This is a genomic window from Massilia pinisoli, assembly GCF_024753285.1.
Lineage (GTDB): Bacteria > Pseudomonadota > Gammaproteobacteria > Burkholderiales > Burkholderiaceae_D > Telluria > Telluria pinisoli.
The window spans coordinates 230,686-287,663 of record NZ_JANUGW010000007.1 but is presented as its reverse complement, the minus strand read 5'-3'; the positions used below and the strand labels follow the sequence as shown (position 1 = coordinate 287,663).

Here is a 56,978-nt window from a genome sequence, read left to right as displayed (position 1 = left end):
TGCTGGCCATCGGCATCACCGCGGCCGTCATGCTGTACACGTGGAACGACCAGGCCGGCTACAAGCCAGTGTTCGGCGCCCACGAGAAGGTCGTCGCCAGCGACATGATGAGCGTGCTCGACGCCGAGCACGTGCCCTACCGCATCCACCCGGATTCGGGCCAGGTGATGGTCCCGACGGGCCAGCTGGGCAAGGTGCGCATGCTGCTGGCGGCCAAGGGCGTGACCGCGCAGCTGCCGGCCGGCCTGGAGCTGATGGACAAGAACGACCCGCTGGGCGTGTCGCAATTCGTGCAGGACGTGCGCTTCCGCCGCGGCCTGGAAGGCGAGCTGGCGCAGTCGATCCTCACGCTCGACGCCATCGCGTCGGCACGCGTGCACCTGGCCATCGCCAAGTCGTCGTCGTTCGTCGCGAGCGATGGCGACAAATCGTCGGCATCCGTCGTGGTGGCCGTGAAGCCGGGCCACAACCTGTCGAACGAACAGATCGCCGCCATCGTGAACATGGTCGCCGGCAGCGTCGCGGGCCTGGCCCCGGCGCGCGTGTCGCTCGTCGATCAGAGCGGCAACTACCTGTCGTCGCGCGTCGACCTGACCGAAGGCTTCGACGGCGCCGCCCAGGGCGATGCCGCCGCCAAGCGCTACCAGGATGAAGTGCGCGCCAACGTGGCCGGCCTGCTCGGCCCGGTGCTGGGTGCCGACAACTTCAAGGTCAGCGTGACGGCCGACGTCGACAACGACAAGATCGAGGAAACGCAGGAGAAGTACGGCGCGGACCCGAAGGTCACCAGCGAAGCGATGCGCGAGGAAATGGAAAAGAGCCGCATGGCGCTGGGCGTGCCGGGCACGCTGTCGAACCGTCCGCCGGTCGCGAGCAATCCGGCCGATCCGAGCGCCGCGAACGCGAACGCCGCGGGCGACGCGAACGCCAAGGCCGACGACGGCAGCGCGCGCAAGAACGCGACGACCCGCCAGTACGCCTACGACCGCGCGATCACGCAGATCAAGCGCTCGCGCGGCCGCCTCAAGAAGCTGTCGGTGGCCGTGGTACTGAACAACGCCAAGGCCGCGACGCCGAAGACGGGCTGGAGTCCGGCCGAGATCGCGAACATCGACAAGATCCTGCGCGGTGGCCTGGGCATCGACACGAACCGCGGCGACGTGCTGACGGTGTCGTCGCTGAGCTTCCCGGCACCGGCGCCAAGCGAGCCGTGGTACCAGGAGCGCGACAACATCGTCGACATGGCCGGCTACGCGATGTACGCGATCGGCGCCCTGCTCGGCTGGCTGCTCGTGCTGCGTCCGCTGATGCGCATGCTGACCCAGCGCATGGCACCGAAGGCGGCGGCTGCGAACCTGGCGACCGTCCAGGCCGGTGCCGCCAACGCCCTCGCGGCTGGCCACAACGCCGGCGCCCTGCCGGCCCCTGCCACGGCAGGTGCGGCGGCAGCCCAGCCGGCAACGGCCAGCGGCACGCTGCCGGTCCAGGCGCTGCTCGAGGAATACGATTTGCCCCCGGCCGGTTCGGCCGTGGATGTGATGGTCGACCATCTGAAAGTACTGGCGGGTAAAGAGCCGGAGCGGGTCGCTGAAGTGGTCAAACAATGGGTGCAAAAGAAAAATGGCGGATCTGAACAATAACGACGTGCAGGAAGCAGTGCTGAGCCCGGTCGAACAGGCCGCGATCGTATTGCTGTCCATCGGCGAAGAGCCGGCCGCGGCCGTGCTGCGCTGCCTCGAGCGCGAGGAATTGATCGAGCTGACCCAGGTGATGAGCCGGATGAGCGGCATCAAGGTCGACGCCGTCAAGAACTCGATCCAGAAGTTCTTCGACGACTATCGCCAGCAGAGCGGCCTGCACGGCGCCTCGCGCAGCTACCTGAAGCGCTCGCTGGACCTGGCGCTCGGCAGCGAAATCGCGAACAGCGTGCTGAACACGATCTACGGCGACGCCATCCGCCCGATGATGGCGCGCCTGCAGTACGCGTCGCCGAAGTGGCTCGCAGACTACATCGCCGCCGAGCACGTGCAGATGCAGGCCGTGTTCCTCGCCTTCCTGCCGCCCGCGCTGGCCGGCCAGATCATCGACGCGCTGCCGGAAGACGGGCGCGAACTGGTGCTCTTGAACCTGGCACGCCTGGAAGAGATCGACCGCGAGCTGCTCGCCGAGCTGGAAGAGCTGGTGCAGCGCTGCCTGTCCGCGCTCGACACGCAGAGCGCCACCGTGGAAGGCGTGCGCCAGGCGGCCGACATCCTGAACCGCCTGCCGAACAACCGCGCCACGATGGTCGAGCTGCTGCGCGCGCACGATCCGGACGTCGTGTCGAAGATCGAGATGTCGATGTACGACTTCTTCATCCTGTCGACGCAGACCGAACAGACGATCACGCGCCTGCTCGACGAGATCCCGCTGGAGCAGTGGGCGATCGCGCTCAAGGGTGCGGAACCCGCGCTGCGCGACGCGGTGCTGGGCGCGATGCCGAAGCGCCAGGCGCAGAGCTTCGACGACCTCATGAAGCGTTCCGGCCCCGTGCCGATGTCGCGCATCGTGCAGACCCGCCAGGAGATCATGGCGCAGGTCAAGGAGCTCGTCGACAACGGTGAGATCGAAGTCCAGCTGTTTGCCGAGGCGACCGCGGAATGAAGCAGTTCCGGCCTTATCACTTCCCGCCGCTGGCGCAGTTCATCGCTGCCGGCGCGGCCAAGGGCGCGCAATCGTCGTCCTCCGCCACGCCGACCGAAGACTGGCAGAGCGCGGTGGCCGACGGCTATCGCCAGGGCCAGCGCGAAGGCTATGAAGTCGGCCTGGACGAAGGACGCGCCGACGGCTACGACGCGGGCCACGCGGAAGGCGTGGAGCGCGGCATCGCCGAAGGCCGCCAGCAGGCGCTGGCCGAGCTGGAACAGATGGCCAAGCCCGTCGACGCGATGCTGCGCAGCCTGAAGAAGATGAAGACCGAATTCCGCAACGCCCAGCGCAAGGAAGTCGTGGACCTGGTCGGCAAGATTGCCCGCCAGGTGATCCGCGCCGAGCTGGCGCTGCAACCCGTGCAGATGCTGAACCTCGTCGACGAGGCGCTGGCCGCGATGCCGCCCACGCGCGACGACGTGGAAGTGTTCATGAATCCGGAAGAACTCAAGCGCATCCAGGAACTGGATCCGAAGCGCGCCAAGAAATGGAATCTGATGTCCGATCCTGCCCTGGAACTCGGCGAGTGCCGCGTGCGTGCGGGCGACCATGAAGTGGACGCCGGCTGCCAGGGCCGCCTGACCGCCTGCATGGCGCAGGTGCGCGACAGCCTGGACGCATCCGGCAAGGAGGACGCGGAATGAGCGCCCTGGCCGCAACCCTGCGCAGCCTCGAGATCAAGGCGCCGCCCGTCGCGACGCCGACCGGCCGCCTCGTCGCCGTGCAAGGCCTGCTGCTCGAAAGCGTGGGCTGCCGCCTGCACACGGGCCAGCGCTGCCGCGTCGAGACCGTCGACGGCAACTGGCTCGACGCGCAGGTCGTGGGCTTCCGCGACAAGGTCACGTACCTGATGCCGTTCAAGCAGGCCGACGGCCTCGTGACGGGCGCGCGCGTGCTGCCGGCCACGGGTCCGTCCAGCATCCAGATCGGCCCGTCGTGGATGGGCCGCATGGTGAATGGCCTCGGCGAGCCGATCGACGGCCGCGGCAAGCTCGGTGGCGAAGAAACGCTGTCGACGACGCCGCCGAAGGTCAACCCGCTCAAGAAGGCACCGGTGGAAGAGCCGCTGGACGTCGGCGTGCGCGCGATCAATTCGATGCTTACGCTCGGCAAGGGCCAGCGCGTGGGCCTGATGGCGGGTTCCGGCGTCGGCAAATCGGTGCTGCTCGGCCTGATCACGCGCCAGACCGTGGCCGACGTGATCGTCGTGGGCCTGATCGGCGAACGTAACCGCGAGGTGCGCGAGTTCATCGAGAAGTCGCTGGGTCCGGAAGGCTTGAAGCGCGCCGTCGTCGTCGTGGCGCCGGCCGACGAAAGCCCGCTGATGCGCGTGATGGCGACGGAACTGTGCCACTCGATAGCGGCGCACTTCCGCGACCGCGGCCAGAACGTGCTGCTGCTGTGCGATTCGCTGACGCGCTACGCGATGGCGCTGCGCGAAGTGGCGCTGTCGCTGGGCGAACCGCCGGCCACGCGCGGCTATCCGCCGTCCGTGTTCTCGAACCTGCCGCAGCTGGTGGAATCGGCCGGCAATGGCGAAAACGAGAACGGCAGCATGAGCGCGATCTACACGGTGCTGGCGGAAGGCGACGACCAGCAGGACCCCGTCGTCGACAGCGCCCGCGCGATCCTCGACGGCCACATCGTGCTGACGCGCGAGCTGGCGGAACGCGGCCACTATCCGGCGATCGACGTGGCGCAATCCATCAGCCGCTGCATGGCGCAGGTGGTGTCGCCGGAACATGCGCTGGCCGCGCGCAAGCTGAAAGCGTCGCTGGCCAAGCATGCGCGCGTGCGCGACCTGATCCCGCTCGGCGCGTACCAGCCGGGCGCCGATCCGGAGACCGACCGCGCCGTCAAGCTGCACCCGCATATCGAAGCATTCCTGTGCCAGGGCACGCGCGAAGACGCGCCGTTCGCCGGCTGTATCGACCAACTGAAAGCGATGATGGCATGAGCAAGCGCGAGACGATCACCAGCCTGGACACCCTCGTGCGCGTGCGCAGCACCGAGGTCGAGCGCCTGCAGACGACGCTGGCCCGCAAGGAAGCGACGCGGGCACGCTACCAGACGAGCGTGGAACGCCTGACCGCGCTGGCCGAAGGCAGTGGCCCGTCGGGCCAGCCGGCCGGCACGCGGCCGCTGTCGCCGGCGCTCGCCATGAACTGCGGGAATTACAAGCAGGCCGTGTTCGCGCTGGCGGACACGCACCGCACCGATCTGCAACTGCACGAAGCCGACATGGCCGTCGCGCAGCAGAACCTGGCCCAGGCCTGGACGCGGCGCGAGCTGCTGGGCAAGGTGCTGGAGCAGCACGAGGCCGCTTACGCGCGCACGCAGGAACGCACGCAGCGCAAGCGCGAAGACGAAATCGCCACGCAATCCTGGCTCGCCCGCCAGGCTTGATCGTCCACTCACCACTCTGAAGGAGCCAACATGTCGACCATTACCGCACCGGCCTACGATCCGACCACCACGGCAACCGCGATGGCACAGAAGTCCGTCGCGGAACCCCAGCAGACGATCAACAACCAGACCGCCCTGGCGAATGCCACCGCGAGCGGATTGTCGAAGCTGAGCGGGGCGATCTCCGCCTTCCAGACGAGCCTGAGTTCACTGACGGGCCTCGGCAGCTCGATGCTGGCGCAAAGCGCCACCTTCTCCGACACGTCGGTCGGCAGCGCCACCGCGAAACCGCTGGCGGCCGCCGGCACCTACAGCCTGTTCGTGCAACAGCTGGCCACGGCGAGCCAGGTGTCGTACAACAACCTGTCGGACGGCAGGACGGCGGGCGGCACGCTGAAAGTGGTGCTGTCGAACGAAACGACCGCGACCACGACCGCCTCGTTCAACGTCGACCTGTCGGCCGCCTCCGCGGACACCGACGGCGACGGCAAGCTGAGCATCACCGAGGTGGCCGCCGCGATCAACCGCTCTGCCGGCAACACGGGCCTCGTCTCGGCCGGCGTCGTCACGATCGGTACCGACACCCGCCTCGTGCTGACCTCGAAGAACACGGGCGAAGCCAACACGGTGTCGCTCGATCCGTCGCTCGTGACCGACGGCACGCTGCAGACCGGCCTCGGCACGCGCTCCATCGTGAATGCGGCCCAGGACGCCATCGTCCTGTTCGGCGGCAAGGCCGGCACGCCGATGCAGCAGTCGTCGAACACCTTCACGAACATCAGCGGCGTATCGGCGACGTTCACCCGCGCACAAGGCGCGGCCGAAAACCCGATCACGTTGACGGTCAACAGCGACAGCGCAGGCACGACCAAGAACGTGCAGGCGTTCGTCGACGCGTACAACAAACTGAAGACGACGATCGACGGCCTCGTCGACCCAGGCAGCCCGAGCAGCAACCAGGCCGCCGGCGTCTTCGCCGACGATTCCGGGATCAAGGCGCTGCAAGCCCGCCTGATCGACCTGGTGCGCCCGAACGGCACCCTGTCGCTGGCCGCCTACGGCATCACGGCCAACCGCGACGGGACGCTGGCGCTGGACTCCACCCGCCTGACCAAGCAGCTGGCCAGCAATCCGAACGGCCTGGACCAGCTGATCGGCTCAAGCAGCATCAGCAGCCCGACCGGCATCGCCGGCAGCCTGAACACCTACCTGAACCTGTGGAGCAACAGCACCACGGGCCAGATCCAGCAGCGTACCGATGCCAACACGAAGTTGCAATCGGACCTGAGCAAGCGCCAGACCGACCTGAGCGCGCAATACGATTCCGCTTACCAGCGTTACCTGAAGCAATTTACTGAACTGCAGACCCTGCAGTCGGCAATGAACAGCAACCTGTCCATGTTCGACGCAATGTTCGGAAACGATAAGTCCTCCTGAGAGAACAGCCATGTCCTACGAAGCCTACAGCAGCTACCACGCCACGAGCCTGGACGCGCAGACGTCGCGCGCCTCGCCGGTCGAACTGGTGCTGGTCCTGACCGACGGCCTGATCGACGAGCTGGCGCGCGCGCGCGCCCACATCGTCGCCAAGCGCTACGAGCAGCGCGCCAACAGCATCAACAAGTGCGTCGACATCATCAACGGCCTGTCGAGCTCCCTCGACTTCGAGAGTGGCGGCCAGGTCGTGGCGAACCTCGCCAACCTGTACGATTTCTGCGTCACGCACCTGCACGGCGCCGGCATCAAGCAGGATCCGGCGATGGTCGACGAAGTCATGAAGATCATGACGACCATCCGCCAGGGCTGGGACGGCGTCCGGTCGCGCAATGGCTGATCCACTCGACCGCCAGGCCAAACTCGCGCAGCTCGGCGACGCCATGCAGGCCGCCGCCGCGCGCGCCGACTGGGACCGGCTGGCCACGCAAGTCCGCGCGCTGATGCCGGCGTTGCGCGCGCTGGCCGAGCAGGGTCCTTGGAACGCCGCGGAACGCACCGCGCTGGAGCGGGTCCGTGCCCAGCACACCGCCGCTGCCACCGCCGCCGCCGCGGCCGGGCGCGCGCTCGCATCGCGCCTGGAAGACATGCGCGCCAATAAAGAGGGCTGGGTCGCCTATGCGATGTACAGCGAAACCGAACTCGACCCAATCCAGGAATGACGATGATGCTCAACACCGTATCCCCTTCGATTCCGGCCAAGCCGGCCCAGCAGGCCAGCGCCCCGGCCGCCGCCAACGACGCGGCGCCGGCACCGGCCGCGGCCGCGGCATCGGCACCGGCCGACAACGCAGGCGCCGCCCAGGCGCCGGCACAGCCGTTCGCACGCTGGCTCGGCCAGCAGTTCGACGTCGCCGTGCCGGTGGCGCAGGCCGCCGTGCCGGCCGCGCCCGAAGCGGATGACGGCAGCACGCCGGCGCCGACCGCCGCACCGGCGGCCACGGACGACCAGAGCACCGATACCGGCAAGCCCGCGGCCGCCGCGCCCGACACGGCACTGCTGGCCGCGATGGCAATGCCGCTGATGCCGCTGTCGCCGCAACAGATCACGCAAGCCGTGCAGGCCGCCCAGGGCGGACCGCACACCGCGACCGGCGATACCGCCAAGGCCGACGCGCCGACCCCGGCGCCCGCCGTCTCCGGCCAGGACAGCCGCCGTGCGCCCGCTGCCCTGCCGCAGGCCCTGCTCGTGCAGGCGCTGGCGACGGCACCGGCGGGCGCGACGGCCGCACCGGTGGCGGACACCCATGCCGCCGTCGCAGCAAGCGTGCAGGCCAATGCGGCCAACGGCAACGCCGCCGGCGGCCAGGATGCGAACGCGGATGCCGCGCCCGCCCCGGGTGCGCAAGGCGTTTCGGCCGGCACGAACCTCGCCGCGGCCGTGCCAGGCGCCGTCGCGGTGCAGCCGGCCCAGCCGGCCGCCGATACCGTCAAGCTGGCCGGCTCGCCGACCGCATGGCGCCAGAGCCTGCAAGAAACGCTGGGCGACCGCCTGAACGTGCACGTCGCGAACAACGTGCAGCAGGCCACGATCAGCATCGAGCCGCCGCAGCTGGGCCGCATCGACATCGCGATCCGCCACAGCGCCGGCACGCTGGAAGTGAACATCTCCGCCTCGAACGGCGACGTGCTGCGCCAATTGCAGACCGTCAGCGACAATCTGCGCAACGATTTGTCGCAGCGCCAGTACACGGAAGTGGCCGTGACGGTCACCCCGACACCGAAGAACAATGCGGCGCCGTTCGGCGACCCGCAGCAGCAGGGCCGCGGCCGCCAGCAAGGCCGCGATCAGGACAACGAGCCTGGCCGCGGTTTGGCCGAGGCCGGCAACCCCGCGTCCGTGTTCAACCTCGGCCGCGAATCGTAAGCAACGGATGCATCGATAGCGCCCACAAGGTGCGAGTACCAACATGAGCAAAATGAAAATGATTATCGCCATCGCCGGCGCCGTGATCGTAAGTGCGGCCGGCGCGGGCGGCGCGGTCTGGTGGTTCATGCCCAAGCCCGCTGCGGCAGCCGGCGCGGCCAAGAAGGTCGAACCGGACAAGCCGAAGGACGGCAAGCCGCTCAAGTACGTGACCTTGGACAAGGTCATCGTGATGCTCCGTCGCGGCCCGGACGACAGCGACGCGCACTACCTGTCCACGGACCTCGTGCTGTCGACGGAAGCGTCGAAGGAAAAGGAAACGAAGGAAAACCTGCCGCTGCTGCGCAGCCTGGCGGTGCGGACCCTCTCGGCCTACACGATGAAGGAAGCGTCCGGCATGACGGTCGAGCAGTACGCGGACCAGTTGAACAAATCCTTCGACGCCAATTATGAGCACGAGCACACGGAAAAACCGTTCGTGCAAGTCATGATCGGCAAGCTGATCATCGAATAATCATCGGGGACAATGTGGGCTACATGACCGACTACGCCGACAGCTACGCCAGCAGCGAATATGCCGACGCCGCGATCCACGCGGCCATGAGCGCGGCCGAAGAGCAGAAACACCTCGTCGCCTATGCGCCGCTGGTCAAGCGCATCGCGCGCCAGCTCACCTCGCAGGTGTCGGGTGCGATGGGCCGCGAGGACATGGAGCAGATCGGACTGATGGGCCTGCTCGAAGCGCTGCGCCGCTACGGCACCCCGGACACCGGCTTCGGCAGCTACGCGTCGCTGCGCGTGCGCGGCGCGATCCTCGACGAGCTGCGCCGCCAGGATTGGCGTCCGCGCGCCGTGCGCCAGGACAGCCACAAGATGCGCGACGCCGTGCGCGCCCTCACCCGCAAGCTCGGCCGCGAGCCGAACGACAAGGAAGCGGCCGACGCGCTGGGCATCGGCCAGGAAGAATGGCGCCAGTTCCTGCTGGACGACTGCGCGGAAGAGCTGCTCAGCTTCGACGAGATCCTGCAGGAATCGACGGAACGCGCACACAGCGCGCCGGGACCGGAAGACCAGTTCCTCGTGCGCCGCAGCCTCGAGCAGGCGCTGTCCGCGCTGAACGAACGGGAGCAGCGCGTGATCCAGATGATTTACGAATTCGAGCTCAGCTACAAGGAAATCGCTGCCGTGCTCGACCTGTCCGATGCGCGCGTGTGCCAGCTCAACAAGAGTGCGCTGGCCAAGATGAAAGCGGCATTGGCCCAGGCCTGACCGATTACAAGAAAGGTAACAATAATCATGCAAATCCTTGGCATTCTGATCGTGCTCGGCGCCGTGTTCGGCGGCTTCACGATGATGGGCGGCACCGCCGGCGCCATCTGGCAACCGACCGAGCTGATCGTCATCTGCGGCGCCGCCACGGGCGCCCTCGTGCTGGGCAACCCCAAGCACGTGCTGGCCGAGCTCTTTTCCCAGTTCAAGCGCGTCGCGAGCAAGCACAAGCACGACTCCGAATTCCAGCGCCAGCTGCTCCTCCTGATGTACGAACTGCTGCAGACGGCGGCCGGCGGCCTGAAGGCGCTCGACGCCCACGTCGAGGCACCGAAGGACAGCCCGATGTTCCAGCGCTATCCGCTGATCCTGGAAGAGCCGAAACTGCTGGCCTTCATCGTCGACAACTTCCGCCTGATGGCAATGGGCAAGATCAACGCGCACGAACTGGAAGGCGTGCTCGAACAGGAACTCGACGCCATCCACGACGAGCTGACGCAGCCGTCGAAATCGCTGCACAAGATCGCGGAAGCGATGCCGGGCTTCGGCATCCTGGCCGCCGTGCTGGGCATCGTGATGACGATGAACTCCGTCGGCGAAGGCGCCGACACGGCCGAGATCGCGGAACGCGTGGGTGCCGCGATGGTCGGTACGTTCATCGGTATCTTCATGTGCTACGGCGTGCTCGATCCGATCTCCGGCATGATGAAACAGCTCGTCAATTCCGAGGCGTCGACGATGGAAACGGTGAAGGTCGTGCTGTGCACCCACGTGGCCGGCAAACCGCCGCTGCTGGCGATCGACGCGGGCCGCCGCCTGATCCAGCTGAACACCAAGCCCAGCTTCGCTCAGCTCGAAGCGTGGATCAACGCGATGGCCGACGGCGAGGAACCGAGCGCCAAGCGCAAGGCCTGACCGGACCTGGAGCAATAAGTGCAAGCAACCAAAAAAGGCGCCGAGAAGCACCACGAAGCGACCATCGTCAAGCGGGGTGGCGGCAAGCATCACGACGACGAGCACGGCGGCGCGTGGAAAGTGGCGTTCGCCGACTTCTGCATGGCGCTGATGGCGCTGTTCCTCGTCCTGTGGCTGATCGCCGCGCGCGACGCGCAGCAGGCCAAGGCCGTCGTGCGCGACAACACGGCCGCCGGCCTGATGGAAGGCTCGGGCGGCATGCCTGAAGTCAAGAACAGCCCGGCCGGCAGCCTGATCGAACGCTTCCAGCTTCCGCACAGCAACGGCGGCAGCCAGGGACCGGCCACGGGCAACAAATCGAACACGCCCGAGATGCGCACGCGCTACGAATCGCCGTCCGAACTGGCGGCGCTGGCGCACCAGCTGGAGCAGATGAGCGCCGATGCCGGTCTCGCATCGAATCTTGCCGCCGTGATCACACCGGACGGCTTGCGCGTGATGTTGCACGACACGGATCGCCAAGGCATGTTCGTGCGCGGCAGCCCGCTGCCGACCGAACGCTTCGCAAAACTGTTGCGTGCGATGGCACCTTTGTTCGAAAAAATGGAAAATCAGATGTTGATCGTAGGCCACACGGATTCCTTGCAGTACACTAAGGCCGGACCGACCAGCTATTCCAACTGGAGCCTGTCGGTCAACCGCGCGCTGGCTGCGCGGTCCGAACTGCTCATCGGCGGCATGCGCAGCGAAAGCATCCTGCAACTGGTCGGCATGGCCGACCGCGCCCCGATCGACGCGGCCCATCCGGACGCTTCGGCCAACCGTCGTATCGAACTGCTGATCCTGACCGGCAAGCAAGCCGCTGCCATCAAGACCATGTTCGGGACGCCGGCGGCCACCGACTCCCTCACCGAGGACGTGTCCACGTCCCGGACGGACGATGCGGCGCTGAAGGCGCTGCGCAGCCAGATGGTAAAGAAACCATGACGATTCAATCGAAAACCCGAGGAACACGCATGAAGATCTCCAGCGGCTCCACGCCCTCCGTCTCGATCACGCCGCTGGCCGGCGGTGCCGCCGCACCGGCCGCGGCCCCGGTGAGCGCCCCCACGGGCACGGACGCCCTCGAATCCGCCGTGCTGCAACCCGCGCAGAAAGCGCTGGGTGCCCTGCCCGACTTCGACGCGGCCCGCGTGGCCGAGCTGCGCGATGCGCTGGCCAAGGGCGAGCTGCCGTTCGACGCGGGACGCCTGGCCGGCCTGATCCAGCGCTTCCACGGCGGCGGCAAGGGCTGATCCATGGGACGCATCACCCGCGACCAGGCCGTTGCCCGGCTGCTGGACGGCGTCGAGGCCGACCTCGGCGCCTGCGGCACGATCCGCGACCTGCTGGAGCGCCAGTTCCAGGCCGCGATGCGCCACCACGGCAGCGAACTGACCGTGCTGGCCGAACAGCTTACGCCCGAGCTGGACGCGATGGAACAGCGCCGCCGCCAGCGCGTGCAGCTCGTCCGCGCACTGCTGGGCCAGAACGCCACGATGGACGACCTGCTGGGCAGCCTGCCCCCGCCGCAGTGCGCGCGCGGCCGGGCCGACTGGAGCCGCCTGGAAGAACTCGTACGCGACTGCAAGCAGGCGACCGTCCGCAACGGCAGCCTGATGGCCGAACAATTTACGATCATGCAACGCCTGCTCCACGGCGAAGACGGTACCTATGCGCCACGCTGAATTCACGACGTCGATCCCCGCCCTCACCCCCACCGCAGCCACGGCGCCCACCGCGCCGATCGGCAACGGCGGCGGGAAGTTCGGCGGCATCTTCAACGAGGTGCAAGGCGAAGTGGCCGATTTCATCCAGAACGGCGGCGGTGACTTCGCCCCGAGCGCACAGCTCAGCGCCGAAGGCCGCATGTGGGCGGCACGCAGCCAGGAAGCGACGGCCGCCGTCATGGGCGACGGCAGCGACACGTCGCCCGACCAGCAGGCATTCCTGCAGAGCATTGCCCCGTGGGCCAAGGAAGCGGCCGACAAGCTGGGCGTCGCGCCCGAGCTCGTATCCGCGCACGCGGCACTGGAATCGGGCTGGGGCCAGCGTCCGCTGCGCAATGCGGACGGCAGTTCATCCCATAACCTGTTCGGCATCAAGGCCGGCACCAGCTGGCATGGCGACGTTGCGCAATCGGCCACGACCGAATACGTGGGCGGCGCAGCCATCAAGACGAGTGCGAAATTCCGCGCCTACCCGGACCAGGCCAGCGCCTTCCGCGACTATGCGCAGATGTTGATCGACAATCCGCGCTTCCATGCTGCACTCGGCGCCGGCAACAACGCCCAGGCGTTCGCCGCGGGCCTGGCCAAGGGCGGCTATGCCACCGACCCGGCCTACGCGGCCAAGCTCGCGCGCCTGGCCGGCAAACTGCAGAACGTCAGCGGTTGAGCTCCATATCGATCGGCTCGACCGTGCCCGGTCCGGCGACGCGCATGCGCACCACCTGCCCGCTCCCGGCATTGCGCACGCGCACGACGGCGCCCTTCCCGCCCGCATCCAATGCTTCTCCGGCCATGCTGACTTCGATGCCTTCGCGCCGCGCGACCATCATGACCGCATCGCCCCGCTTCACCAAAACGGGGCTGCTGAGCTGCCCGCTGCGCAAAATGTCTCCTGGACGCAACATGCGACGAGACATTTGTCCGACCGCGTCAGCCGGATTACTGATCGGGTCTGCAATGTTCGAAATATCACGGCGCTCGATCGTGACTTGTGCGTCGGACAACGCTTCATTCGCCGCGACAGGCGCCGCAGCAATTGCCACCATGGCACTCACGCGCGCGCGGACGGTGTACTCGTACCGCCACCCGGGGGTGTCCGGACAGCGCGCTACGAAGCGCATCCTCTGGGAAGAACGGGTATCGAGCGCTTCGATGGCCACTTGCTGGCTGCACGGCGGCGTCGGACGCGGCGCCACGACGGCGATCTCGAATTGCGGTTCGCTCAAGCCCGACGCCGCCATCTGCCTTTCCAGTTCGGCACGGGCCGCTTGTTCAATTTGCACCGGAATCGACGGTGCCGCAGCTTGCGCAAACGCAGAAATAAACATCAGTGACGAAGCGGCAAGGGTTGCCTTACAGAAAGCAATCATTAGAGAATAGTGGCTGCGGAAAAAATCTGATTCTAACCAATCACACCGAAGTTCAACCGACAGGAGTTCCTGACATGACGATTAATTTCAAAGACGCACTGGGTGTGCATGCCGACGCGCTGGAATTGCGCGCCGAGCGCACCAAGGTGTTGGCGGCGAATATCGCGAACGAGAGCACGCCCGGCTACACCGCCCGCGACGTCGATTTTGGCGCCATGCTCCAGGACCGCATCGACACGGAGAACGGCGAGCTCAGCCTCTCCGACGACCAGCCCCTGTACCGCGTGCCGTTCCACCCGAGCGCCGACGGCAACACCGTCGAGATCGGCGTCGAGCAGGCAGCGTTCGGTCAGAACTCTTCCGATTTCAATACCAGCCTGACCTTCATCAACATGCAGTTGCGCGGTCTGGCAAAAGCCATCAACGGTCAATAACAGGTCAACAATGGGCTTCAAAGACATTTCCCAGATCGCCGGTTCGGCGATGGCGGCGCAAACGGTGCGCCTGAACACGATCGCCAGCAACCTGGCCAACGCCGACGTCGCGGCCGGCTCCGAGACGGAAGCCTATCGCGCCCGCAAGCCGGTCTTCGCGGCCGTCATGGGCAACGAGGGCAGCGCGGGCGTGCGCGTGCTCGACGTGGTCGAGAGCGCGGAACCGCTGCGCCGCGTGCACGAGCCGGACAATCCGAAGGCCGATGCCGACGGCATGGTCTATTACACGAACGTCAATGAAGTCTCCGAAATGGCCGACATGATGTCCGCCAGCCGCGCCTTCGAAACCAACGTCGAAGTCCTGGGACGCATCAAATCCATGCAGCAGTCGCTGCTCAAGCTGGGAGAATCCTGATCATGGTGACCACGAACTCCACCACCAACAGCCAGTTCGGCGGCACCGCGGGCACGAACGCCGACAAGGTGTCGACGCAGGCAGCCACCAGCGCCAACAAGGACATGTTCACCAAGCTCCTCGTCGCGCAGATCCAGAACCAGGACCCGCTGTCGCCGCAGGATCCGACCGCGTACGTCAACCAGCTGTCGCAGCTGTCGCAGACGGAAGCGCTGCAGAACCTGTCGTCGACCAGCACGGCCAGCGCGACCGTGCTGCAAAGCCTGCAGACGCTCGCCATGGGCGGCCAGGTCGGCTCGGACGTCACGGTCGCGACGAACACCCTCAAGCTCGACGGCAGCAAGGTCTCCGGCACCGTGCAATTGAACGGCCTGTCGGCCGGCACGAACCTGGTCCTGACCGGCAACGACGGCAAGCAGCATACGATCGAACTGGGCCCCGGTACGGGCGCGCAGCCGTTCACCATCGATCCGGACGCCCTTGGCCTGGCGCCCGGTTCGTACACGATCCAGGCCAAGCCATCGGACGGCAGCTCGCCCACGGTCGAAGTCGCGGCACGCCTGAACAGCGTGCACGTGAACGGCACCAAGGTCGTGCTCCAGGTGGCCAACGTCGGCGAGGTCGACCCCTCGTCCGTCACGGGTTTCAACGGCAAGACCGGCTCCTGAAGCAGGACGCCCTCCCTCGACCGCAACGCATTTAAGGAATCGACATGAGCTTCGACATCGCACTGTCCGGCATCCAGGCCATCAACGAACAACTGGATACCGTCTCGAACAATATCGCCAACGCCGCCACCTACGGCTTCAAGGCAGGCCGCGCCAACTTCTCGTCCGTCATGGCCGGCAGCCAGGTCAACGGCGTGGAGATCGGTTCGGTCACGCAGAACATCAGCCAGAACGGCAGCACGCAGACCACCGGCCGCGGCCTGGACGCCGCGATCGACGGCCGCGGCTTCTTCGTCAGCGTCAACAGCCAGGGCACGTCGCAGTACTCGCGCGTCGGCATCTTCTCGACCGACACCAAGGGCTACCTGATCGACAGCAACGGCAACAAGGTGCAGGGCTACGGTCCGACCAAGGGCGGCGCGCTGGGCCCGGTGGGCGACATCCAGGTCCCGACCGGCCAGATCGCGGCCGTCGCCACGACCGGCATCAAATACGTCGGCAACCTGTCGGCCGACTGGACCACGATGCCGGCCGCCGGCTTCGACATGACCAAGAGCGACACCTACAACATGGTGAAACAGTCGATCGCGTACGACTCGCTGGGCACCCAGCACACGCTGTCGCAATACTTCGCCAAGCAGGACGCGAACACCATCAACGTGTACTACTCGCTGGACGGCGCGCCCGTCACGGGTCCGGCCGCGCTGACGTTCGACGCCACCGGTCAGCTGACGGGCACGACCGGCTCCACGGTCGCCATCCCGGCGGCCAACGGCGCGTCGGCCGGCAGTGTCGCCATCGACTACACGGGCACGACCCGCTTCGCCGGTGAAGCCAGCACCACGACGAACCGCAGCGACGGCTATGCGTCCGGCTCGTTCGTCGGTGTGGAACTGTCCGGCGACGGCTCGCTCGTGGCCAAGTACAGCAACGACCAGTCGCAGGTCGTCGGCACCGTCGCCCTCGCGACGTTCGCCAACGAAGGCGCGCTGTCGTCGATCAGCAATACGAGCTGGGTCGCCAACGCCGAGTCCGGCACCGCCCTGATCGACCCGCCGGGCGTGGGCCTGTCCGGCAAGCTGAACACGGGCGCGCTGGAAGGCTCGAACGTCGACATCACGTCGCAGCTCGTGGGCCTGATGACGTCGCAGCGCAACTACCAGGCGAACTCGAAGGTCCTGACCACCGAAAGCCAGATGATGCAGGCCCTGATGCAGGCCCTGTAAGCCTGAGACGCCATGGATAAACTGATCTTCACCGCTGTCTCCGGCGCCGAGCGCCTGATGCGTTCGCAGCAGGTGCACGCGAACAACCTGGCCAACCTCGACACGGCCGGCTTCCGCGCCAGCATGGAAGTGGCGAGCCAGCAGCAGCTGGGCGGCTACGGCTTCGACGACCGCCATCTGTCCGTCATGCAGTCGGACATGATCTCGACCCGCGCCGGCGCCATCCGTGAGACGGGCCGCCCCCTCGACGTGGCACTGGGCGGCCAGGGCTTCCTGGCCGTGCAGTACGGCGACGGCGAAGCCTATACCCGCTCGGGCGAAATCGAGATCGGCCCCGACGGCGCGCTGTCGGTGCACGGCCACCCGTTGCTGGGCGAAGGCGGTCCGATCGTGCTGCCGCAGAACACCGCGGTCGAGATCGGTACGGACGGCACGATTTCCGTGCTGACCGAAGGCGCCACCCAGATGCAGGTCGTCGACAAGCTGCGCCTCGTGAACGCCACGGGCGCCGAACTGACGAAGAACGAGGCCGGCCTCGTCGTCGCGCGCGACGGCGCCAACCTGCCGACCGACCCGGGCGTCAAGGTGCGCCCGCGCGCGCTCGAGGGCAGCAACGTCTCGGCCGTCGAGGAAATGGTCGCCACCATGAGCCTGAACCGCAGCTTCGAGGTGCAGATGCGCCTGTTCAAGGCGAGCGACGGCATGAATGAAGCGGGCAACAAGCTGATCAGCGGCTGACGCACGTCCAACCTACGAATACAGGAGTGAAACCATGAATCCAGCAATGTGGATCAGCAAGACCGGTGTGCAGGCCCAGGATGCGAAACTGCAGGCCATCGCGAACAACCTGGCCAACGTGAACACGGTCGGCTTCAAGCGCGACCGCGTCGTGTTCGAAGACCTGTTCTACCAGGTCGACAAGCAGCCGGGCGCGCAGACGGCCGACAACACGGTCAGCAACGGCGTCCAGCTCGGCAACGGCGTGAACATCGTCGGCACCCAGAAGGTGTTCACCAACGGCAGCATCCAGACGACGAGCCAGCCGCTCGACGTCGCCATCACCGGCAACGGTTTCCTGCAGGTGCGCCGCCCGGACGGCCAGCCGGCCTACACCCGCGCCGGCCAGCTGCAAGTCGATTCGAACGGCGTGCTGGTCAACGCGCAGGGCCTGCCCCTGGTGCCGCAGATCACCATCCCGAACAACGCCACGTCGATCACGATCGGCGAAAACGGCATGGTCAGCGCGACCGTCCCCGGCAATACCGCGCCGACGGAACTCGGCCAGTTGACCTTGACCACGTTCGTCAACCCGGCCGGCCTGCAGGCGCTGGGCGAGAACCTGTTCCAGGAAACGGCGGCCAGTGGCAATCCGAACGAAGGCAAGGCCGGCGACGGCGCCTTCGGCAAGATCAAGCAGGGCGCGCTGGAAGGCTCGAACGTGCAGGTCGTCGAAGAGATGGTCGACATGATCGCCGCCCAGCGTACCTATGAGATGAACACGAAGGTGTTGTCGGCCGCCGACAACATGCTGCAATACCTGTCCCAGGCTTCCCGCTGACCATGAAACGTATCGCCCTCGCCGCCGGGATGGCGGCCAGCCTCGTGCTGACCGGATGCGCCTCCTCGCGCGCTCCCCTGCCCACCAACGTCCCGGCAGACGACGCCCTCGCCCTGCCGAAAACGCAGCCGGCGCGCGGCGGCGTCGGGGGCGGCGTGTTCACCACCGACACCGTCTCGCTGACGTCGGACGCGCGCGCGTTCCGCGTGGGCGACGTCGTCACCGTCCTGCTGCAGGAAACGACCCAGGCCAGCAAGAAGGCCGGGACCAGTTTTTCCAAAGGCTCGTCCGCGTCCGTCAACCCGATCGGCGCGCTCGGCAAGACCTTCGGCCGTACGGGCCTGAGCGTCTCCGGCGACCGCAGCTTCAACGGCGACGCCACCAGCACCCAGCAGAACGCGCTGTCCGGCGCCATCACCGTGCTCGTGCAGGAAGTGCTGCCGAACGGCCTGCTGCGCGTGGCCGGCGAAAAGCGCCTGCAGCTGAACCAGGGCGAAGAGTTCGTGCGCATCAAGGGTTACCTGCGCGCCGCCGACATCGACAACGAAAACCAGGTGTCGTCGCTGCGCGTGGCCAATGCCCGCATCGCCTATTCCGGCCAGGGTTCGCTGGCCGACGCCAACAGCCCAGGTTGGCTGACCCGCTTCTTCACCGGCCCCCTGATGCCGTTCTGACGATCCCATGACCCGATTCCAACGCATCGTTTCCGCGGCCATGGCCGCCCTGCTGGCCCTGCCGGCATTCGCGGCGCCCGCGCTGCCGAAGACGGCCGCGGCCAGCCCCGACGCGGCCATCCTGGCGCGCAGCCAGCCGCTGCGCAACCTCGTCAGCGTCGAAGGCGTGCGCGAGAATCCGCTCGTCGGCTACGGCCTCGTCGTGGGCCTGAACGGCAGCGGCGACTCGACGCAGGTGAAATACTCGAGCCAGTCCGTCGTCAACATGCTGAAGCAGTTCGGCGTCAAGCTGCCGGATGGCGAGGAAGCGAAGAACAAGAACGTGGCCGCCGTCATGGTGTCGGCCGTGTTCCCGCCCGGCTACCGCCGCGGCCAGCAGATCGACGTGACCGTCTCGTCGCTGGGCGATGCGAAGAGCCTGCGCGGCGGCACGCTGCTGCTGACCCAGCTGCGCGCGGCCGACAACGAAGTGTATGCGCTGGCCCAGGGCAACCTCGTCGTCGGCGGCCTCTCCGCGTCCGGCAAGAGCGGCTCGTCGGTGACGGTGAACACCCCGACCGGCGGCCGCATCCCGAACGGCGCCCAGATCGAGCGCGAGATCCCGACCGATTTCGCCACCCGCCCGCAAGTGCTGCTGCGCCTGCGCCACCCGAACTTCGATACGGCCACGAACGTCGTGAACGCGATCAACCGCCGCTTCGGCCAGGTCGCGACGACGGCCGACGGCACGAGCGTGGAAGTCGTCGCGCCGGCGAACCCGACCGAGCGCGTCGCGTTCGTCGCCAAGCTGGAAAACATGGTCGTGGAAGCGGGCGAGGAAGTGCCGCGCGTCGTGTTCAATTCGCGCACGGGCACCGTCGTGATTTCCGACGGGCTGCGCGTGAAATCGGCCGCGGTCACCCACGGTTCGCTCAAGGTCGTGATCTCGGAAAGCTCGGCCGTGAGCCAGCCGGGGCCGTTCTCCAAAGGCCAGACGCAAGTCACGCCGCAGTCGAAGGTCTCGGTCGACCAGGGCTCGGGCCAGATGTTCCACTGGCCTGCGGGCGCGCGCCTGCAGACCATCATCGACACGGTCAACAGTCTCGGCGCCTCGCCGGACGACATCATGGCCATCCTGCAGGCGCTCGATCAGGCCGGCGCAATCGAAGGCGAACTGGTGGTAATCTGATGCTGAACAACATCCAATCCATCGATCCGGGCAAGCCGGACCAGGCCTCGGGCGATGACAAGGTCGCGCCCGCCGCAGCGGCGCCGGCCGCGCCCGACAAGGCGCTCGTCGCCAAGGCGACCAAGGCGGCCGTCGAGTTCGAGAGCTTCTTCATCTCGCACATGCTGCACCAGATGCGCGAGAGCACGCGCACTATCGCGCCGGACGACAGCCCGACCAAGGACAAGGTCAACCAGGACATGACGGACATGGTGGACAACATGCTGGCGGGGAATATGGCACACCAGCGCGCGTTCGGCGTCGCCGACGCGATTTTGCGGCAGATATTGCCGGCACCGCTTAATAAAACGAGCTGAACGGTCGCCTGTCATTACTGATCACGCACAAGAGAGACTCGCACGATGAGCATCCTGAACAACGCCCTGTCCGGAGCGGTCGCTTCCCAGCTGGCCCTGTCGGCCAGCAGCCAGAACATCGCCAACCTGCAAACCAAGGGGTACACCCGCCAGTCTGCCCTGCTGTCCGCGGTCGCGCCCGCAGCCGGTTCGTTCCAGGCCGGCAACGGCGTGCGCGTGACCGATCTGATGCGGTTTTCCGACGGTTACAAGACCCAGCAGCTGTGGCGCAGCGCGTCCGACCTCGGCGCGCATTCGCAGACCCAGCCTTACCTCACGCAGCTGGAACAGGTGATGGGCGACGACAGCGCCAGCCTGTCGAGCGGCGTTGACGGTTTCTTCTCGGCGCTGAACGCCGTGGCCGGCGTCGACCCGACGTCGACCCCGCTGCGCCAGCAGGTGGTGACGGCGGCGGGCCTGCTGGGCCAGCGCTTCAACAGCTTGAACAACGTGTTCAACGCCCAGCTGCAGTCCGTGCGCCAGCAGCGCAGCGCGCTCATCGATTCGGCGAACAGCACGATCGGGGCGATCGCCTCGCTGAACGCGCAGATCGCCAACGCCAACGCGTCCGGCACCAACACCTCGTCCCTCGTGGACGCGCGCGACCAGGCCATCGACACCCTGGCCAGCCAGATGGGGCTGGAAGTCAGCGACCAGCCCGACGGCACGCGCAACGTGTCGCTCAAGACGGGCCAGTCGCTCGTGCTGGGCGGCGTGGCCGGCAAGCTGTCCGTCAGCGGCGGCGCGGCGCAGACGTTCAGCCTGACGTTCGCCGGCACCAGCTTCGAGCTCGACACCACAAAGGCGGGCGGCCAGCTGGGCGGGCTGTCGACGTATGAACAGGACACCCTGCTGCCGCTGCAGCAAGGCGTGGCCGACATGGCGCAGCAGATCGCCGCCAAGGTCAACACCCAGCTCGCGGCCGGCTATGCGATGGACGGCAGCACGCCCGGCAAACCGCTGTTCGTCTACAACGCGGGCAGCAGCTCGAACATGCTGCAGGTGGCGAGCGGCTTCCAGACGTCCGATCTCGCATTTTCCGCCGACGGCACGCCCGGCGACACCGGCAACCTGCAGAAACTCGTCGACATCAAGAGCCAGTCGATCACCGTGACCAACATCGGCAGCGTCATGATCAGCGACGCCGACACGCAGCTCGTCGGCCGCCTCGCCGTCGACAGCCAGCAGAACAAGAGCGCCCTCGCCACCACGCAGACGATGCGCGACCAGGCGCAGGCCGACTGGCAATCGACGAGTGGCGTCAACCAGGACGAGGAAGCCGTGCACCTCGTCGAATACCAGAATATGTACCAGGCCAACATGAAGGTGATGTCCGTCGCGAACGCGCTGTTCGACGCCACCTTGCAAATGATGGGTTAAGGGAGAACAGCATGCGTATCGCCACCAGCCAATACCAGGCGATGATGACTCAATCGCTCGAGGCCAACCAGGAGCGCATCGGTTACATCTCGCAGCAGATGGCCAACGGCAACCGCATCCAGACGCCGTCCGACGATCCGGTCGACAGCGTGCGCCTGTCGCGCCTGAAGCGCGAAGAAGCGGCCGTCACGCAGTATCGCAACAACATCGCCGCCGTCCAGATCCGCCTGTCGAAGAACGAAGGTTCGCTGCAGAACATGGTCAACGACATGCATTCGGGCCGCGACCTGCTCGTGTGGGCGTCGGACGGTTCCAACACGCCGAGCGACCTGAACGCGATGGTCGTCTCGCTGACGTCGCTGCGCGACAGCCTGCTGTATTCGGCCAACGCGATCGACCAGGAAGGCCGCCACATCTTTTCCGGCACCGCGACGGGCACCGCCCCGATCGCCTACGACGCCACCGCCCCGCTCGGTTCGCGCTACAGCTATGCCGGCAACACGAACGACCAGCTCGTCGTGGTCGGCAACGGCATCACGCAGGTGGGCAACCAGAACGTCAAGGGCATGGAAAACCTGCTGAACCAGCTCGACCAGACGATCAGCACCTTGTCGGCCAGCGGCGTCAACGCCAACGATCCGGCCGTGCGCAGCGTCCTGTCGTCCGCCCTGGGCGGGTTCGACCAGGCCATGGACCTCGTGTCCGGCAAGATCGCCGTCCTCGGCGGCCAGCAGAACATTCTGAAGACGCTGGACTCCAACCACGAGAACGTCAGCCTGTCGAACCAGAAGGCGATCCTGGACATCGGCCAGCTGGACGTCGGCTCCGCCGCCATCGAGCTGAACGGCTACCAGACGGCGCTGCAGGCCAGCTACAAGGCCTATAGCAAGATCGGCAACCTGTCCCTGTTCGCGGCACTGTGATGGCCATGGATACCACGCTCAGACCCACGACCGCCGGCGGAACCGGCGGCACGCTCGCCCCCCGGACGAACGCACCTTCGCCGCTGCTTCCCGCACGTCCCACGACGCCCGCCGACGGCACATCGGCGTCGGCTCCGGCCGCGCCCCAGGTGACGGCAGCGCCGCTGCGCGCCGGCGGCAGCGTCGCGCAACTGGATGGCGGCCTGCAGGACCAGGTGGCGCGCGCCCAGCAGGCGCTCGACTACCTCGACCGCGTCTCCACGCAACTCGAAACCCTGAAGGGCGAATTGACCGCCAAGCTGGCCGGCACCCGCAACGGTGCCCGGCTGCAGCTCGAAGCCCAGGTCCGCCAGCTGACGAAGACACTGGCCTCGCGCCGGCAGGACGGCGGCGCCAGCATCGACAGCAACCTGAATTACTCGGCGGCGCCCGCCGTACAGCGCTTCCGCATCCGCGGCCTCGACATCGCTTCGCTGCGCAAGAGCGCGCCGCAGACCCTGTCGTTCTCGGTGGGCAGCGTCGGCGGCCCGCAGATGTCCGTCAACATCGATCCAGACCAGTCGAACCAGGACATCGCACGCGCCCTCGACCGCGCCCTCGCCCCGATGGGCGTGCGCGCGCGCCTGGACGACAAGGGCGAACTCGTCTTTCTCGCGTCGGAATCGGACTGGCCGGCCATCAAGGACAGCATCGGCGTGAGCGGCCGCGGCCGCGTGACGACGGAAGAAGTGCCGGCCAACCTGGCACCGGACCGGTGGACCGTGAACGCCGACACCGGCAACGCCGATGCGCTGCGCCAGAGCCTGCGCGAAGTGGTGCAGGCGCTCGAACGCGTGCACCGTTCGCAGGTCGCCGCCAGCGACGCCCTGGCGGCCGCCAGCGCCCAGGTGGCGGAGGCCGAGACGCCCGCGCCGAACGTGACGCTCGCCGCCGACGACTTCGCCAAGGCCGCGGCCAGCACGGACTACGAGTCGCTGCTGGCGCTGACGTCGGCACTGGTCGGCGTCAGCCGCGACCGCGTGCTGGCGCTGCTCGGCCTGCGCTGACACGCTCCCCGCGCAACGACGAAACGCCCCGCTCGCCGCGGGGCGTTTTCCATTCCGCCGTCGCTCAGCGCGTGATCGGCTTGACGGTGATCGTCGTGCCGCGCAAATCGATGTCGTGGATCTCGACGCTGCCGAACGTCGGCCCCGGGTGGCTGCCCACACGGATGTTGTTGAAGCTGATCTCGCCGATCGTGCTGGGCAGGCGCAAGGTGACGGAGCCGTCCTTGTTCACCGTCGCGTGCGAGTTGTCCGGATCGTAGCTGACGTCGCGCACCGTCGTATCGGCCGACAGCAGCATGGTGAGCGGATTGAGCACCGTCGCCAGTTCGCCCAGCACGCGCACGCCGTCGTTCGGCAGCGCATGCTGCACGGCCGTCTGCAGGCCCTGCTGGCCGTTCTGCGCGGCCAGCGCGATCAGGCGCAGCTCGGCCTGGCGGGCCTGGTCGCGCAGGGCGTCGTCGTTGCGACCCTGGGCCGACACGTCGCCCAGCTCCGCATCGCTCAGCGCGCGCAAGCCGCGCCCGAACTCACGTCCCGCTTCCCGTTCGCCCGGCAGGCGCGTGGACACCGCCGCCGCAGGTGCAGCGGCCACCGCCGCGTAGGCGTGCAAGGGCCCGAGCAGCGCCGTCGCCAGCGCGGCGGCCATGCGCAGGCTGCGCTGGCGCCGCACGGCGCCGCGTACCTGGGCCTGGGTGATCAGCTTCATGTCGGCCAGGATCTCGCCCAGCCTGCGTCCGCTCTCCTGCTGCGCGCGGATTGCCGCGTCGAGCTGTTCCTGCGAGATCAGCTTCTTCTCGATCAGGATCTGGCCCAGCCGGGACCTGTCCGCGCGTCTCGTCATCCAGTCGCTCATGCCCTTCCCTCCTTCACTGGCCGGCAGCCGCGCGCAGCTTCAGGCCGACGCGGTTCTGCAGGTCCGTCATCTTCGGCTGGATCTGCGCCGCATTCGCCTTGGCGACGTTCTCGCCGACGGTCTTCTTCATCTCCGGCACGACGCTCTCGAACTTCGCCAGCACCGGCGACTCGAGGATGCCGGCCAGCTGCTTCAACTCGTCCTCGCTGAATTTCTGCGCGAGCAGCGGCGCCACGCTGGCCTGCACGATCGCGTGCGTGCTCGTGCGCAGCGCGGGCGACTCCTGCTCGACGAATTTCGTCGCCTCCGCCGTGATGTCCTTCATCGTCGCGTCCTGCTTGTCGGCCGGCACGCGGCTCTGCACCACCACGCGCGACTGGCGCAGCAGGTCGGCCACCGGCGCCTGCAGCATCTGCAGGCCGACGGACTCCAGCCCCATCTTGTCCAGCACGCGCTGCACGAGCGCCTGCTTGGCGGCGGGCACGCCGTTCATGCCTTCGGCGCGCGCGCCGCCGGCCAGGAGGCCCATACCGAGGGCCATCGTCACATACATCGTTCGGGACATCGTCATCTCTCCACGTCAAAGTCAGAACGGCCGCGTGTACGAGGCGCCTGCGTATTTCACGATCAGGCTGCCGGACACGTCGGTGGCCGCATAGGGGTTGTAGATCAGGTTGAAGAAGTTGTCGCAGTTGAGGTTGCAGTCGCTGCGCGCGGGGATGTTGTACGTGCCCTTCATGTAGCTGGCTGTCACGTTCACTTCGCCGCCGTTGTCGAAGCGGTAGCGCAGGCCCACGCTCTTGAGCTTCGTGTCGGGCAGCGGCGCGAGGAGGCTCATCTTGTCGCCCGGGATCGAGCTCTTGCGCGGCTCGTAGCCGAAGCGCAGCGCGAGCTTCTTCGTCAGGTTCAGCTGCGTGCCGAGGCTGTAGTTGACGACGCTCCGGAAGCCCATCTTGAACGTGGCCTCGCTGGAATTCGCGTAGCCGAACAGGCGCGCCATCTCGAGCAGCTTGACGCTGCGGTCGAACCGGAACGTCAGCTGGTTCCACTGTGCCCAGTCGGCGTAGCTGACGTCCGCGTTGACCTGCACGTAGTCGGTCAGCATCAGCTTCACGCCGGCCTGCACGCGCCACGGGAACGGGATCTTCGCCGTCATGTTCCCCGACTGGTATTCCGGGATCTCCTGCGGCATCCCGGTGATGGCGCCGACGACGGGCCCCAGCAGGCTGGAATTCAGGCCGCGCACGAAGCTGCGCAGCATCGGGTCGCTGTGGAACATGTACGAACCCGTGTAGGTCGTGCGCGTGCCGCCCTGGTACACGACGCCGAACGCGAACCATTTTTTCGGTTCCCACAGCACGCCCAGGTTGATCGTCGGGTCGAACGAGGCGCGCAAGTCGAAGTCGATGTTGGCGGCGCGCTTGAACGGGTTGACCATGCCTTCCGGGCCGCCGCCGCACAGGCCGAACGTCAGCGTGTCGATCACGGTGCCGTTGCCGTCCGGGCAGACGGCCTTCTGCAACTGGCCGACGGTGCCGAGCAGCTTGTTGGGCGCGCGGAAGTCCGTGTTGATGGCGAAGGCGGAATACGCGATCGGCACGGAGACGCCGATCCTCAGCGTGTCCGACACCTTGTACGCGGCCGACGGCGACAGGTACACGAGGCGCTGCAACTGCACGAGGCGGCCGTCGAAGCGCGCCGGATCGTCCGGGTCCTTGGTGCGGTCGATACTCATCGCCGCCGACAGGTACACCAGCGTGCCGAACGTCCAGGGCGAGCCGGGCGCGTTATACGACATGCCGAGGGTCGGCACCAGCACCGCGGGCAGGCGGAACTTCGGGATGCCGTAAAACGGGATCTCCAGCGCCTGGCGCACGGGCCCGCTGGACTTGCCGTTGATCGGGTCGTCCTTGAAGCCGCCGATGTCGATGTCGGGCGCGGAGACGAAGTGGTTCGTGTTGCGGATCGCCGCGACGAACACGGAGTCGATCTTCTGCGTGCCCGTCAGGCGCGCGAGGCCGGCCGGGTTGAAGTGGATCGATTCGATGCCGGGCGGGTCGGCCGTCACCGCATTCCCCATCGCCATCGCGGTCGGGCTCGTGACCAGATTGTCGGTGACGCCGGCATGCGCCTGGGGCGCCAGCACCGTGGCCAGGCCGGCCGCGGCGAGCGCGCGCACGAGGCGGCGCGCAGGTAGAGCGTTCGATGACGGCGCGACGGTCATGGCAGCGGCCTCACAGCGACAGCGGCAGACTCACGGTCAGCGACAGGTTCGGCGCGGCCGCGGTGAGGCCGGCGCCAACCGTCACGTTGACGGTGGTCTTGGGCGACATGCGGTAGCCCGCGCCGATCGACAGGATGCCGGCGCTCTGCGTCTGCGTCTGCCCTTGCGCACCGTTGTCGAACGTGAGCGTGGAGCGGGCCTGGATCGATTCCTGGAACGAGAACGACGTCGTGATCTTGTACGACAGCGCATACGCGAAGCCGAGGCCGAAGCCGAAGCTGGCGCCCGGCTTCACCTGGCGCAGCGTGGCGCCGTACAGCTGCTGGCTCAGGTGCTTGGCCGTCATGCTGTAGCCCACGTTGACGGAGCCGAACAGCGCGACCGGGTCGACGATGCGCGTCAGGTTGGCGCCGACGTTGAACGTGTTGACGCCGGAACCCGTGGCCAGCCCCTTGTTCACGTCGACCTTGTACGGGCTCGTGCCCGTCGCGAGGCGCAGGCCGCCCGTGATCGTGTACGCGATCTCGTCGCGCTTGACCTCCTGCGGCTGCCAGCGCACGCCGAGTCCCAGGTCGCCGATCGTGTGCGACACGCCCGAGAAGCCGGCACCATCCGAATAGCGGCTGATCAGCGGGACCGTGACGTTGGCCGTCAGGTTGTTGAGCACACCGTAGTCCGCCAGGATCGTGTTGGTGATCGTGTGCGAGTTCGTGTTCTCGATCGAGAACAGCGTGGCCGTGCCGGACGACAGGTCGGTGTTGATCTTTTCCTGGCCGATGTACGCGTAGTTCATCTCGTAGTTCAGCTGCACCTTGCCCTTGCGGATCAGCGAGTACTGCTTGTCGACGGCGGTCAGCGTTTCCTTCAGCAGCGTGGTGTTGTCGGCATCGGTGTCCTTCTTCGCCAGCGCGTCGCGCACGGCGTCGGACGTTGCCGGGGCGGGCGGCGTGCCCGTCGTAGCGGTGTTCAGCGCCGAGGAACTCGCCGTGTCCTGCGCGCGCGCGGACAGCGCGGCGAACAGGAGGGTGCAAGCCAGCGCCGGCGCGGACGCCAACATTGTGGAAATCTTCATGGTGGTCCTTCGTGGTGGGTCTATTGTTTGCGGATCGAGATGCCGCCGAAGCCGTTCAGCAGGCGCTCGTTCCCGAGCTGCGTATCGATGGGGCGTTGCAGGCCGCGGTCGCGGATGCGGTCCATGTCGACCACACCGAGCTCGTTGTCGGCCAGGGCCAGCTTGAGGGCGGGCGGATGGCCCTTCTGCGGATAGGCGATGAACAGCGTGTTGCGGTCCCACAGGGTGGCGAATTCCTCGACCGAGAACGTGATGTTGCCGGCCGACGGATCGGCCAGGAACACGAGGCCGCCGCGCACGCCGCGCAGCACGACGAAATGCTTGAAGCCCGCGTAGTCGATCGGCACGATGCCCGGCGAATCGAGCGTGAGCAGGTCCGACATCTCGGCGCGGAAGCCCGCGCTGTCGACGTTGATGGAGGCGAGGTAGCGCTTCATGTCGAGCAGCGAAAAGCCGCGCCGCTCGATGATCTTCTCCTTCTCGCCGAAGGCCATCATGCCTTCCATCGACTGCTGCTCGGTGACGTCGAGGCCCAGGTGGTACTTGAGGATCGTGACGAGCGCCGCCGAGCCGCAACTGTAGTCGTAGGCCTGGTGGACGATGTTTTTATACTTGAGCTCGGAGAACGGCTCCATCGTGATGTTCGGCACGCCGACGGCGGCCACGGACATGGCGGGCGGCAGGTCGAAATGGTCGAGCGGGCGGTCCTGTGCCTCGTGCCTGGCAAGCACGCCGGCCCCGCCCACGAGGACCGCGACGATCCCCAGCAGGAATGTGAACATGGTGTCTCCTTGGGGCGCTTCATGCGGCCCCTGGTATCCCGGCTCCGTTCGCCTCTTGACGGGCTGACGGCGGTTTTTTAGGCAGTCCAACGTGGTGTTTCGGCCACGTTTATTGCACTTTTTCCATATTCTGGATGCAGGCTGAGCTCGCGGATGTTATAAAACGCTATCGTTTTTGTAAAAAACCGCTCATTGGGGTTCGAGGCGCCGTGCATACTTGGGACAGGATCAGCAATGCCTTGGGCGAGCCCGTAACCAGCGTGGAGATCACCGGCGTGCCGCTGCGCGCGGAGCGCTACATCTTCCAGCTGGGCGGATGCGAAGTGCCGCCGCTGGATTCGATGGTCCTCGCCTGCCATCTTGGTGGCGCGCGCGCAACAGCTGGACGCAGTGCGGGCCGTTCGTTCGACTTCCTGGCCGGCGCCGCCACCATCTTCCAGCCCGGTTTCGCCAGCCGCTGGACGTTCTTCGGCGCGATCGACATGGCGATGTTCCACTTCCTCGACCCGGACCACGAGATGGTGCGCCAGTTGCAGCGGCTGCTCGCCGCGCGCGCCAAGTCGCCCACCTTCTCCGACCAGCTCGTGCACGCGACCGCCCAGCAGGTGCTGGCGGAGATCGCCCGCAGCAGTACGCCGAACGCGGGTTTCGTCGAGCGGGCTTCCGCGCTGATGATCGAGCAGGCGTGCCGCGTCCTGGAAGGCAAGACGGGCCGGCACCTGCCGCCGGACGCGCTGCAGCTCGGGCGCCTGCAGGGCGTGCTGGAATGGATCGGCCACAACCTGTCGAGCGAGCTGTCCAACGCCGAGCTGGCCGAGCGGGCCGGCGTGTCGGAATCGCACTTCCGCCGCATCTTCCAGGAAGCGATGGGCATGACGCCGCATCGCTATGTGTTGCGTTTACGCCTCGAACGCGTGCACGAATTACTCACCCGGACGAGCTTCTCGATCGCCCGTGTTGCGGCGCAATGCGGCTTCAACAGCCAGAGTCATATGACGGCCTGTTTCGCGGCCGCGTACGGCATCACGCCCGCTCGTGCGCGCCAGCAGGCGCGCGCCTGAAAACCCTGCCCGGCTTTCATGAAATTCCGGGTTGCGTTGCGTCAAATAAAAAATCTTGCCTATCGAAAATGAGCGATTTTTGATAAACACGAGGTCATTTTCCGAAGCGTTGAGATTTCGCATGCACACATAATAAAAAAGGCACCTGGGCAAACACGAAGAATCCGGGGCCATCCGACGAGTAAGGAGACCAAGCATGAGACCAGCGCAGGACGCGTCCGCACGCACGCGGTCGCCAGCGTGAAGTACCTGTCCGCCACGGACGTGGTGCAACGCATCAAGGCTTCCCTCGGCGCCGAGGGCATCGATGTCGACGCCCTGTTTGCCCAGGCCGGCATCGAATGGTTCGAGCACGGCGCGCACGGCGAGCGCGCGACCGACCTGCTCGCGTTGTCCGACCAGTTCAGCCGCCTGTGGGAAGCCCTCGTGACCGCGAGCGGCGATCCGCTGATCGGCTTTCGCGTGTTCGCGCCCGACCCGCTCAGCTGGCTCGGCGTGCTGGGCCACCTGATGCTCGCGTCGCCCACGCTGCGTCAGGCCGCGGACAACCTCGCGCGCTACATGCCGCTCGTGTCGCCCGTCGTGCGCCCCACGATCGAGCCGAAGGCGGACCGCGTGCGCGTGGGCCTGAACCTCGTCGGCGGCACGCGCGCCGTGCCGCAGGCGCGCTACGATTTCACCTGGAACCTGCTGCTCGAGACGATGCGCTTCGTCGGTGCCCGTCCCGACCTGAAGCCCGTCCTCGTCGAATACGCCTACCCGGCGCCGGCCGACGTCACGCCGTACGCGCAAAAATACGGCTGCCCCGTGCGCTTCGGCGCGCCCGCGAACGCACTCGAATTCGCCAATGCCGACATCTCGGCGCCGATCCCGACCGCGAATCCGCTCGCGGCCGAAGGCCTGTTCCGCCTGCTCGACGAACGCCTCGCGCAGGCCGAGCGCACGAGCGTGGCCGCGCGCGTGCGCGAGCTGCTGCCGGCGATGATCGACCAGGGCGGCGCCCTGCGCGACGCGGTGGCGCGGCGCCTCGCGATCAGCGAGCGCACCCTGCAGCGCCGCCTGGCCGACGAAGGTACCGACTTCTCCACGCTCGTCGACGAGGTGCGGCGCACGATTGCCCAGCAATACCTCGGCAGCGACCGCATCAGCGTCAAGAACCTCAGCTACAAGCTGGGTTTCGCCGACCCCAGCGCCTTCCACCGCGCGTGCCTGCGCTGGTTCGGCAAGGCGCCCGGCGAATTTCAGCAAGACCGGCTGAACGCGCATGGACAGTCGGCCGTCAATGCGACCACAGGCGCAGCTGGCCCTGCATCTGGAGCTCGCCGTTCAGGGTGACCCGGCCCAGGCTGTCCGTCACGGGCCCGCGCGGATCGGCCTGCACGCTCAGGGATTCGAAGCCGGTGTCCGTGAACTTCGTCCACGCCGGCAAGGTGAGCGCCAGGTAGTTCGTGCCGTCGCCGGCCGTCTGCGCACTGATGTTCAAGCCCACCATCTGGATCAGGCCGCCGACGTTCTTGAGCACCGTGTACGTCGTGCGGCCGTCGACCGTCTGGCCGATCGTCAGGCGGCTGTCGCCGACGGTGCCGTCGTCGGGGCGGTTCAATTGCAGGCGCACGGCGAAGCTGACGCCGTCGGCGCCGCGCACCTGCGCCAGTTCGTCGTCGTCGAGCCGCTGCGGTCCCGCCCAGGCTGCCCCGCACAGCATGGCCGGCAGGAGGAAGGCGAGGAGGCGCAGGCGCGGGCTCATTATCAATGGAATTTGACGTCGAGGTACTGCAACTGGATCGACCCGATGCGCGAACTGCCCAGGTCCATGTTGACACCCGCGTCGCTGCGGAAGCTGATGTTCCCGATCTGCAGCGTGCCGCTGGGCGCCGTCTGCCCGGCCTCGGGCCAGTTGACGCCGAGGTGCAGGCTCGACTTGCCCGTGTCGTCCGTGCGCGCGTTGAAGATGCCGGGCTGATTCGTCACGTCGGCGATTTGCCACGGCGCCGTGGGCGCGGAACCGTCGGCCGTGGCGGCGCCGATCTTCACGTTCGACAGCACCATCGCCTCCCCCGTCGCGTCGCGCCCGTTCGGCGCCAAGGTGAGGCTGCCCAGCTCGAGCCGTCGGGCGAGGCCGAACGCGAGGCCGTCGCCGACGGTCGGCGTCGACCACTGTATCCCGCCGCCGTAGTACACGAGATCCTTCAGGATCACGCTGCCGCCCTTCACGTCGATGCCGTTCGCGTTCACGCCGAAATCGTAGGCGATCTGCCACACTTCACGGCCCGCCACGTTCGCCGGGAACGCGATGTTGATGATGTCGGCGCGGCCGGGCCCGCCGCTGATCACGTCGAGGCGATAAGGATCGGCGAACGGCGCATCCGTGTTGTCGGAACGCGACGCACTGAGGTTGCCGATGCTGAAGCTGTCGCCGCCGGGCGTGTAGTAACGCATTTCCGCGTTGCCCGCCATGGCGAAGTTCGACAGGTTGAAGCTCATGCCGTCACGTCCGGCCACTTTCGCGAGGGCGGTGTCCGGCAGCGGCTCGAGCGCGGCCGCGAGGGCCGGCACGCACAACAGGACGATGGCGGCCCGGGTGCGCATCAATGCCCCGTCGCGTTATTGACCGGCACTGTGCCGGTGAGGTTCAGCGCCGTCAGCTTGTCGCGCCAGTTCAGCCAGATGCCCGCTTGGGCGTCGGTGAGCGCGGGCATGCCGGAACCTGCCTGAAATTGGACCGGCGTCTTGAGGATCGAGATCCAGAAATCGCGGCTCGGCCCGTTGGCGTCACCGGCCGTCACGCCGCCCACGCTGGACAGCGGCGTGCAGCCCGAGCACGTGCCGTCCCAGCGCTTGCCGCCGCCGGCGTCGTTCATGCTGTCGATGATGCCGTTCGCGCCCGCGTCGATGCGCATGGAGCCGGACAAGCTGGCGATCTTCATGCCGACGTCGCCGGAGATGCCGTCGAAGCCGAGGCGCATGCCGACCATCTCGCGCTGGTTGTTGACGCCGGTGTTTTTATAAACGAATTCGAAATACGGATTGGTGATCTGCACGAGCCGCTGGGCCGCGGTGCCGTCGGTGCGGCCGAATTGCAGCGCGCTGATGTCGAGGTCCGCGCCCGTGCCGTTGCGGGGCGCGTAGTTGTATTCGCCCAGGCGCATATTGGCCAGGTTGGCGTTCAATGTGACGTCCGCATCGAGGCTGATGCGGGTGAAATCGAAACCGTTGTAGCTGGAGTTCCCGACCGTGAACAGGCCTTGGCCGCTGACGGTGGACAGTTCGTTGTCGGACAGCGCGCGCATCTGGGCTTTTGCCGCGCCGGGCAGCAGCATGAGTGCCAGCAAGGGCGCCAATAAGGGCGCCAATAAGAGCTTCATGAGCGCGGTCCGGACGCGGCGCGCGCTGAAGCGGAACATGGTGGTGCGCATAGAGAACCCGGGAAAACGGAGGTCAAAAAAACGGCCCGGGGTAAACCCTCGGGCCGTCCATCACCCAACCTCGACGCTTAGTGCGCCCAGATGTAGACCGTGGTGCCTTGCAGCTTGATGTCGTTGGCAGCGAACGAACCGTACGAAGCGCTCGAGTTGCCCATCTTGATGGAGTCGACCGACATGCTCAGGTTCTTGTTGGTGTCGACTTGCGGGATGGCGATCTTGACCACGTCGCCAGCCGGCATGAAGGCAGCCAGACCTGCACCGCCCGTCACGCCCAGCACGCTGGATGCGCCCGATGCTGCGCTGGCGTCAGCCTGGAACGTGGCGTTGTTGATGATGTCGATCGTGGCAGCGATTGCACCCGTCATCTTGATGTTGTTGAAGCTCACCGAACCGCCGGCTGCGTCGGTGTCCGTGTACACGAACGAACCGATGTTGACATGCAGGTCAGCGGCGATCGACACACCGTCACGGCCCGATACTTTGGACAGATCGGAATCGGCGATCGGGGTCAGGGCCGATGCGTACGAAGCGATCGAGGACAGGGCAGCGACGACGGTCAGTTGTTTCAGCAGTTTCATGGTATCTCCAGTGTTATTGTGATCGACGGGAATCTCTTCGGGGCTTCCCCGCGCGTCCGCTTCGGTTCCTCTCCGGCTTGTGGCCTGTCGGGACGGCAGCGTCGGGACCGCTTTTTCTTAACTGAATCCGTTTATCGGAAGTCAATTAAGTGAAAACAATGTTATTACTTCCGCTTCAATAACCACATCCTTTTGTCCTTGCTCATGGAGCCAAATCGATGGATTCCTGAGCCAGTCCGGTGACACATTCGGGCGCGCTTTTGCGCGCGCCCGAGTACCGATCAGTGTGCCCAGATGTACACAGTGGTGCCCTGCAGCTTGATGTCGTTGGCGGCCATCGAACCGAACGATGCGGTCGAATTGCCCATCTTGATCGAGTCGACCGACATGCTCAGGTTCTTGTTGGTGTCGACTTTCGGGATAGCGATCTTAACGACGTCGCCGGTCGGCTGGAACGCTGCCAGGCCCGGGCTGGCGCCGGGAACGGCCAGTGGCGAGATCACGCCCAGCGTGGTGTTCGTGTTGGCGCTGCCGTCCGCGTTGTAGGCGCTGACTTCGCTCTTGAAGGTGGCGTTGTTGATGATGTCGATCGTGGCGGCGATCGCACCGTTGATCTTGATGTTGTTGAAGCTCACCGACCCACCGGCGGCATCCGTGTCCGTGTAGACGAAGGAACCGATGTTCACATGCAGGTCGGCGGCGATCGACACACCGTCACGGCCGGACACGGCCGACAGGTCCTGGTCGGCGATCGGCGTCAGGGCCGAGGCGTACGAGGCGATCGAGGACAGGGCAGCGACGACGGTCAGTTGTTTCAGCAATTTCATGGAGTCTCCTTTGTTTTCGTTCGAACACGCGGCTTAATCGAATGTCAATTAAGTGGACACCATGCTAATACTTTCCTTTCGAAAATAGTGCCGTATTGACTTGCGCGAGGAGCCAAAGCGATGGCTTTTTGAGCCATAAAAAAACCCGCTGCAGGCAGCGGGTTTTTCGTTGGCTCGGGAAGCGGCTTACGCGGCTTCGCGGCTGGCCTTCTTGCGCTCGTGTTCCTTCAGGTGACGCTTGCGCAGGCGGATGCTCTTCGGCGTGATCTCGACCAGTTCATCGTCCTCGATGAACTCGACGGCGTATTCCAGCGACATCTGGATCGGCGGCACGAGGCGCACGGCTTCATCGGTACCCGACGCGCGCACGTTGGTCAGCTGCTTGCCCTTGATCGGGTTGACGACCAGGTCGTTGTCGCGCGAGTGGATGCCGATGATCATGCCTTCGTACACCGGGGTGTTGTGCTCGACGAACATGCGGCCGCGGTCCTGCAGCTTCCACAGTGCGTAGGCGACGGCCTGGCCGTCATCCTGCGAGATCAGCACGCCGTTGCGACGGCCGGCCAGTTCGCCCTTGCCATTGTCGACCGGCGAGTAGGCGTCGAACACGTGGCTCATCAGGCCGGTGCCGCGCGTCAGCGTCATGAAGTCACCCTGGAAGCCGATCAGGCCACGGGCCGGGATGCGGTATTCCAGGCGGACGCGGCCTTTGCCGTCCGATTCCATGTTCTGCAGGTCGCCACGGCGGCGGCCCAGTTCTTCCATCACGCCGCCCTGGTTCACTTCCTCGACGTCGACGGTCAGGTTTTCGTACGGCTCGCATTTCACGCCGTCGATTTCCTTGAACACGACGCGCGGACGCGACACCGCGAGCTCGAAGCCTTCACGGCGCATGTTTTCCAGCAGGATGGTCAGGTGCAGCTCGCCACGGCCCGACACTTCGAACACGGTATCGTCCGGCGTCGGCAGGACGCGCAGTGCCACGTTCGACTTCAGTTCGCGGTCCAGGCGGTCGCGCAGCTGGCGGCTGGTGACGAACTTGCCTTCGCGGCCGGCCAGCGGCGAGTTGTTGACCATGAAGTTCATGGTCAGCGTGGGCTCGTCGACGGTCAGCATCGGCAGCGCTTCCGGGGTATCCACGGCGGTCACGGTCACGCCGATGCCGATGTCTTCGATACCGTTGATCAGCACGATGTCGCCGGCGACGGCTTCATCGACCAGCACGCGCTCCAGGCCCTTGAAGTTCAGCACCTGGTTGATGCGGCCCTTGATCGGGTTCTTGTCGTCCTGGCCGTTCACGACCAGCACGTCCATGCCCGGCTTGACGCGACCGCGGTTGACGCGGCCGATACCGATCTTGCCGACGTACGACGAGTAGTCGAGCGACGTGATCTGCATCTGCAGCGGGCCGTCCGGATTGTCGTCACGCACCGGCACGTATTTCAGGATGGCGTCGAACAGCGGCTTCATGTCGCCGCCGCGCACGCTTTCATCCATGCCGGCGTAGCCGTTCAGGCCCGAGGCGTAGACGATCGGGAAGTCCAGCTGCTCGTCGTTGGCGCCCAGCTTGTCGAACAGTTCGAACGTCTGGTTGATCGCCCAGTCGGCGCGTGCGCCCGGACGGTCGATCTTGTTGACGACGACGATCGGCTTCAGGCCCAGCGCCAGCGCCTTGCGCGTGACGAAGCGGGTCTGCGGCATCGGACCTTCCTGCGCGTCGACCAGCAGCAGCACGGAGTCGACCATCGACAGCACGCGCTCGACCTCACCGCCGAAGTCGGCGTGGCCCGGGGTGTCGACGATGTTGATATGCGTGCCTTCGTATTCAACGGCGCAGTTCTTCGACAGAATCGTAATGCCGCGTTCTTTCTCGAGATCGTTCGAGTCCATCACGCGGGTGTCGACCGCCTGGTTTTCACGGAAAGTGCCGGATTGGCGCAGCAGCTGGTCCACCAGGGTGGTCTTGCCGTGGTCAACGTGGGCGATGATTGCGATATTACGAATCGCGCGTTTGGTGTCTGACATATGCGTTTTCAACAGTAAATGTTGCGTGATGGGCGGAAGAGCTCGAGACTTTCGACTTCCGGAACCCACTAGTATAGCATGCTTACAGACCTCTGCTGCACCGCAACGGCCTGCATCGTCAGAATAACGGCGAAATGTTGAAGGACGATGACGTCAGGCGCGCAGTGCCCAGGCGGCGCTGAGCCACAGGATGAGGCCCGCGCCGAGGAAGCCCACGGGCGCCGTCGGGCCGCCGCTGGCCAGCAGCGGATACAGCGCGGCGAACGCGACCATGGCCGCGCCCGTCACGTAATGCGGCGGATTCTTGAACACATGGGCCAGCGGCAGGAAATGCAGGCCGATGACGGCCATGGCCATCGGGATGATCCAGGCGCCCTTGCCGAGGTTGTTGAGCACCTGCATGAGGATGAAGATCACGATCCACTGCCCCGCGTTCACCATGTTGAAAACGCGCTTGGCGCGGCGCCGCTCGGGCGTGTCGGCCTCGCGCGCGAGTGCGGGCGCGTAGCGGCGGAAGCGGCGCCACGCAACGGCCAGCAGCGCGAGCGCCAGCGCGGCGATGACGACGAACACGGGCGCGCCGGCCCCGGACTGGTGCGCCCAGCCTTCGAGCCAGACGCCGCCAAACACGAAAAAGAACATGGCGCCCGTGGCCTGGCCGGCCAGGCGTGCTTCGGTGCGGGTCGGTGCGATCGCGTGCATCTGGACGGCCTCTCGTTTGCGTTAAGACAACATCCAGATTCTGGCGCAATGTTGGCGCCGAAGCAAGCTTTTCAGGCTTGCGGCCGCGCGATCAACCGTTCCGGCGCCAGCACGCCATAGTCCTGCAGGATGGCCGTACCCAGCAATTTGCCGTCGTGGTACACGCGCACCCTGCCGGTTGTCTCCGGCAGCGCGACCGGCTCGCGGTTCAGCGCGAGGCGCTGCCCGTTGAGGAAGCGTGCGGCCAGCTCCGGCGTCAGGTCGACGCGCGGGAAGCTCGACAACAAGGCATCGACGGGGGCCAGCAGCGACAGCGGATCGTCGTGCGCCTGCAACTGTTCCAAGGTCACCATGCCGGCCACCGTCAGCGCGCCGACCCCTGTCCGGCGCAGCGCGTTCAGGTGCGCGCCGCAGCCGAGCGCGGCGCCGATGTCCTCGCCCAGCACGCGCACGTACGTGCCCTTGCTGCACGTCACGCGGATCGTGAGCATCGGCGCGTCATACGCGAGCATCTCGAGCTTGTGGATCGTCACCGGACGGGCTTCGCGTTCCAGGGTGATGCCTTCACGCGCGTACTCGTACAGCGCCTTGCCGTCGCGCTTCAGCGCCGAGTACATCGGGGGAATCTGCAGGATGGGGCCGCGGAACTTGACCAGCGCCGCTTCGATCTGTTCGACCGTCACGCCGACGGGACGCGTCTCGACGACCTCCCCTTCCGTGTCGCCCGTCGTCGTCGTGACGCCCAGGTGGACGACGGCGTCATACGTCTTGTCCGCTTCCAGCAAGTCTTGCGAAAACTTGGTTGCTTCGCCGAAGCACAACGGCAGCAGGCCCGTGGCGAACGGGTCCAAGGTGCCCGTGTGGCCCGCCTTCTTCGCGTTGACGATGCGTTTCACCTTCGTCAGCGCATCGTTCGACGACAGGCCGACGGGCTTGTCGATGAGGAGCACCCCGTCGACGAGGTCACGGGGCTTTTTCGGGGGACGTGCGTTCACTCGGAATCCGAATCTTCGGCGGCGCCGGTGTCGGCCACATCGTCTTTCGCGCGCGTCGCATTGGCCTGGTCGATCAGCGCCGACATCGCGAGGCCGCGGCTCGTCGACGTGTCGTGCACGAAGTGAAGTTGTGGCAAGGTATGGATGTGCAGACGCTTGCCGAGCAGATTGCGCAGGTAGCCGGACGCCTTCGTCAGGCCTTCCAGCGTCTGCTTGATCTCTTCCGGGCTGTCCTTGAGCAAGGTGAAATAGATTTTCGCGTGCGCGTAGTCCGGCGTCAGCTTGACTTCGCTGATGGTGACCATGCCGACGCGCGGATCCTTCAGTTCGAAGGCGATCAGTTCCGACAAGTCCTTCTGGATCTGGTCGGCCACGCGCAGGCCGCGCTGGGGAATGCTTTTGCTGTGTTTTGCCATGTTGTTTACGACTTATAAAAAACTTGGGGCCAGCGGCCCGCGCCATGCGGCGCAGGCTTGCCAGCCCCAATGCTACTCCTATCGAAGGAGAGTCCGATTACAGCGTACGCGCCACTTCCTGAACTTCGAACACTTCCAGGACGTCGCCGACCTGGATGTCGTTGTAGTTCTTCAGCGACAGACCGCACTCGAGACCGGCGCGCACTTCCTTCGCATCGTCCTTGAAGCGCTTGAGCGAGTCGATCTCGCCCGTCCACACGACGATGTTGTTGCGCAGCAGGCGGACCGACGAGGTACGCTTGACGACGCCGTCCGTGACGAGGCAGCCCGCGATCGCGCCGACTTTCGACACGAGGATGACCTGGCGGATTTCCACCTGGCCCGTGACGTGCTCGCGCTTCTCCGGCGCCAGCATGCCCGACAGAGCCGTCTTGATCTCGTCGATCGCATCGTAAATGATGCTGTAGTAACGGATGTCGACGCCGTTCGTCTCGGCCAGCTTGCGCGCCTGGGCGTCGGCACGGGCGTTGAAGCCGATGATGACCGCCTTCGACGCGGTCGCCAGGTTGACGTCCGATTCCGTGATGCCGCCGACGGCCGCGTGCACGATCTGCACACGCACTTCCGACGTCGACAGCTTCTGCAGCGAACCGACCAGTGCTTCCTGCGAACCCTGCACGTCCGTCTTGACGATGAGCGGCAGGTTCTTGACTTCGCCTTCGCCCATCTGGTCGAGAATGTTCTCCAGCTTGGCTGCCTGCTGCTTGGCCAGCTTCACGTCGCGGAACTTACCTTGACGGAACAGCGCGATTTCGCGCGCCTTGCGCTCGTCGGCCATGACCATGACTTCTTCGCCGGCACTCGGCACTTCCGTCAAGCCCTGGATCTCGACCGGGAAGGACGGACCGGCTTCGGTCACCGACTTGCCGTTCTCGTCCAGCATCGCACGGACACGGCCGAACGAGGAACCCGCCAGCACGACGTCGCCGCGCTTCAGGGTACCCGACTGCACGAGGATCGTCGCGACCGGGCCGCGGCCCTTGTCGAGGCGGGCCTCGACGACGAGGCCGCGCGCCAGCGATTCCACCGGCGCCTTCAGTTCCAGCACTTCGGCCTGCAGCAGCACGTTTTCCAGCAGGTCGTCGATGCCCTGGCCCGTCTTGGCCGACACCGGGACGAACGGCGACTCGCCGCCGTATTCTTCCGGCACGACGCCTTCCGCGACCAGTTCCTGCGTCACGCGGTCCGTATTGGCACCCTGCTTATCGATCTTGTTGATCGCCACGACGAGGGGCACGCCGGCCGCTTTCGCGTGGGCGATCGCTTCCTTCGTCTGCGGCATCACGCCGTCGTCGGCCGCCACCACGAGGATGACGATGTCGGTCGCCTTGGCGCCGCGGGCACGCATCGCCGTGAAGGCTTCGTGACCCGGGGTGTCGAGGAACGTGACCATGCCGCGCGGCGTGTCCACGTGGTACGCACCGATGTGCTGGGTGATGCCGCCGGCCTCGCCCGCCGCCACTTTGGCACGGCGGATGTAGTCCAGCAGCGACGTCTTACCGTGGTCGACGTGACCCATGACGGTGACGACCGGTGCGCGCGGCTTCGATTCGAACTCGTGGTGCTCACCCTGGTCGGCCAGCACGGCTTCCGGATCGTCCACGGCGGCGGGATGCGCCTTGTGGCCCATCTCTTCGACGACGATCATCGCCGTTTCCTGGTCCAGCACCTGGTTGATGGTGCACATCTGGCCCAGCTTCATCAGCTGCTTGATGACTTCCGATGCCTTGACGGCCATCTTGTGCGCCAGTTCGGCCACGGTGATGGTTTCCGGCACGTGCACGTCGCGCACGATGGCTTCCGTCGGGGCCTGGAAATTCGATTCGCGATCGTCATGGCCGCCACGACGGCCGCCACGGCCGCCGCCCGCACGCCAGCCGTCGCGGCCCGTCGGCGCCGCGTTGCCGCGACCCTTCGTGCCGGCGCCCGGACCGCCGCGCTTCTTCTCGTCCGACCACGTCGACGCGACATTGGCCGACTTGATCGACTTCTTATCGCCCGGCTTGGCACGGCTGCTCGCATCGTCCTTCTTGGCGTCGGCCGGCTTCGCGGTCGTCGCCGGCTTGTGCAAGGTGCTCGGCTCGGCTGCCTTCGGCTTCGCGGCGGGCACGACTTCCGGTGCCTTGATGACGCGGCGCGGCTGGGCCATCATGGCCTTGATCTGGGCCACTTCATCGGCCACGGCCTTGCGTGCGCGCTCGGTGGCGGCAGCGCGTTCGGCGGCTTCCTTGGCGGCCTCGTCGGCACGGCGCTTGGCTTCCTCGGCCGCTGCCTTCTTGGCTTCGTCCGCGGCGGCGCGTTTCGCATCGTCGGCGGCGCCGGCCGATGCCTGGGCGGCCGCTGCCGCCTGCTCCGCGGCTTCGGCCGCGTCGCGCTTGGCGCGCTCTTCGGCGTCGCGCTTCGCCTGCTCCTCGGCCGCCTTCGCCTGCTCGGCCTTCTCGGATTCGAGCTTGGCCAGGCGTTCCTGCTTCTCGCGCAGTTCCGCTTCCTGGCGCGCGATCAGCTCGGCCTGGCGGCGCGCGTCTTCGTCGCGGCGCGCCTGCTCCGCGGCGTCGACGACGGGCGACTGCTGGGCAGCCGCTTTCGGCGTGACGAGGTCGTCACGCTGCACGAAGGTGCGCTTCTTGCGCACTTCGACCTGGATCGTGCGCGATTTGCCGCTTGCGTCAGCCTGCTTGATCTCGGAGGTTTCCTTGCGGGTCACCGTGATCTTCTTCTTTTCGCCGGATTCGGCGGCACCGTGGGTACGGCGCAGATGGTTCAGCAGCTTATCCTTATCATCCTTGGACAAGGGATCTGACGTCGAACTTTTCTCGACGCCGGCAGAACGCAGCTGCGTCAGCAGCAAATCTGCAGGCATCTTCAGTTCGGTGGCAAATTGGGCTACGTTGTTACTCGCCATTCAGTCCTCTTTTCTATGTGTCGCGAGATGATAAAGAATTTTGCTTGCTTAAGAAAGCGCGAAGACCGGATGGCATGTCGCTCCGGTCTTCGCTCCTTCTTATGCCTTGGCCGTTTCTACCTGGCTCCAGGCTTTCGCCTGCAGGGCCTTGGCCCGGTCGTCGTACTTGGCGTCGACCAGTTTCATCTCATCGTCGGTCACATCATTAAATTCATTCTTGATCAGTTCACGGGCACGCTCGGTCGGCAGCGCCAGGATGGCGCTGAACTCGTCGTACGCCAGACCCGCGAATTGCTCCAGGGTCTTGATGCCGGCGAGGCCCAGCTTGCCCGCCGTGGTACGGTCCATGCCGTCCAGGTTGGCCAGCGCCTCTTCCATGCCCTCGAGACCTTCCTCGGAAGCGATCGCCTCGGTCACCAGCGCGTCGCGTGCACGGGTACGCAGTTCGTTGACGGTGTCTTCGTCGAACGATTCGATCTCCAGCATTTCCGAGATGGGCACGTAGGCGACTTCTTCAAGGCTCGAGAAACCTTCCTCGACCAGGATGTTCGCCACTTCCTCGTCCACGTCCAGCTTTGCCATGAACAGCGCACGCACGGCAGCCGTTTCCTGCTCGGCCTTGTTGGCCGACTCTTCGGCGGTCATGATGTTGATCTTCCAGCCGGTCAGCTCGGACGCCAGGCGTACGTTCTGGCCCGAACGGCCGATCGCGATCGCGAGGTTTTCCTCGTCGACGACGACGTCCATCGCGTGCTTCTCTTCATCCACCATGATCGACGACACGTTGGCCGGGGCCAGCGCGCCGATCACGAACTGCGCCGGATCTTCCGACCACAGCACGATGTCCACACGCTCGCCGCCCAGCTCGCCGGTCACGGCCTGCACGCGCGAACCGCGCATGCCGACGCAGGTGCCGATCGGGTCGATGCGCTTGTCCGACGTAAAGACAGCGATCTTCGCGCGCACGCCCGGGTCGCGGGCGGCCGACTTGATCTGCAGCAGGCCCTGCTCGATCTCGGGTACTTCGAGTTCGAACAGTTTCATGATGAATTCCGGTGCCGTACGCGACAGGATCACCTGCGGGCCGCGCATATTGCGGTCGACGCGCAGGATGTAGGCGCGGACGCGGTCGCCGATGCGCAGGTTTTCCTTCGGGATCATCTGGTCGCGCGGCAGGCGCGCCTCGATCTTGCCCGATTCGACGATCGCATCGCCGCGTTCCATGCGCTTGATGGTGCCGGTGACGAGGGCGTCGCCGCGCTCCAGGAAGTCTTGCAGGATCTGCTCGCGTTCGGCATCGCGCACGCGCTGCAGCACGACCTGCTTGGTGTCCTGGGCGAAGCGGCGGCCGAACTCGACCGACTCGATCGGCTCTTCGATGTATTCGTCGACTTCGATGTCGGGGATCTGCTCTTTCGCTTCGAAGTGCAGGATTTCCTGGTCGGGCAGTTGCAGGCCCGCTTCGTCCGGCACGACGTGCCAGCGGCGGAACGTTTCGAATTCGCCAGTGTCGCGGTCGATGGACACGCGAATGTCGACCTCGCCTTCGTAGCGCTTTTTCGTAGCTTGCGCCAGGGCGAACTCGAGCGCCCCGAAGACCACTTCCTTATCGACGTTCTTTTCGCGCGCGAGCGCATCAACCAGTAACAAAATTTCGCGACTCATGCTTTGCGACTCCTAAAATCCACCTTTGGCACGAGGCGTGCCTTGTCGAGTTCGGCCAGCGTAAATTCCAGCAACGCCGGTCCGTCCTTGCTTTCAAATTCCAACCCGATCTTCTCGCCTTGCGGTGCATGCAGGATGCCCGTGTAGGTCTTGCGGTTCGCGCTGCCGGGCATCGCGACGCGCAGCTTGACCGTGCATTCGCTGCCGGCAAAGCGTTCGAAGTCGGCCAGGGTGCGCACCGGACGGTCCAGTCCGGGCGACGACACTTCCAGGCGCTCGTAGTCGACGTTTTCGACCGTCAACACGTGCGACAGCTGGTGGCTCACCGTGGCGCAATCCTCGACCGAGATCGGTCCCTTTTCATCCGACACTGCCGCCGGGAAGTCGATAAACACGCGCAGGATGCCTCGCTCGGCCCGTTCGATATCGACGAGTTCGTAGCCCAGTCCGCTGACTGTCTTGGCAATCAAATCAAACAACTGCACAGGTTTCTCCACGGTCCGGTGCCGGACCCTTAAAACGATTCAACAAAAAAAAAATGGGCAACTGCCCATCTTTTGTTTTCCCAACAGGAGCTTGTTCGCCAAAACAATATTGGGAAGCACTCGGGTTAGGACACGCATTATAACCCGATACAGGGTCGGCCGCAATCGCCGCACTGCAAAATGAACAGCTATGCAACAGTCTACTCTTTTGGTCAACGCGACGCTGCGGGCGGTTCATTTTCGCGCGGCATGACCGGACAACGCCGACGTTCGACGGACTTCGCGAGCCCGCCGAACGGCGTCATTTCCGACTCAACCGCGACGGCCGCGGCGCGGCATGCCGTGGTCGCTCACGCGCGGACCCTGGTTACGGCGGCCGGGGCCGTTGCCGCCGAAGCCGAACGTCGTCTGCAGCGGATCGGGCTGGCGCGGCCCCTTGGCGGTGCCGCGGCCTTGGCCGCCCTGGCCGCCCATCGCCTTGCCGCGACCACCCTGACCACCCTGACCACCGCGGCCACCCTGACCACCTTGGCCACCGCGGCCGCCGCCCTGCGGCGCGCGGCCGGTCCCGAGGATGCCGGTGTCGCGGCCAGTACCGACACGGACCACCGGCGGACCGAACGGATCGACGTTGCGGTTGGCGTCGGCGCGATCGATGCGGTTGCCGTTCGAGCGGTGATCGTCCGGATTGCCGGCGCCGCGGTCCTTGCCGCCCTGCCCCTTCGCCTGGCCCTTGCCGGTGCCGGCGGCGTTGCCGTTGCCGCCCTTCTTCTCGACGCCGAACGCATCGAGGAAACGGCGCACATCGTTTTCTTCCAGCTCTTCCCAGCGACCGCGCTTCAGGCCCGACGGCAAGGTCATGGCGCCGTAGCGGGTACGGATGAGGCGCGACACGGTCAGGCCGACGGCCTCGAACATGCGGCGCACCTCGCGGTTGCGGCCCTCGCCGATGACGACGCGATACCAGCGGTTCACGCCTTCGCCGCCGCCGTCCACGATCTTCGTGAACGACGCGGTACCGTCATCGAGTTCCACGCCGGCCAGCAGCTTCTGGCGCATGCCCTCTTCCAGCTCGCCCAGCGTGCGCACGGCGTATTCGCGGTCGATGTTGTAGCGAGGGTGCATCAGGCGGTTCGCCAGGTCGCCGGAATTCGTGAACAGCAGCAGGCCCTCGGTGTTGAAGTCGAGGCGGCCGACGGCCAGCCATTTGCCGGTCTTCATCGTCGGCAGGCGGTCGAACACGGACGGACGGCCTTCCGGATCGTCCGCGCTGACGATCTCGCCGGCCGGCTTGTGGTAAACGAGCACGCGCGGCGGCTTGTTGGATACGCGGCGCTGCAGCAGCTTGCCGTTGATGCGCACGGCGTCGGTCGGCAGGATGCGCTGGCCGATGTGCGCCGGTTCGCCGTTGACGGACACGCGGCCCGCGATGATCAGCTCTTCCATGTCGCGGCGCGAGCCGAGGCCCGCCTCCGCCAGCACCTTGTGCAGCTTGGGCGCGTCGTCCTCGGCCGTCAGGTCGCGGCGCGCCTTGGCCGGCTGGGCCTGGCCGCGGCCGCCCTCGTTCGCGTCGAACGCGTCCGACGTGACGAACGAGAACACGGCATCCGCGTCGTTGCCCTTGCCGCCCTTGGCCGGCCGGGCATTGTTTTTCGCGTTCTTGTTCCGGCCCTGCTGCTGGCCCTGTTGCTGGCCGGCCGCTTGCGTGCCCTGCTGCGCGCCTTGCTGGCCGCCTTGCGCCTGCTGGCCGCGCTGCTGGCCTTTCTTCTTCTGCTGCTTGCCGCCGCGCTGGTCGCGGCGCTGTTCGTTGCGGCCCGCTTCGGGCGCTGCGGCGCCGGCCACGGCGGGCGTCGCATCCACGGCGACATCGGCGTCGGTGCGCGCCGGCTGGCGGGCGTCGCGCTGCTGGCGCTGTTCGCGCATCTGGCGCGGACCGCGCGGCTTGCGCTGGTTGCCGGCGTCGTCGGCGTGCGCCGGTGCCGCGGCAGCGGGCGCAGGAGCTGCGGCAGCCGATGCTGCGGCAGCCGATGCTGCGGCATCGGCTGCCGGTGCGGACTCGGCGGCTGCCGGCGCCACGTCGGCGGCCTTGCGGGCGCGCGGCTTGCGCGGCGCCGGCGCGGCGGCCTGCTCGGATGCGGCTGGCGTCACGGCGCCGGCATCCGCGCCGCCGGCGGCTTCGGCCGCTTTCTGGGCGGCCGTCTTGCGCGTGCGCTTGGGTTTGATGGCGGCGTCGGGCTGCGCGCCCTCGGGGGCGGCTTGCACCGCCTCCGCCTTGGGCTTCGTGCGGCGCTTCGGCTTGGCGGCCGTCTCCTGTCCTGCCTCGGCAGGGATCGTCTCGTTCATGTCAGTTGGCTTCATCATTCATTTCTTGGTTTTGCTGACCTGGCGCGACGATCAGTCGTTGGACGCGAGCGCTTGGTCGTGGTTCGGGACTTCAACGGGTGAAGTGTCGTCAAATTGTTGCAGCGCCGCTTCCAGCGCCTCCAGGCTGCGCCCGGCGCCGATGTCGGCCACCTGCTGCAGCGGCGGCAACTGGGACAGCGCGGCGAGCCCCAGGTCATCGAGGAACTGCTTCGTCGTGCCCAGCAGCGCGGGGCGGCCGGGCACTTCGCGGTGGCCCACCACGTCGATCCAGCCGCGGTCTTCCAGCATCTTGATCGTCTGCGAATTCACGGCCACGCCGCGGATTTCCTCGATGTCGCCGCGCGTCACCGGCTGGCGGTAGGCGATGATCGCCAGCGTTTCCAGCGTCGCCCGCGAGTATTTCGGCGGCTTTTCCGGCGCGATGCGGTCCAGGTAAGGCTTCATTTCGGGGCGGCTCTGGAAGCGCCAGCCCGATGCCAGGCTGACGATCTCGATGCCGCGATCCTGCCAATCCTGGCGCAATTCCTCGAGCAGGATCTTGATCGTATCCGACCCGACGCCGGCGCCGATCGGCTGGCCGTTCCTGTCCACGTCGACGAACAGCTTCTTCATCGCGTGGATCGTCATCGGCTCGCGCGCGCACAGCAAGGCGGTCTCGAGGACCTTCTTGGCCTCATCATTGTTCATAACGATGTCGTCAGCGGAGTGAGCAACTCTGGATGCTAAGAACCATCAAACATAACCCGTTCAACGCGGCCGGCCATTGGCCGCCTGGCTGAGACTCACGCTTTGAAACGGGGTTCCATCACCCGGCTTGGCACACCGGGCGGGATACCGTGGGGATTTGCGTCCCGCCACGGGGCGGCCCACCGGCAAGTGGACCGCGAACGGTCGATTTCAAAGAAACGGGGCTGCCGGCACCATCGGGAGACTGGGCTCTGGAGGCGAGGCTCCTGGCGCGCTGGGCTGAGCGAACGACATCGTTTCTTTCAATTGGCTGCCATTGTACCCGATAAAACCGGGAAAAGAACATTGCCATGCGCAGGAACGCGGCGACGACGGGCTCAAGCCCCGCCGCGGCCGGCCGGAATCACAGTCCGGAGCGGTCCGCCAGGATGGCCGACACGCCCACGAACGCGGGATAGTCGGCAGTGATCACATAGGTCGGCACCTGCGCCAGATAGCCCACGAAGCGGCCCTTGCGCTCGAAGCGGGCACGGAAGCACGAGGCGGCGAAGCGCTCGCCCAGGCGCGGGACGATGCCGCCGCCGATGTACACGCCGCCCTGGGCACCCAGGGTGATGGCCAGGTTGCCGGCGATGGTGCCCAGCATGCCGCAGAACACCTCGATGGCTTCGTCGCACAGCGGGCACGTGCCGGCGAGGCCGCGGCGCGTGATATCGGGGGCGTCCAGGGCCTCGACCGCGCCGCCGCGCAGATTCGCCAGCGCGCGATAGATGAGCTCGATGCCGGAACCGGACAGGAAACGCTCGGCCGACACGTGCTCGAATTCGCGCCACGCGAATTGCAGGATTGCGACTTCCGTCTCGTTCGCGGGCGAAAACGTCACGTGGCCGCCTTCGCTGCGCAGCGCCGTCCAGGACGGCTTGGCGCCGGCCGGGGTGTTCTCCGCCGGCACGAGGCCCGACACGCCCAGGCCCGTGCCCGCGCCCAGCAAGGCGATGGGCGTCCCCGCGACGGGCACGCCGGTGCCGATCTGGCGCTTGTCGCCGTCCGCCAAGTGCGGCAGCGCCATGGCCAGCGCGTAGAAATCGTTGACGACCGCGAGTTCGTCGAATCCGCATTCGCGGCGCAGCGCGTCGATCGAGAATTCCCAATGGTGGTTGGTCATGCGCACGAAATCGCCGACGACGGGGTTCGCGATCGCGATCGCACCGTGGCGCACGCTGCCGGCGGCCGCGATGGTCGCGACGGCCGGCAGCGCCAGATAGGCGCGCAGCGCGTCGGCGAGTGTGGCGTAGGCGGCACAGGGCAGCACTTCGATCGCCGCAATCGTGCCGGGACCGGTTTCCAGCGCGAAGCGCGCATTGGTGCCGCCGACGTCGGCCAGCAGGCGCGGGCTCGCGTGGCGCGCGCTGTCCAGGCGCGGTTCGGTGGACGGATCGACGATGGCGACGGGCGAAACGATCATGGCAGGCCGTAGGAAACAGATTCCTCGAAGCTTAAGGATTTCTTGGCTTCAGCGCAAGCTTTTATTGTAGTTTAGGTACATCGTGTATCAAACAAGGGGGAATTTTCGCAAATCCCCCATAGCTGGCCAAGTAGTCGAGCTACCAATCATGACAACAATGAATGAGGGGCGACGCGGCGCCAAGGCCGGGGCCGAGGGAACGTCAAAGCGGGAGTAACGGCGGCTCAGCCGGCCTTGGGCGTGAGCGCGGCGTCGGCGCGGCCGGTGGCGCAGTGGTCGTTCCAGGCGTCCAGGCCGCCACGCAGGGGACGCGCGCGGTGGAAGCCGTTCTTGAGGAATTCCTTGGCCACCTGGGCGGCCGTGACGTCATTCGGACAGGAGCAGTAGATGACGATGTGGCGGTCCTTGTCGAGCGCGGCCATCAGACGGTCCGGCGTCGTGTCGCCATAGACGAGCGCGCCGGGAATGCCCTCTTCCAGCTGGCGCGCCGTGACGCCGCGGGCATCGACGATCAACGGGTCGTGCCCGCCTTCCAGCAAGACCTTGAGCTCGTCCATCGTAATGCGCGGCAGGTCGGCGGCGCCCAGGTTGCGCTTGCGCTCGATGTACTTGAACGCCACGAACAGCGCGAGCAGGATGCCGACGACCATCAGCGCCGTGCTGCCCAGGGTCTCGAACCAGGCGATGACGTCGTCCACGCTGCCGTGGAACCAGGCGCCGAGCCCCATGCCCACGGCACTCCACAGCAGGCCGCCGGCGATCGACATCCAGACGAAGCGCGTGGTCGTCGTGCCCATGGCGCCCGCGAGCGGCGGCGCGATCGTGTTGAAGCCGGGGATGAACTTGGCGACGACGAGGGATTTCGCGCCCCAGCGGCTGAAATTGTCCTCGGTCTGGCTGACGCAGGAATCGGGCGACAGCGAAATCTTGCACAGCAGGCGCAGGATGCGCTTGCCGTAGAAGCGGCCGGCACGGAACCAGAAATAATCGCTGATCAGGCAGGCCAGCACGGACACCGCGAGGTACAGCGGCCAGTTGGCGCCGCCGTCGACCGCGAGCGCCCCGGCGATGATCAGCACCGGAAACGCGGGAATGGGCAGCCCGATCTGCTCGAGCAACACGGTGCCGAACACGATCAGGACGCCATACACGTGGATCAGGTGCGAGAGCTGGGACATCCCCGTATGTTAGCGGAAAACGAGGGCCGGCGTGGCGAAAGGGACAACGCGCGCAGTCCGCGCGCAACACTGCGTGGGCTCAGGCGCCGCGCGGGATCGCCGCCAGCAGCTGGCGCGTGTACGGATGCTGCGGATTGCGGTACAGCTCGTCCGAATCCGCGATCTCGACGACGCTGCCGTGGTGCATCACCATCACGCGGTCGGCGATGTATTTCACGACCGACAGATCGTGCGAGATAAAGATGTAGCTCATCCCGTACTCATCCTGCAGGTCCTGCAGCAGGTTCAGCACCTGCGCCTGCACGGACACGTCCAGCGCCGACACGGATTCGTCGCACACGAGGATCTCCGGCTTCATCGTCAGGCAGCGCGCGATGGCGATGCGCTGGCGCTGGCCGCCGGAGAACTCGTGCGGCCAACGCTCGAAGGCCTCCTGCGGCAGCCCGACGCGCGTAAGCAGGTGGCGCGCGTGTGCCGTGCGCTCGGCATCGTTCGCGCCGATGCGGTGGATGCGCATCGGTTCCAGCAGGATCTGGCCGACCGTGAAGCGCGGGTTCAGCGACGCGTACGGATTCTGGAACACGATCTGGATGCGCCGTTTATATGCCTGGAACTCGGCGTCGCTCATCGTGACGAGGTCGCGCCCGTCGAACAGCGCGCTGCCGCCCGTCGCGCGGTGCAGCCGCAGCAAGGTCAGGCCGACCGTCGTCTTGCCCGAGCCCGATTCGCCGACGACGCCCAGCGTCTTGCCGCGCGGGAGCGTGAACGACACGTCCTTCACGGCCTTGAATTCGCGCTTGCCGAACAGGCCTTCGCGCACATAGAAACTCTTGGCGAGGTTGTTCACGACGAGGATGTCGTCGTCGCCGGGCGCGTAGCCGCGCGTGCGCTGGGGCAGCACGTCGTCCGGCTGCGCGCGTCCGCTCAGGTAGTCGTCGATGACGGGCAGCCGCACGGGCCGCGCATCCAGCGGCGGCCGGCAGTGCAGCAGCGCGCGCGTGTACGCGTCGCGCGGGGCGCCCAGCACCTGCGCGGCATCGCCCTCCTCGCGCACCTCGCCGTGGCGCATGACGATCACGCGGTCCGCGATCTCGCCGACCAGGCCCAGGTCGTGCGTGATGAACAGCACGGCCATGCGGCGCCGCTTCTGCAGCGCGGCGATCAGCTCGATGATCTGCTTCTGGATCGTCACGTCCAGCGCCGTCGTCGGCTCGTCCGCGATGAGGAGCTTCGGTTCGCACGCGATGGCCATCGCGATCATCACGCGCTGTTGCTGGCCGCCCGACATCTGGCTCGGATACGCATCGATCTTGTGCGCCGGATCGGGAATGCCCACCTCGTCCAGCAGTTCGAGCGTGCGGGCGCGCGCCTGGCGCTTGTCCATGCCGAGGTGCAGGCGCAGGACTTCGCCGATCTGGAAGCCGACCGTGAACACGGGGTTCAGCGACGACATCGGCTCCTGGAAGATCATCGCGATGTCCTTGCCGCACAGGCGGCGCCGCTCGGCGACGGGTAGCCCGAGCAGTTCGCGGCCTTCGAAGCGGATCGATGCACCGGGGTGGATGATGGTCGTTTCGGGCGGCAGCAGGCCCATCACGGCGAGCGAGCTGACGGACTTGCCGCTGCCCGACTCGCCGACGAGGGCCACGGTGGCATCCAGCGGCACGCTGAACGAGATGCCTTTCACGGCGTCGAACGTGGTTGTCTTGCCGGTCTTGAAGGACACGCGCAGGTCGCGGATATCGAGGAGGTTCGCGTCGCTCATCATGTCATTTCAATTTCGGATCCAGCGCGTCGCGCAGCGCGTCGGCGAACAGGGAGAACGCCGTCACGAGGACGGCCATCGCGGTCGCGGCCGCCGTCAACTGCCACCACTTGCCGAGCAGGAGTTCGTTCTGCGCCTCGTTCAGCATGCTGCCCCACGAGACGACGCCCACCGGCACGCCGAAGCCGAGGAACGACAGGATCACTTCGGCCTTGATGAAGCCGACGACGAGGATCGACATCTGCACGAGCGCCACGTGCGACACGTTCGGGAAGATGTGCACGAACATCTTGCGCCAGCTCGACGCGCCGATGGCGTCGGCCGCCATCACGTACTCGCGCGCCTTGTGCTTGATGTACTCGGCGCGCATCAGGCGGTACGGCCCCGTCCACCCCGTGAGGCCGAGGATCAGCACGATCGTCAGCACGCCCTTCGTCTGCAGCACGGCCGCCACCGTCAGGATCATGAGGATCGAAGGAATCGCCGTGAACACGCTGTAGAACCAGTTGAAGAAATCGTCCACGCGCCCGCCGTAGAAGCCGGACAAGGCGCCGAACAGGGTGCCCAGCAGCACGGCGAGGAATGCGGCGACGAGGCCGACGACGATCGACGTCTGCCCGCCCTTGATCGTCTTCCTGACGACGTCGTGGCCCCATTTGTCGGCGCCGAACGGCAAGGTCGTCCGCTTGACCGCATGCGTCGCGTGTCCCTGGCGTGCCAGTTGCGTCTTCAGCGCCGCGATGTCGGCCGCGAGCGGATCGAATGCATTCGGCGGCACGGGGCGCTGCGGCTGCGCCAGCGCGGCCAGGGCCGGGTCGGGACCGACGAACGTGGGCGGCGCATAGTTCACGGCGACCTCGTCTTCCCAACCGGCCGCGACGAGGCCCGTCGCGGACAGCACGACGGACAGCAGGAACAGGCACACGACGGCAAGGGACGCCATCGCCACGCGGTCGGCACGGAGGCGGCGCCAGGCCAAGGTCCACAGGCCGGGTGAGACGGCCGGATGATGCACGAACGGCGCCGTCATTTGAGCTGCACGCGCGGGTCGACAGCCTGGTACATCAGGTCGGCCAGCAGGTTGAACACCATCGTGGCGGCGGCGACGTACACCGTGATCGCCTTGATGACGGGAAAATCGCTGCGCTCGACGGCGAGGATCACTTCGCGCCCGATGCCCGGGATGCCGAAGAAGCGCTCGAGCAGGAACGCGCCGATCAGCAGCGCGGGCAGGTTGGCCATGACGTACGTGATGATGGGGATCGCGGCATTGCGCAACACGTGCACCCAGACGATGCGGCGCTCGGCCAGGCCCTTCGCGCGCGCCGTGCGCACGTAGTCCTGGCCCACCTCGTCCAGCACGAAGCTGCGGAACAGGCGCAGGGTGGGCGCCAGCGACACGGCGAGGCCGATCAGGATCGGCAACGTCGCGTAGCGCAGCAGGTTTTCCGTGAAGTGCTCGCCCCACCCCTGCACGGGAAACAGCCCGAGCTTATACGCGAGGCCGTACTGGAACACGATGATGTAGACGAGGATCGAGATCGACATGCCGACCGTGCACGCGACCATCACGAGGCGGTCCGTCAGCGAGCCGCGCACGAACGCGACGGCGAGCGCCAGCGCGATGCCGATCGTCGTCTCCAGCACCGTGAGCGGCACGAGCACCGTCAGCGACGGCCCCAGGCGGGTCTGGATGATGTGCGACACGGGTTCGCCCGTCGCCCACGCATTGCCGAAGTCGAACGTCACGATCTGGCGCGCGAAGATCGCCAACTGGACGTACCACGGCTCGTCCAGCCCCAGTTGGGCGCGGATGTTCGCGATGGCGCGGGCGTCGGCCATCTTGCCCGCCAATAAGTAGGACGGATCGCCGCCGACCCAGTTGAACAAGATGAACACCAGCACGACGACGCCGGCCATCGTGGGCAGCATCTGCCACAGGCGCCGCAGGATATAAGCAAGCATCGGATTTTTTTCGGGTGAGTTCGCACTATAGACCAGATTGACCCGCCCCGGCCGGGAAAAGATGTCATGGGGCTATAACTAAATAGATGGTCAAGTGTGGCATTTACGCAATATGCATTGTCATCGTATTGACATATTGCATCTTCCAATGGTTTGATGCGCTGCCAAAATGAAATTTTTACTTTTTGGACAAACCGAGAGAGACTAAATCAAGAGTTTTCCAGGGCCGGCATATACATACCATGAATGTTCTGGATCTGGAACGCCGTCGATGATTAGCCTTGCCATCGAAGCCCTATCTGGAGTTGTAATGCATCAAAAGAAAGCTATCGCACAAGCAGTCACGCTCGCCCTCGCCTATGCGGCGCTGGGCGCTGCACCGGCCATGGCGCAAGACGCCCAAGGCCCGATCCAGCGTGTGGAAATCACGGGTTCCAGCATCAAGCGCGCGACCACCGAGACGGCGTCGCCCGTGCAGGTCGTCAGCCGTGAAGACCTCGCCAAGTCCGGCAAAGGTACCGTCGCCGAATACCTGCAGACGCTGACGTCGGACGGCGCCGGTTCGCTGCCGACCGGTTTCGGCAACGGCTTCGCCGCCGGCTCGACCGCCATTTCGCTGCGCGGCCTGGGCGCCACGTCGACCCTCGTGCTGCTGAACGGCCGCCGCATGGCACCGTTCGCGCGCGCCGACGACGGCCAGAAGAGCTTCACCGACCTGTCGACCGTGCCGATGGAAGCCGTCGAGCGCATCGAGATCCTGAAGGACGGCGCCTCGTCGACCTACGGCGCCGACGCGATCGCGGGTGTCGTCAACATCATCCTGCGCAAGGACTTCGTCGGCACCGTGTTCAAGGCCGAGGCGGGCGAATCGCGCTACCACGACGCCGGCAACGGCAAGGCCGCCCTCACCTGGGGCAAGGGCCGCCTGGACGAAGACGGCTACAACGTCATGGTCAACGCCGAGTTCTACGGCAACGAGTCGCTGCTGAACAAGGATCGCGCCGACCGCGCCTGGATCGGCCACGGCGACATCCGTCCGTGGGGCTATGCCGCCAACACCCAGTTCGGCGCAGGCTACATCACCCCGGGCGCATCGAGCCCGACCCCGACCGGCGCCCTGCGCGATCCGAAGACGGGCAACTATGTCTCGCTGCCGGGCTGCTCGCAGTTCTCCCTCACGACGGCGCAAGACCCGGCCGGCGGCTGCCTGTGGTACCAGGACCAGTTCCGTTCGATGCAGCCGAAGATCGGCGGCATGAACTTCTACACCCGCTTCACCAAGAACCTGAGCGGCGACATGCAGTTCTACGCCGAAGCCGGCTACTCGAAGCGCGACACCGAGTTCACGCTGACCCCGCCATCGACCAGCGGCATCATCGCGTTCCCGCCGAACGCCGCCAACCCGGCCGGCATCATCAACTACGGCAACGCGATCCTGGTCTCGGCACAACACCCGCAAAATCCGTACGGCAGCGCCGTGCGCCTGCGCTACTCGATGTTCGACGTCGGCCCCAGCACCCGCTCGGCCGACAATGAATTCAAGCGCTTCGTGGTCGGCGTGAAAGGCACGATGGCGGGCTGGGACTTCGACACCGGCCTCGTCCACTCGCAGTCGGGCCTGGACCTGAACTACAGCAACATGATCAACATGAAGGTGCTGCAGGCCGCGCTGGGCGATCCGAAGAGCCAGTACTTCCCGTACTACATCGGCACGCAGGCATCGAAGAACCCGGCCTCGCTGTACGCCGCGATGGTGACGAATGCCACGTCGCACTCGACCACGCAGCTCGACGTCGCCGACTTCAAGGCATCGCGCGAACTGATGCAACTGCCGGGTGGCGCGCTGGGCCTCGCGGTCGGCGGCGAATACCGTCACCAGTCACTGCACAACCCGTCGCTGTCGGGCACGTCGGACGGCTCGATCAACTCGTCGTACGTGGCGGCCGATGGCTCGCAGAACGTGTCGGCCGTGTTCTTCGAAGTGGCTGCGCCGATCATCAAGACGGTCGAACTGAACGCCGCCGTGCGCTACGACAAGTACAAGAACTTCTCGTCGACCACGCCGAAGTTCGGCGCCAAGTGGACGCCGCTGAAGACGTTCGCGCTGCGCACGACGTACACGGAAGGCTTCCGCGCCCCGGGCCCGGCCGAATTCAGCCCGTCCAGCCAGAGCACCGGCAACGCGCCCGTGCGTGACCCGATCCGCTGCCCGGGCGGCGTGCCGGCCGCCGGCGGCGCCACCGACGCCGATTGCTCGATCACGATCGGCGCCGTCAAGATCGGCAACCCGAACCTGCAGCCGGAAAAATCGAAGGGCTACACGCTGGGCATGGTGTGGGATCCGTTCGACGGCACCGCGCTGTCGCTGGACGCCTTCAAGATCAAGCGTTCCAACGAGATCAACCCGCTGTCGTACGTGGAAGCTGCCGCCCTGCCGACCGCGATCCGCAACGACAACAACCTCGTCGTGAACGGCGTCGCGATCCCGAACACGGGCACGCTGCTGCTGTCGAAGGCACCGTACCAGAACTCGAGCTTCACCGAAGTCAAGGGTATCGACCTGGACGTCAAGCAGCGCTTCCGCCTGGGCGACTACGGCCGCGCCACCGTGGGCATGACCTGGACCCACGTCGCGTCGTGGGTGCGCGCCGAGAAGAACGGCACGCGCTACCAGTACGCCGGCACGCACGGCAACTGCGACACGTCGGACTGCGCCGGCACGCCGAAGGACAAGATCAGCACGACCGTGTCGTGGGACCGCCAGAACCTGAACTTGACCGCGACCGCGAACTATCGCTCCGACATGCAGAACGTGCTCTTCGCGGGTGACAAGTGCGCCTCGAAGTTCGCGGACGGCTCGCCGGCACCGGGTAACTGCCGCCTGGCGTCGTTCACGACGATCGACCTGTCGGCACGCTACCAGGTGACCCCGCAGCTGCAGGTCTACGGCTCGATCTCGAACCTGTTCGACAAGATCGCACCGCTGGATCCGCTGACCTACGGCGGCATGAGCTACAACCCGATGGACGCCAGCGGCGCCATCGGCCGCTTCTTCAAGGCGGGCGTGCGTTACCAGTTCTGATCGGCTGAACGCGTACCATGAAAAAACCGCCGCCGGCTGCGAGGCCGGCGGCGGTTTTTTTACGTCACGCCAGGTTGGACTCAGGCGTCGTCGCGCAGGCGCCGGCGGCGCACGCTGTCCGCCAGGTTTTCCAGCACCGCGACACTCGTCTCCCAATCGATGCAACCGTCCGTGACGGACTGCCCGTACGTCAGCTCCTTGCCCGGCACGAGGTCCTGGCGGCCGCCGACGAGGTGCGACTCGACCATCACACCGACGATGCGCGTGTCGCCGCCCGCGATCTGGTTGCCGATGTCCGCGCACACGGGCACCTGGTTCTGCGGATTCTTGCTGCTGTTGGCGTGCGACGCATCGATCATCAGGCGGCTCGCGAGGCCGTTGGCGGCCAGCTGCTTGCACGCGTCCTCGACGCTGGCGGCGTCGTAGTTCGGCGCCTTGCCGCCGCGCAGGATGATGTGGCAGTCCTCGTTGCCCGCCGTCGACACGATCGCCGAGTGGCCACCCTTCGTCACGGACAGGAAGTGGTGCGGCTGCGACGCCGCCTTGATCGCATCGGCCGCGATCTTGAGGTTGCCGTCGGTACCATTCTTGAAGCCGACCGGGCACGACAGGCCCGACGCCAGCTCGCGGTGCACCTGCGATTCCGTCGTGCGCGCGCCGATCGCGCCCCAGCTGATCAGGTCGGCGATGTACTGCGGGCTGATCACGTCGAGGAATTCGGTGCCGGCCGGCAGG

The 56,978-nt window shown here is 66.3% G+C and carries 56 protein-coding genes and 1 pseudogene (2 of these 57 only partly in view); 31 read left to right on the top strand and 26 right to left on the bottom strand.

Going from position 1 to position 56,978, the window contains the following annotated elements; all coding sequences use genetic code 11:
- The 16 genes in view from fliF to flgJ are tightly spaced (at most 52 nt apart) and all read left to right on the top strand, a layout consistent with a single transcriptional unit that may run on beyond the window.
- Window positions 1-1,640 carry the 3' portion of a flagellar basal-body MS-ring/collar protein FliF gene (fliF, locus tag NX784_RS12485; protein WP_258816985.1) on the top strand. Its footprint begins 85 nt before the window's first position, so the window shows 1,640 of its 1,725 coding nt (coding positions 86-1,725); its start codon lies off the left edge, out of view; the stop codon is at window positions 1,638-1,640.
- On the top strand, window positions 1,621-2,643 hold the full coding sequence (locus NX784_RS12480) for a FliG C-terminal domain-containing protein (protein ID WP_258816984.1): 1,023 nt from the start codon (window positions 1,621-1,623) through the stop codon (window positions 2,641-2,643). The genes fliF and NX784_RS12480 overlap by 20 nt, the downstream gene beginning before the upstream one ends.
- Window positions 2,640-3,332: a flagellar assembly protein FliH gene (gene fliH, locus NX784_RS12475; RefSeq protein WP_258816983.1), complete on the top strand. Its 693-nt coding sequence runs from the start codon at window positions 2,640-2,642 to the stop codon at window positions 3,330-3,332. Before NX784_RS12480 ends, fliH begins: the two co-directional genes overlap by 4 nt.
- Window positions 3,329-4,645 (top strand): flagellar protein export ATPase FliI, encoded by a 1,317-nt coding sequence (gene fliI / locus NX784_RS12470; RefSeq protein ID WP_258816982.1) that lies wholly within the window; start codon window positions 3,329-3,331, stop codon window positions 4,643-4,645. Before fliH ends, fliI begins: the two co-directional genes overlap by 4 nt.
- Window positions 4,642-5,094, top strand: coding sequence for a flagellar export protein FliJ (fliJ, locus tag NX784_RS12465; RefSeq protein WP_258816981.1), 453 nt, complete (start codon window positions 4,642-4,644; stop codon window positions 5,092-5,094). Before fliI ends, fliJ begins: the two co-directional genes overlap by 4 nt.
- Window positions 5,095-5,124: 30 nt before the next feature.
- Window positions 5,125-6,531, top strand: a complete 1,407-nt coding sequence (gene fliD / locus NX784_RS12460; protein ID WP_258816980.1) for a flagellar filament capping protein FliD — start codon at window positions 5,125-5,127, stop codon at window positions 6,529-6,531.
- Between the two features lie 10 nt (window positions 6,532-6,541).
- The gene (gene fliS / locus NX784_RS12455; RefSeq protein ID WP_166863505.1) at window positions 6,542-6,928 is read left to right on the top strand and encodes a flagellar export chaperone FliS; all 387 of its coding nucleotides are present in this window, start codon (window positions 6,542-6,544) and stop codon (window positions 6,926-6,928) included.
- Window positions 6,921-7,250, top strand: coding sequence for a hypothetical protein (locus tag NX784_RS12450; protein WP_258816979.1), 330 nt, complete (start codon window positions 6,921-6,923; stop codon window positions 7,248-7,250). Before fliS ends, NX784_RS12450 begins: the two co-directional genes overlap by 8 nt.
- Before the next feature lie 2 nt (window positions 7,251-7,252).
- Complete coding sequence (locus NX784_RS12445; protein ID WP_258816978.1) at window positions 7,253-8,455, top strand: flagellar hook-length control protein FliK; 1,203 nt, start codon at window positions 7,253-7,255, stop codon at window positions 8,453-8,455.
- Window positions 8,456-8,507: 52 nt separating this feature from the next.
- Window positions 8,508-8,969 carry a flagellar basal body-associated FliL family protein gene (locus tag NX784_RS12440; protein WP_307735957.1) on the top strand — a complete coding sequence of 154 codons (462 nt, stop codon included), beginning with the start codon at window positions 8,508-8,510 and terminating at the stop codon, window positions 8,967-8,969.
- Between the two features lie 23 nt (window positions 8,970-8,992).
- Complete coding sequence (locus NX784_RS12435) at window positions 8,993-9,724, top strand: FliA/WhiG family RNA polymerase sigma factor (RefSeq protein ID WP_258816975.1); 732 nt, start codon at window positions 8,993-8,995, stop codon at window positions 9,722-9,724.
- A 24-nt stretch (window positions 9,725-9,748) separates the two neighbouring features.
- Entirely contained in the window at window positions 9,749-10,639 is an 891-nt protein-coding gene (gene motA, locus NX784_RS12430) for a flagellar motor stator protein MotA (protein ID WP_370662932.1), read from the top strand.
- Window positions 10,640-10,657: 18 nt separating this feature from the next.
- Window positions 10,658-11,626, top strand: a complete 969-nt coding sequence (locus NX784_RS12425) for a flagellar motor protein MotB (RefSeq protein WP_258816973.1) — start codon at window positions 10,658-10,660, stop codon at window positions 11,624-11,626.
- A 29-nt stretch (window positions 11,627-11,655) separates the two neighbouring features.
- Complete coding sequence (gene flgM / locus NX784_RS12420; RefSeq protein WP_258816972.1) at window positions 11,656-11,934, top strand: flagellar biosynthesis anti-sigma factor FlgM; 279 nt, start codon at window positions 11,656-11,658, stop codon at window positions 11,932-11,934.
- 3 nt (window positions 11,935-11,937) lie between these two features.
- Window positions 11,938-12,366 carry a flagellar export chaperone FlgN gene (flgN, locus tag NX784_RS12415; RefSeq protein ID WP_258816971.1) on the top strand — a complete coding sequence of 143 codons (429 nt, stop codon included), beginning with the start codon at window positions 11,938-11,940 and terminating at the stop codon, window positions 12,364-12,366.
- A complete protein-coding gene (gene flgJ, locus NX784_RS12410) occupies window positions 12,353-13,075 on the top strand; it encodes a flagellar assembly peptidoglycan hydrolase FlgJ (protein WP_258816970.1) in 723 nt (240 codons plus the stop codon). Before flgN ends, flgJ begins: the two co-directional genes overlap by 14 nt.
- On the opposite strand, the gene flgA is transcribed toward flgJ, so the two are convergent.
- On the bottom strand, window positions 13,065-13,778 hold the full coding sequence (flgA, locus tag NX784_RS12405) for a flagellar basal body P-ring formation chaperone FlgA (RefSeq protein WP_258816969.1): 714 nt from the start codon (window positions 13,776-13,778) through the stop codon (window positions 13,065-13,067). The two genes, flgJ and flgA, sit on opposite strands and share 11 nt — an antisense overlap.
- Before the next feature lie 74 nt (window positions 13,779-13,852).
- Here flgA and flgB point away from each other — a divergent pair, with 74 nt between their 5' ends.
- Genes flgB through NX784_RS12345 form a run of 12 tightly spaced genes read left to right on the top strand, consistent with a single transcriptional unit; the run spans window position 13,853 to window position 23,665 of the window.
- The gene (flgB, locus tag NX784_RS12400; protein WP_166863522.1) at window positions 13,853-14,212 is read left to right on the top strand and encodes a flagellar basal body rod protein FlgB; all 360 of its coding nucleotides are present in this window, start codon (window positions 13,853-13,855) and stop codon (window positions 14,210-14,212) included.
- Window positions 14,213-14,222: 10 nt separating this feature from the next.
- Window positions 14,223-14,627 (top strand): flagellar basal body rod protein FlgC, encoded by a 405-nt coding sequence (gene flgC / locus NX784_RS12395; RefSeq protein ID WP_166863524.1) that lies wholly within the window; start codon window positions 14,223-14,225, stop codon window positions 14,625-14,627.
- 2 nt (window positions 14,628-14,629) lie between these two features.
- Window positions 14,630-15,295, top strand: a complete 666-nt coding sequence (locus NX784_RS12390; RefSeq protein WP_258816968.1) for a flagellar hook capping FlgD N-terminal domain-containing protein — start codon at window positions 14,630-14,632, stop codon at window positions 15,293-15,295.
- Window positions 15,296-15,339: 44 nt separating this feature from the next.
- Window positions 15,340-16,521 carry a flagellar hook protein FlgE gene (locus NX784_RS12385; protein WP_258816966.1) on the top strand — a complete coding sequence of 394 codons (1,182 nt, stop codon included), beginning with the start codon at window positions 15,340-15,342 and terminating at the stop codon, window positions 16,519-16,521.
- A gap of 12 nt (window positions 16,522-16,533) precedes the next feature.
- Window positions 16,534-17,259: a flagellar basal body rod protein FlgF gene (locus tag NX784_RS12380; protein WP_258816965.1), complete on the top strand. Its 726-nt coding sequence runs from the start codon at window positions 16,534-16,536 to the stop codon at window positions 17,257-17,259.
- Window positions 17,260-17,293: 34 nt separating this feature from the next.
- The gene (flgG, locus tag NX784_RS12375) at window positions 17,294-18,079 is read left to right on the top strand and encodes a flagellar basal-body rod protein FlgG (protein WP_258816964.1); all 786 of its coding nucleotides are present in this window, start codon (window positions 17,294-17,296) and stop codon (window positions 18,077-18,079) included.
- A gap of 2 nt (window positions 18,080-18,081) precedes the next feature.
- Window positions 18,082-18,753, top strand: coding sequence for a flagellar basal body L-ring protein FlgH (flgH, locus tag NX784_RS12370; RefSeq protein WP_258816963.1), 672 nt, complete (start codon window positions 18,082-18,084; stop codon window positions 18,751-18,753).
- 7 nt (window positions 18,754-18,760) lie between these two features.
- Window positions 18,761-19,921: a flagellar basal body P-ring protein FlgI gene (locus tag NX784_RS12365; protein WP_258816962.1), complete on the top strand. Its 1,161-nt coding sequence runs from the start codon at window positions 18,761-18,763 to the stop codon at window positions 19,919-19,921.
- Window positions 19,921-20,277, top strand: coding sequence for a rod-binding protein (locus NX784_RS12360; protein ID WP_258816961.1), 357 nt, complete (start codon window positions 19,921-19,923; stop codon window positions 20,275-20,277). The genes NX784_RS12365 and NX784_RS12360 overlap by 1 nt, the downstream gene beginning before the upstream one ends.
- Before the next feature lie 45 nt (window positions 20,278-20,322).
- Window positions 20,323-21,696 carry a flagellar hook-associated protein FlgK gene (flgK, locus tag NX784_RS12355; protein WP_258816960.1) on the top strand — a complete coding sequence of 458 codons (1,374 nt, stop codon included), beginning with the start codon at window positions 20,323-20,325 and terminating at the stop codon, window positions 21,694-21,696.
- Window positions 21,697-21,707: 11 nt separating this feature from the next.
- A complete protein-coding gene (gene flgL, locus NX784_RS12350) occupies window positions 21,708-22,619 on the top strand; it encodes a flagellar hook-associated protein FlgL (RefSeq protein ID WP_258816958.1) in 912 nt (303 codons plus the stop codon).
- A 5-nt stretch (window positions 22,620-22,624) separates the two neighbouring features.
- Window positions 22,625-23,665, top strand: a complete 1,041-nt coding sequence (locus NX784_RS12345) for a hypothetical protein (protein ID WP_258816957.1) — start codon at window positions 22,625-22,627, stop codon at window positions 23,663-23,665.
- A 64-nt stretch (window positions 23,666-23,729) separates the two neighbouring features.
- Here the strand turns inward: NX784_RS12345 and NX784_RS12340 are convergent, their stop codons facing one another.
- The 5 genes from NX784_RS12340 to NX784_RS12320 are packed head-to-tail and all read right to left on the bottom strand — an operon-like array spanning window position 23,730 to window position 28,596.
- Window positions 23,730-24,518, bottom strand: a complete 789-nt coding sequence (locus NX784_RS12340) for a cyclic di-GMP-binding domain-containing protein, MshE-related (protein WP_258816956.1) — start codon at window positions 24,516-24,518, stop codon at window positions 23,730-23,732.
- Between the two features lie 13 nt (window positions 24,519-24,531).
- Window positions 24,532-25,083 carry a DUF2059 domain-containing protein gene (locus NX784_RS12335; RefSeq protein WP_258816955.1) on the bottom strand — a complete coding sequence of 184 codons (552 nt, stop codon included), beginning with the start codon at window positions 25,081-25,083 and terminating at the stop codon, window positions 24,532-24,534.
- A gap of 21 nt (window positions 25,084-25,104) precedes the next feature.
- Window positions 25,105-26,742 (bottom strand): OmpP1/FadL family transporter, encoded by a 1,638-nt coding sequence (locus NX784_RS12330; protein ID WP_258816953.1) that lies wholly within the window; start codon window positions 26,740-26,742, stop codon window positions 25,105-25,107.
- Window positions 26,743-26,752: 10 nt separating this feature from the next.
- On the bottom strand, window positions 26,753-27,814 hold the full coding sequence (locus NX784_RS12325) for a transporter (protein WP_258816952.1): 1,062 nt from the start codon (window positions 27,812-27,814) through the stop codon (window positions 26,753-26,755).
- A gap of 20 nt (window positions 27,815-27,834) precedes the next feature.
- A complete protein-coding gene (locus NX784_RS12320) occupies window positions 27,835-28,596 on the bottom strand; it encodes a C39 family peptidase (protein ID WP_258816951.1) in 762 nt (253 codons plus the stop codon).
- A 239-nt stretch (window positions 28,597-28,835) separates the two neighbouring features.
- Between NX784_RS12320 and NX784_RS12315 the strand changes: the two genes are divergently transcribed.
- The gene (locus NX784_RS12315) at window positions 28,836-29,657 is read left to right on the top strand and encodes a helix-turn-helix domain-containing protein (RefSeq protein ID WP_258816950.1); all 822 of its coding nucleotides are present in this window, start codon (window positions 28,836-28,838) and stop codon (window positions 29,655-29,657) included.
- 240 nt (window positions 29,658-29,897) lie between these two features.
- On the top strand, window positions 29,898-30,992 hold the full coding sequence (locus tag NX784_RS12310; RefSeq protein ID WP_258816949.1) for an AraC family transcriptional regulator: 1,095 nt from the start codon (window positions 29,898-29,900) through the stop codon (window positions 30,990-30,992).
- Here NX784_RS12310 and NX784_RS12305 read toward each other — a convergent pair.
- The 19 genes and pseudogenes from NX784_RS12305 to NX784_RS12215 form a co-directional block, all read right to left on the bottom strand.
- A complete protein-coding gene (locus NX784_RS12305) occupies window positions 30,937-31,404 on the bottom strand; it encodes a hypothetical protein (protein ID WP_258816948.1) in 468 nt (155 codons plus the stop codon). The genes NX784_RS12310 and NX784_RS12305 overlap by 56 nt on opposite strands.
- Before the next feature lie 2 nt (window positions 31,405-31,406).
- The gene (locus NX784_RS12300) at window positions 31,407-32,246 is read right to left on the bottom strand and encodes a hypothetical protein (RefSeq protein ID WP_258816947.1); all 840 of its coding nucleotides are present in this window, start codon (window positions 32,244-32,246) and stop codon (window positions 31,407-31,409) included.
- On the bottom strand, window positions 32,246-33,022 hold the full coding sequence (locus NX784_RS12295; protein WP_258816946.1) for a hypothetical protein: 777 nt from the start codon (window positions 33,020-33,022) through the stop codon (window positions 32,246-32,248). The genes NX784_RS12300 and NX784_RS12295 overlap by 1 nt, the downstream gene beginning before the upstream one ends.
- A gap of 128 nt (window positions 33,023-33,150) precedes the next feature.
- Window positions 33,151-33,660, bottom strand: a complete 510-nt coding sequence (locus tag NX784_RS12290; RefSeq protein WP_258816945.1) for a DUF6160 family protein — start codon at window positions 33,658-33,660, stop codon at window positions 33,151-33,153.
- Window positions 33,661-33,941: 281 nt separating this feature from the next.
- Entirely contained in the window at window positions 33,942-34,487 is a 546-nt protein-coding gene (locus tag NX784_RS12285; protein WP_258816944.1) for a DUF6160 family protein, read from the bottom strand.
- Between the two features lie 186 nt (window positions 34,488-34,673).
- Window positions 34,674-36,512: a translational GTPase TypA gene (gene typA / locus NX784_RS12280; RefSeq protein ID WP_056123327.1), complete on the bottom strand. Its 1,839-nt coding sequence runs from the start codon at window positions 36,510-36,512 to the stop codon at window positions 34,674-34,676.
- 153 nt (window positions 36,513-36,665) lie between these two features.
- On the bottom strand, window positions 36,666-37,214 hold the full coding sequence (locus NX784_RS12275; RefSeq protein ID WP_258816943.1) for a hypothetical protein: 549 nt from the start codon (window positions 37,212-37,214) through the stop codon (window positions 36,666-36,668).
- Window positions 37,215-37,285: 71 nt separating this feature from the next.
- Window positions 37,286-38,209, bottom strand: coding sequence for a tRNA pseudouridine(55) synthase TruB (gene truB / locus NX784_RS12270; protein WP_258816942.1), 924 nt, complete (start codon window positions 38,207-38,209; stop codon window positions 37,286-37,288).
- Window positions 38,206-38,625, bottom strand: coding sequence for a 30S ribosome-binding factor RbfA (gene rbfA / locus NX784_RS12265; protein WP_258816941.1), 420 nt, complete (start codon window positions 38,623-38,625; stop codon window positions 38,206-38,208). Before rbfA ends, truB begins: the two co-directional genes overlap by 4 nt.
- A 97-nt stretch (window positions 38,626-38,722) precedes the next feature.
- On the bottom strand, window positions 38,723-41,587 hold the full coding sequence (infB, locus tag NX784_RS12260; protein WP_258816939.1) for a translation initiation factor IF-2: 2,865 nt from the start codon (window positions 41,585-41,587) through the stop codon (window positions 38,723-38,725).
- 99 nt (window positions 41,588-41,686) lie between these two features.
- The gene (nusA, locus tag NX784_RS12255; RefSeq protein ID WP_258816938.1) at window positions 41,687-43,252 is read right to left on the bottom strand and encodes a transcription termination factor NusA; all 1,566 of its coding nucleotides are present in this window, start codon (window positions 43,250-43,252) and stop codon (window positions 41,687-41,689) included.
- The gene (gene rimP, locus NX784_RS12250) at window positions 43,249-43,737 is read right to left on the bottom strand and encodes a ribosome maturation factor RimP (RefSeq protein WP_258817006.1); all 489 of its coding nucleotides are present in this window, start codon (window positions 43,735-43,737) and stop codon (window positions 43,249-43,251) included. The genes nusA and rimP overlap by 4 nt, the downstream gene beginning before the upstream one ends.
- A gap of 312 nt (window positions 43,738-44,049) precedes the next feature.
- Window positions 44,050-46,095, bottom strand: coding sequence for a 23S rRNA pseudouridine(2605) synthase RluB (gene rluB, locus NX784_RS12245; RefSeq protein WP_258817005.1), 2,046 nt, complete (start codon window positions 46,093-46,095; stop codon window positions 44,050-44,052).
- Window positions 46,096-46,194: 99 nt separating this feature from the next.
- Window positions 46,195-46,788 (bottom strand): annotated as a pseudogene (gene scpB, locus NX784_RS12240) (SMC-Scp complex subunit ScpB); the annotation flags it as partial.
- A 403-nt stretch (window positions 46,789-47,191) separates the two neighbouring features.
- Window positions 47,192-48,253 carry a glucokinase gene (locus NX784_RS12235; protein WP_258816935.1) on the bottom strand — a complete coding sequence of 354 codons (1,062 nt, stop codon included), beginning with the start codon at window positions 48,251-48,253 and terminating at the stop codon, window positions 47,192-47,194.
- A gap of 224 nt (window positions 48,254-48,477) precedes the next feature.
- Entirely contained in the window at window positions 48,478-49,431 is a 954-nt protein-coding gene (locus tag NX784_RS12230; protein WP_258816934.1) for a DedA family protein/thiosulfate sulfurtransferase GlpE, read from the bottom strand.
- 79 nt (window positions 49,432-49,510) lie between these two features.
- Window positions 49,511-51,196 (bottom strand): ABC transporter ATP-binding protein, encoded by a 1,686-nt coding sequence (locus NX784_RS12225; RefSeq protein WP_258817004.1) that lies wholly within the window; start codon window positions 51,194-51,196, stop codon window positions 49,511-49,513.
- A 4-nt stretch (window positions 51,197-51,200) separates the two neighbouring features.
- Entirely contained in the window at window positions 51,201-52,226 is a 1,026-nt protein-coding gene (locus NX784_RS12220; protein ID WP_258816933.1) for an ABC transporter permease, read from the bottom strand.
- Window positions 52,223-53,161 (bottom strand): ABC transporter permease, encoded by a 939-nt coding sequence (locus NX784_RS12215; protein WP_258816932.1) that lies wholly within the window; start codon window positions 53,159-53,161, stop codon window positions 52,223-52,225. The genes NX784_RS12220 and NX784_RS12215 overlap by 4 nt, the downstream gene beginning before the upstream one ends.
- A gap of 310 nt (window positions 53,162-53,471) precedes the next feature.
- On the opposite strand from NX784_RS12215, the gene NX784_RS12210 reads away from it, so the two are divergent.
- Complete coding sequence (locus tag NX784_RS12210; protein ID WP_258816931.1) at window positions 53,472-56,243, top strand: TonB-dependent receptor; 2,772 nt, start codon at window positions 53,472-53,474, stop codon at window positions 56,241-56,243.
- Between the two features lie 80 nt (window positions 56,244-56,323).
- Here the strand turns inward: NX784_RS12210 and aroG are convergent, their stop codons facing one another.
- Window positions 56,324-56,978, bottom strand: the 3' portion of a protein-coding gene (gene aroG / locus NX784_RS12205) for a 3-deoxy-7-phosphoheptulonate synthase AroG (RefSeq protein ID WP_258816930.1). Its footprint extends 407 nt past the window's final position; 655 of the gene's 1,062 nt are visible here — the last part of the coding sequence; its start codon lies beyond the right edge, outside the window; its stop codon occupies window positions 56,324-56,326.

Coding starts and splice junctions, on each gene's coding strand:
- NX784_RS12235 (WP_258816935.1), bottom strand. CDS start 48,253: ATGATCGTTTCGCCCGTCGCCATCGTCGATCCGTCCACCGAACCGCGC.
- NX784_RS12320 (WP_258816951.1), bottom strand. CDS start 28,596: ATGTTCACATTCCTGCTGGGGATCGTCGCGGTCCTCGTGGGCGGGGCC.
- flgH (WP_258816963.1), top strand. CDS start 18,082: ATGAAACGTATCGCCCTCGCCGCCGGGATGGCGGCCAGCCTCGTGCTG.
- NX784_RS12380 (WP_258816965.1), top strand. CDS start 16,534: ATGGATAAACTGATCTTCACCGCTGTCTCCGGCGCCGAGCGCCTGATG.
- fliH (WP_258816983.1), top strand. CDS start 2,640: ATGAAGCAGTTCCGGCCTTATCACTTCCCGCCGCTGGCGCAGTTCATC.
- NX784_RS12325 (WP_258816952.1), bottom strand. CDS start 27,814: ATGAAGATTTCCACAATGTTGGCGTCCGCGCCGGCGCTGGCTTGCACC.
- flgM (WP_258816972.1), top strand. CDS start 11,656: ATGAAGATCTCCAGCGGCTCCACGCCCTCCGTCTCGATCACGCCGCTG.
- NX784_RS12285 (WP_258816944.1), bottom strand. CDS start 34,487: ATGAAATTGCTGAAACAACTGACCGTCGTCGCTGCCCTGTCCTCGATC.
- flgN (WP_258816971.1), top strand. CDS start 11,938: ATGGGACGCATCACCCGCGACCAGGCCGTTGCCCGGCTGCTGGACGGC.
- NX784_RS12440 (WP_307735957.1), top strand. CDS start 8,508: ATGAAAATGATTATCGCCATCGCCGGCGCCGTGATCGTAAGTGCGGCC.
- NX784_RS12445 (WP_258816978.1), top strand. CDS start 7,253: ATGATGCTCAACACCGTATCCCCTTCGATTCCGGCCAAGCCGGCCCAG.
- NX784_RS12365 (WP_258816962.1), top strand. CDS start 18,761: ATGACCCGATTCCAACGCATCGTTTCCGCGGCCATGGCCGCCCTGCTG.
- NX784_RS12230 (WP_258816934.1), bottom strand. CDS start 49,431: ATGTCCCAGCTCTCGCACCTGATCCACGTGTATGGCGTCCTGATCGTG.
- NX784_RS12385 (WP_258816966.1), top strand. CDS start 15,340: ATGAGCTTCGACATCGCACTGTCCGGCATCCAGGCCATCAACGAACAA.
- fliJ (WP_258816981.1), top strand. CDS start 4,642: ATGAGCAAGCGCGAGACGATCACCAGCCTGGACACCCTCGTGCGCGTG.
- NX784_RS12215 (WP_258816932.1), bottom strand. CDS start 53,161: ATGCTTGCTTATATCCTGCGGCGCCTGTGGCAGATGCTGCCCACGATG.
- NX784_RS12225 (WP_258817004.1), bottom strand. CDS start 51,196: ATGAGCGACGCGAACCTCCTCGATATCCGCGACCTGCGCGTGTCCTTC.
- NX784_RS12340 (WP_258816956.1), bottom strand. CDS start 24,518: ATGAGCGACTGGATGACGAGACGCGCGGACAGGTCCCGGCTGGGCCAG.
- NX784_RS12330 (WP_258816953.1), bottom strand. CDS start 26,742: ATGACCGTCGCGCCGTCATCGAACGCTCTACCTGCGCGCCGCCTCGTG.
- flgL (WP_258816958.1), top strand. CDS start 21,708: ATGCGTATCGCCACCAGCCAATACCAGGCGATGATGACTCAATCGCTC.
- NX784_RS12305 (WP_258816948.1), bottom strand. CDS start 31,404: ATGAGCCCGCGCCTGCGCCTCCTCGCCTTCCTCCTGCCGGCCATGCTG.
- NX784_RS12275 (WP_258816943.1), bottom strand. CDS start 37,214: ATGCACGCGATCGCACCGACCCGCACCGAAGCACGCCTGGCCGGCCAG.
- flgA (WP_258816969.1), bottom strand. CDS start 13,778: ATGATTGCTTTCTGTAAGGCAACCCTTGCCGCTTCGTCACTGATGTTT.
- fliD (WP_258816980.1), top strand. CDS start 5,125: ATGTCGACCATTACCGCACCGGCCTACGATCCGACCACCACGGCAACC.
- fliI (WP_258816982.1), top strand. CDS start 3,329: ATGAGCGCCCTGGCCGCAACCCTGCGCAGCCTCGAGATCAAGGCGCCG.
- flgB (WP_166863522.1), top strand. CDS start 13,853: ATGACGATTAATTTCAAAGACGCACTGGGTGTGCATGCCGACGCGCTG.
- flgG (WP_258816964.1), top strand. CDS start 17,294: ATGAATCCAGCAATGTGGATCAGCAAGACCGGTGTGCAGGCCCAGGAT.
- NX784_RS12450 (WP_258816979.1), top strand. CDS start 6,921: ATGGCTGATCCACTCGACCGCCAGGCCAAACTCGCGCAGCTCGGCGAC.
- NX784_RS12300 (WP_258816947.1), bottom strand. CDS start 32,246: ATGCGCACCCGGGCCGCCATCGTCCTGTTGTGCGTGCCGGCCCTCGCG.
- NX784_RS12335 (WP_258816955.1), bottom strand. CDS start 25,083: ATGTCCCGAACGATGTATGTGACGATGGCCCTCGGTATGGGCCTCCTG.
- flgC (WP_166863524.1), top strand. CDS start 14,223: ATGGGCTTCAAAGACATTTCCCAGATCGCCGGTTCGGCGATGGCGGCG.
- rbfA (WP_258816941.1), bottom strand. CDS start 38,625: ATGGCAAAACACAGCAAAAGCATTCCCCAGCGCGGCCTGCGCGTGGCC.
- fliS (WP_166863505.1), top strand. CDS start 6,542: ATGTCCTACGAAGCCTACAGCAGCTACCACGCCACGAGCCTGGACGCG.
- flgJ (WP_258816970.1), top strand. CDS start 12,353: ATGCGCCACGCTGAATTCACGACGTCGATCCCCGCCCTCACCCCCACC.
- NX784_RS12480 (WP_258816984.1), top strand. CDS start 1,621: ATGGCGGATCTGAACAATAACGACGTGCAGGAAGCAGTGCTGAGCCCG.
- NX784_RS12290 (WP_258816945.1), bottom strand. CDS start 33,660: ATGAAACTGCTGAAACAACTGACCGTCGTCGCTGCCCTGTCCTCGATC.
- NX784_RS12220 (WP_258816933.1), bottom strand. CDS start 52,226: ATGACGGCGCCGTTCGTGCATCATCCGGCCGTCTCACCCGGCCTGTGG.
- NX784_RS12345 (WP_258816957.1), top strand. CDS start 22,625: ATGGATACCACGCTCAGACCCACGACCGCCGGCGGAACCGGCGGCACG.
- NX784_RS12295 (WP_258816946.1), bottom strand. CDS start 33,022: ATGAAGCTCTTATTGGCGCCCTTATTGGCGCCCTTGCTGGCACTCATG.
- NX784_RS12360 (WP_258816961.1), top strand. CDS start 19,921: ATGCTGAACAACATCCAATCCATCGATCCGGGCAAGCCGGACCAGGCC.
- flgK (WP_258816960.1), top strand. CDS start 20,323: ATGAGCATCCTGAACAACGCCCTGTCCGGAGCGGTCGCTTCCCAGCTG.
- typA (WP_056123327.1), bottom strand. CDS start 36,512: ATGTCAGACACCAAACGCGCGATTCGTAATATCGCAATCATCGCCCAC.
- NX784_RS12435 (WP_258816975.1), top strand. CDS start 8,993: ATGACCGACTACGCCGACAGCTACGCCAGCAGCGAATATGCCGACGCC.
- NX784_RS12210 (WP_258816931.1), top strand. CDS start 53,472: ATGCATCAAAAGAAAGCTATCGCACAAGCAGTCACGCTCGCCCTCGCC.
- NX784_RS12390 (WP_258816968.1), top strand. CDS start 14,630: ATGGTGACCACGAACTCCACCACCAACAGCCAGTTCGGCGGCACCGCG.
- rluB (WP_258817005.1), bottom strand. CDS start 46,095: ATGAAGCCAACTGACATGAACGAGACGATCCCTGCCGAGGCAGGACAG.
- infB (WP_258816939.1), bottom strand. CDS start 41,587: ATGGCGAGTAACAACGTAGCCCAATTTGCCACCGAACTGAAGATGCCT.
- nusA (WP_258816938.1), bottom strand. CDS start 43,252: ATGAGTCGCGAAATTTTGTTACTGGTTGATGCGCTCGCGCGCGAAAAG.